At 56.9% G+C, this 56,454-nt stretch carries 57 protein-coding genes, 2 tRNA genes and 4 pseudogenes (1 of these 63 only partly in view); 43 read left to right on the plus strand and 20 right to left on the minus strand.

What is annotated here, in order from left to right:
- The 7 genes in view from G5S47_RS05270 to G5S47_RS05300 are tightly spaced (at most 14 nt apart) and all read right to left on the minus strand, a layout consistent with a single transcriptional unit that may run on beyond the window.
- A protein-coding gene (locus tag G5S47_RS05270) for a type I restriction endonuclease subunit R (RefSeq protein WP_219585241.1) crosses the window boundary here: on the minus strand, positions 1–2,817 show its 5' portion. The gene continues 351 nt to the left of window position 1, outside the view; 2,817 of the gene's 3,168 nt are visible here — the first part of the coding sequence; it begins with the start codon at positions 2,815–2,817; the stop codon falls past the left edge of the window.
- Positions 2,818–2,831: 14 nt separating this feature from the next.
- Positions 2,832–4,058 carry a restriction endonuclease subunit S gene (locus G5S47_RS05275; RefSeq protein ID WP_219585242.1) on the minus strand — a complete coding sequence of 409 codons (1,227 nt, stop codon included), beginning with the start codon at positions 4,056–4,058 and terminating at the stop codon, positions 2,832–2,834.
- Positions 4,055–5,812 (minus strand): type I restriction-modification system subunit M, encoded by a 1,758-nt coding sequence (locus G5S47_RS05280; protein ID WP_219585244.1) that lies wholly within the window; start codon positions 5,810–5,812, stop codon positions 4,055–4,057. Before G5S47_RS05280 ends, G5S47_RS05275 begins: the two co-directional genes overlap by 4 nt.
- Positions 5,809–6,021 (minus strand): helix-turn-helix domain-containing protein, encoded by a 213-nt coding sequence (locus G5S47_RS05285; RefSeq protein ID WP_219585246.1) that lies wholly within the window; start codon positions 6,019–6,021, stop codon positions 5,809–5,811. The genes G5S47_RS05280 and G5S47_RS05285 overlap by 4 nt, the downstream gene beginning before the upstream one ends.
- Positions 6,018–7,721, minus strand: coding sequence for a DUF2326 domain-containing protein (locus tag G5S47_RS05290; RefSeq protein WP_219585247.1), 1,704 nt, complete (start codon positions 7,719–7,721; stop codon positions 6,018–6,020). Before G5S47_RS05290 ends, G5S47_RS05285 begins: the two co-directional genes overlap by 4 nt.
- Complete coding sequence (locus G5S47_RS05295) at positions 7,711–7,932, minus strand: ABC-three component system middle component 7 (RefSeq protein ID WP_219585249.1); 222 nt, start codon at positions 7,930–7,932, stop codon at positions 7,711–7,713. Before G5S47_RS05295 ends, G5S47_RS05290 begins: the two co-directional genes overlap by 11 nt.
- Positions 7,919–9,100, minus strand: a complete 1,182-nt coding sequence (locus G5S47_RS05300) for an ABC-three component system protein (protein ID WP_219585251.1) — start codon at positions 9,098–9,100, stop codon at positions 7,919–7,921. Before G5S47_RS05300 ends, G5S47_RS05295 begins: the two co-directional genes overlap by 14 nt.
- A 181-nt stretch (positions 9,101–9,281) precedes the next feature.
- On the opposite strand from G5S47_RS05300, the gene G5S47_RS05305 reads away from it, so the two are divergent.
- The 7 genes from G5S47_RS05305 (at position 9,282) to G5S47_RS05335 (ending at position 14,866) form a co-directional block, all read left to right on the plus strand.
- Positions 9,282–9,425, plus strand: coding sequence for a hypothetical protein (locus G5S47_RS05305; RefSeq protein WP_167561060.1), 144 nt, complete (start codon positions 9,282–9,284; stop codon positions 9,423–9,425).
- A 355-nt stretch (positions 9,426–9,780) separates the two neighbouring features.
- On the plus strand, positions 9,781–10,470 hold the full coding sequence (locus tag G5S47_RS05310) for a sigma factor-like helix-turn-helix DNA-binding protein (RefSeq protein WP_219585253.1): 690 nt from the start codon (positions 9,781–9,783) through the stop codon (positions 10,468–10,470).
- A 5-nt stretch (positions 10,471–10,475) separates the two neighbouring features.
- Positions 10,476–10,712 (plus strand): hypothetical protein, encoded by a 237-nt coding sequence (locus G5S47_RS05315; protein ID WP_219585254.1) that lies wholly within the window; start codon positions 10,476–10,478, stop codon positions 10,710–10,712.
- Positions 10,709–11,122 (plus strand): hypothetical protein, encoded by a 414-nt coding sequence (locus tag G5S47_RS05320; protein ID WP_219585256.1) that lies wholly within the window; start codon positions 10,709–10,711, stop codon positions 11,120–11,122. Before G5S47_RS05315 ends, G5S47_RS05320 begins: the two co-directional genes overlap by 4 nt.
- Positions 11,109–12,245 carry a DUF2800 domain-containing protein gene (locus G5S47_RS05325; RefSeq protein ID WP_219585258.1) on the plus strand — a complete coding sequence of 379 codons (1,137 nt, stop codon included), beginning with the start codon at positions 11,109–11,111 and terminating at the stop codon, positions 12,243–12,245. Before G5S47_RS05320 ends, G5S47_RS05325 begins: the two co-directional genes overlap by 14 nt.
- A gap of 23 nt (positions 12,246–12,268) precedes the next feature.
- Positions 12,269–12,820 (plus strand): DUF2815 family protein, encoded by a 552-nt coding sequence (locus tag G5S47_RS05330; protein ID WP_219585259.1) that lies wholly within the window; start codon positions 12,269–12,271, stop codon positions 12,818–12,820.
- 78 nt (positions 12,821–12,898) lie between these two features.
- The gene (locus G5S47_RS05335) at positions 12,899–14,866 is read left to right on the plus strand and encodes a DNA polymerase (protein ID WP_219585260.1); all 1,968 of its coding nucleotides are present in this window, start codon (positions 12,899–12,901) and stop codon (positions 14,864–14,866) included.
- Between the two features lie 3 nt (positions 14,867–14,869).
- On the opposite strand, the gene G5S47_RS05340 is transcribed toward G5S47_RS05335, so the two are convergent.
- Entirely contained in the window at positions 14,870–15,052 is a 183-nt protein-coding gene (locus G5S47_RS05340; protein ID WP_048708039.1) for a hypothetical protein, read from the minus strand.
- Positions 15,053–15,208: 156 nt separating this feature from the next.
- Between G5S47_RS05340 and G5S47_RS05345 the strand changes: the two genes are divergently transcribed.
- The 7 genes and pseudogenes from G5S47_RS05345 (at position 15,209) to G5S47_RS05375 (ending at position 21,405) form a co-directional block, all read left to right on the plus strand.
- On the plus strand, positions 15,209–15,982 hold the full coding sequence (locus G5S47_RS05345; protein WP_219585261.1) for a phage antirepressor: 774 nt from the start codon (positions 15,209–15,211) through the stop codon (positions 15,980–15,982).
- Positions 15,979–16,416: a DUF7768 domain-containing protein gene (locus G5S47_RS05350; RefSeq protein WP_219585262.1), complete on the plus strand. Its 438-nt coding sequence runs from the start codon at positions 15,979–15,981 to the stop codon at positions 16,414–16,416. The genes G5S47_RS05345 and G5S47_RS05350 overlap by 4 nt, the downstream gene beginning before the upstream one ends.
- Positions 16,413–18,674 carry a phage/plasmid primase, P4 family gene (locus tag G5S47_RS05355; RefSeq protein ID WP_219585264.1) on the plus strand — a complete coding sequence of 754 codons (2,262 nt, stop codon included), beginning with the start codon at positions 16,413–16,415 and terminating at the stop codon, positions 18,672–18,674. The genes G5S47_RS05350 and G5S47_RS05355 overlap by 4 nt, the downstream gene beginning before the upstream one ends.
- A 108-nt stretch (positions 18,675–18,782) precedes the next feature.
- Positions 18,783–19,088, plus strand: a pseudogene (locus G5S47_RS05360) (VRR-NUC domain-containing protein); the annotation flags it as partial.
- A pseudogene (locus tag G5S47_RS05365) lies at positions 19,069–20,441 on the plus strand (SNF2-related protein). The pseudogenes G5S47_RS05360 and G5S47_RS05365, both read left to right, overlap by 20 nt.
- A complete protein-coding gene (locus tag G5S47_RS05370) occupies positions 20,432–20,890 on the plus strand; it encodes a hypothetical protein (RefSeq protein WP_004007626.1) in 459 nt (152 codons plus the stop codon). The pseudogene G5S47_RS05365 and the gene G5S47_RS05370 overlap by 10 nt, the downstream one beginning before the upstream one ends.
- Positions 20,891–21,027: 137 nt before the next feature.
- Positions 21,028–21,405, plus strand: coding sequence for an HNH endonuclease (locus G5S47_RS05375; protein WP_219585266.1), 378 nt, complete (start codon positions 21,028–21,030; stop codon positions 21,403–21,405).
- Here the strand turns inward: G5S47_RS05375 and G5S47_RS05380 are convergent.
- The 3 genes from G5S47_RS05380 to G5S47_RS05390 form a co-directional block, all read right to left on the minus strand.
- Positions 21,402–21,539, minus strand: a complete 138-nt coding sequence (locus G5S47_RS05380; protein ID WP_219585268.1) for a YtxH domain-containing protein — start codon at positions 21,537–21,539, stop codon at positions 21,402–21,404. The two genes, G5S47_RS05375 and G5S47_RS05380, sit on opposite strands and share 4 nt — an antisense overlap.
- A gap of 238 nt (positions 21,540–21,777) precedes the next feature.
- Positions 21,778–22,626 (minus strand): IS3 family transposase, encoded by an 849-nt coding sequence (locus G5S47_RS05385; protein WP_219585270.1) that lies wholly within the window; start codon positions 22,624–22,626, stop codon positions 21,778–21,780.
- An 8-nt stretch (positions 22,627–22,634) separates the two neighbouring features.
- A complete protein-coding gene (locus G5S47_RS05390) occupies positions 22,635–22,973 on the minus strand; it encodes a helix-turn-helix domain-containing protein (protein WP_219585272.1) in 339 nt (112 codons plus the stop codon).
- A 433-nt stretch (positions 22,974–23,406) separates the two neighbouring features.
- Between G5S47_RS05390 and G5S47_RS05395 the strand changes: the two genes are divergently transcribed.
- Positions 23,407–25,896 (plus strand): glycoside hydrolase domain-containing protein, encoded by a 2,490-nt coding sequence (locus G5S47_RS05395; protein WP_219585274.1) that lies wholly within the window; start codon positions 23,407–23,409, stop codon positions 25,894–25,896.
- Here G5S47_RS05395 and G5S47_RS05400 read toward each other — a convergent pair.
- On the minus strand, positions 25,876–26,328 hold the full coding sequence (locus G5S47_RS05400; protein WP_219585276.1) for a hypothetical protein: 453 nt from the start codon (positions 26,326–26,328) through the stop codon (positions 25,876–25,878). The genes G5S47_RS05395 and G5S47_RS05400 overlap by 21 nt on opposite strands.
- The gene (locus G5S47_RS05405) at positions 26,321–27,025 is read right to left on the minus strand and encodes a ClbS/DfsB family four-helix bundle protein (protein ID WP_257878409.1); all 705 of its coding nucleotides are present in this window, start codon (positions 27,023–27,025) and stop codon (positions 26,321–26,323) included. The genes G5S47_RS05400 and G5S47_RS05405 overlap by 8 nt, the downstream gene beginning before the upstream one ends.
- Here G5S47_RS05405 and G5S47_RS08520 point away from each other — a divergent pair.
- A pseudogene (locus tag G5S47_RS08520) lies at positions 26,941–27,249 on the plus strand (terminase); the annotation flags it as partial. The gene G5S47_RS05405 and the pseudogene G5S47_RS08520 overlap by 85 nt on opposite strands.
- A 48-nt stretch (positions 27,250–27,297) precedes the next feature.
- Here the strand turns inward: G5S47_RS08520 and G5S47_RS05415 are convergent.
- Positions 27,298–27,498 (minus strand): hypothetical protein, encoded by a 201-nt coding sequence (locus G5S47_RS05415; protein ID WP_257878410.1) that lies wholly within the window; start codon positions 27,496–27,498, stop codon positions 27,298–27,300.
- A gap of 115 nt (positions 27,499–27,613) precedes the next feature.
- Here G5S47_RS05415 and metK point away from each other — a divergent pair, with 115 nt between their 5' ends.
- The 7 genes and pseudogenes from metK (at position 27,614) to G5S47_RS08645 (ending at position 34,382) form a co-directional block, all read left to right on the plus strand.
- The gene (metK, locus tag G5S47_RS05420; protein ID WP_219585279.1) at positions 27,614–28,804 is read left to right on the plus strand and encodes a methionine adenosyltransferase; all 1,191 of its coding nucleotides are present in this window, start codon (positions 27,614–27,616) and stop codon (positions 28,802–28,804) included.
- Positions 28,776–30,026, plus strand: coding sequence for a site-specific DNA-methyltransferase (locus G5S47_RS05425; protein WP_006680352.1), 1,251 nt, complete (start codon positions 28,776–28,778; stop codon positions 30,024–30,026). Before metK ends, G5S47_RS05425 begins: the two co-directional genes overlap by 29 nt.
- Positions 30,023–31,429, plus strand: a complete 1,407-nt coding sequence (locus G5S47_RS05430) for a DNA cytosine methyltransferase (RefSeq protein WP_006680351.1) — start codon at positions 30,023–30,025, stop codon at positions 31,427–31,429. Before G5S47_RS05425 ends, G5S47_RS05430 begins: the two co-directional genes overlap by 4 nt.
- Positions 31,430–31,504: 75 nt before the next feature.
- A complete protein-coding gene (locus tag G5S47_RS05435) occupies positions 31,505–31,693 on the plus strand; it encodes a cell division protein (protein WP_070448258.1) in 189 nt (62 codons plus the stop codon).
- The gene (locus G5S47_RS05440; RefSeq protein ID WP_070448213.1) at positions 31,690–32,337 is read left to right on the plus strand and encodes a hypothetical protein; all 648 of its coding nucleotides are present in this window, start codon (positions 31,690–31,692) and stop codon (positions 32,335–32,337) included. Before G5S47_RS05435 ends, G5S47_RS05440 begins: the two co-directional genes overlap by 4 nt.
- 94 nt (positions 32,338–32,431) lie before the next feature.
- Positions 32,432–32,749 carry an Nmad4 family putative nucleotide modification protein gene (locus G5S47_RS05445; RefSeq protein ID WP_505566624.1) on the plus strand — a complete coding sequence of 106 codons (318 nt, stop codon included), beginning with the start codon at positions 32,432–32,434 and terminating at the stop codon, positions 32,747–32,749.
- A 29-nt stretch (positions 32,750–32,778) separates the two neighbouring features.
- Positions 32,779–34,382, plus strand: a pseudogene (locus tag G5S47_RS08645) (terminase large subunit).
- On the opposite strand, the gene G5S47_RS05455 reads toward G5S47_RS08645, so the two are convergent.
- Entirely contained in the window at positions 34,352–34,723 is a 372-nt protein-coding gene (locus tag G5S47_RS05455; protein ID WP_073717225.1) for a DUF2651 family protein, read from the minus strand. The pseudogene G5S47_RS08645 and the gene G5S47_RS05455 sit on opposite strands and share 31 nt — an antisense overlap.
- Before the next feature lie 30 nt (positions 34,724–34,753).
- Here G5S47_RS05455 and G5S47_RS05460 point away from each other — a divergent pair, with 30 nt between their 5' ends.
- Genes G5S47_RS05460 through G5S47_RS05490 form a run of 7 tightly spaced genes read left to right on the plus strand, consistent with a single transcriptional unit; the run spans position 34,754 to position 39,628 of the window.
- Positions 34,754–36,055, plus strand: a complete 1,302-nt coding sequence (locus G5S47_RS05460; RefSeq protein WP_124054624.1) for a phage portal protein — start codon at positions 34,754–34,756, stop codon at positions 36,053–36,055.
- A complete protein-coding gene (locus G5S47_RS05465; RefSeq protein ID WP_073717565.1) occupies positions 36,052–36,918 on the plus strand; it encodes a head maturation protease, ClpP-related in 867 nt (288 codons plus the stop codon). Before G5S47_RS05460 ends, G5S47_RS05465 begins: the two co-directional genes overlap by 4 nt.
- Before the next feature lie 14 nt (positions 36,919–36,932).
- A complete protein-coding gene (locus G5S47_RS05470) occupies positions 36,933–38,159 on the plus strand; it encodes a phage major capsid protein (protein ID WP_219585281.1) in 1,227 nt (408 codons plus the stop codon).
- Positions 38,160–38,195: 36 nt separating this feature from the next.
- Complete coding sequence (locus G5S47_RS05475) at positions 38,196–38,513, plus strand: head-tail connector protein (RefSeq protein WP_073717567.1); 318 nt, start codon at positions 38,196–38,198, stop codon at positions 38,511–38,513.
- A 4-nt stretch (positions 38,514–38,517) separates the two neighbouring features.
- Positions 38,518–38,850: a phage head completion protein gene (locus G5S47_RS05480; RefSeq protein WP_073717568.1), complete on the plus strand. Its 333-nt coding sequence runs from the start codon at positions 38,518–38,520 to the stop codon at positions 38,848–38,850.
- A complete protein-coding gene (locus G5S47_RS05485; RefSeq protein ID WP_073717569.1) occupies positions 38,850–39,287 on the plus strand; it encodes an HK97-gp10 family putative phage morphogenesis protein in 438 nt (145 codons plus the stop codon). The genes G5S47_RS05480 and G5S47_RS05485 overlap by 1 nt, the downstream gene beginning before the upstream one ends.
- The gene (locus tag G5S47_RS05490) at positions 39,284–39,628 is read left to right on the plus strand and encodes a hypothetical protein (RefSeq protein WP_073717570.1); all 345 of its coding nucleotides are present in this window, start codon (positions 39,284–39,286) and stop codon (positions 39,626–39,628) included. The genes G5S47_RS05485 and G5S47_RS05490 overlap by 4 nt, the downstream gene beginning before the upstream one ends.
- On the opposite strand, the gene G5S47_RS05495 is transcribed toward G5S47_RS05490, so the two are convergent.
- Positions 39,625–40,560: a restriction endonuclease gene (locus tag G5S47_RS05495; protein ID WP_124054623.1), complete on the minus strand. Its 936-nt coding sequence runs from the start codon at positions 40,558–40,560 to the stop codon at positions 39,625–39,627. The genes G5S47_RS05490 and G5S47_RS05495 overlap by 4 nt on opposite strands.
- A gap of 87 nt (positions 40,561–40,647) precedes the next feature.
- Between G5S47_RS05495 and G5S47_RS05500 the strand changes: the two genes are divergently transcribed.
- From G5S47_RS05500 to G5S47_RS05510, 3 genes are read left to right on the plus strand one after another with little or no spacing between them, the layout of a single operon-like run.
- Positions 40,648–41,232 carry a major tail protein gene (locus tag G5S47_RS05500; RefSeq protein WP_124054622.1) on the plus strand — a complete coding sequence of 195 codons (585 nt, stop codon included), beginning with the start codon at positions 40,648–40,650 and terminating at the stop codon, positions 41,230–41,232.
- Between the two features lie 20 nt (positions 41,233–41,252).
- Positions 41,253–41,669 carry a hypothetical protein gene (locus G5S47_RS05505; RefSeq protein ID WP_124054621.1) on the plus strand — a complete coding sequence of 139 codons (417 nt, stop codon included), beginning with the start codon at positions 41,253–41,255 and terminating at the stop codon, positions 41,667–41,669.
- Between the two features lie 17 nt (positions 41,670–41,686).
- Positions 41,687–41,863: a hypothetical protein gene (locus G5S47_RS05510; RefSeq protein ID WP_160149024.1), complete on the plus strand. Its 177-nt coding sequence runs from the start codon at positions 41,687–41,689 to the stop codon at positions 41,861–41,863.
- Positions 41,864–41,868: 5 nt separating this feature from the next.
- Here G5S47_RS05510 and G5S47_RS05515 read toward each other — a convergent pair whose 3' ends face one another.
- Positions 41,869–42,336 carry a hypothetical protein gene (locus G5S47_RS05515; RefSeq protein ID WP_219585284.1) on the minus strand — a complete coding sequence of 156 codons (468 nt, stop codon included), beginning with the start codon at positions 42,334–42,336 and terminating at the stop codon, positions 41,869–41,871.
- 59 nt (positions 42,337–42,395) lie between these two features.
- Here G5S47_RS05515 and G5S47_RS05520 point away from each other — a divergent pair, with 59 nt between their 5' ends.
- The 9 genes from G5S47_RS05520 (at position 42,396) to G5S47_RS05560 (ending at position 54,294) form a co-directional block, all read left to right on the plus strand.
- A complete protein-coding gene (locus G5S47_RS05520; protein WP_219585285.1) occupies positions 42,396–45,074 on the plus strand; it encodes a phage tail protein in 2,679 nt (892 codons plus the stop codon).
- Positions 45,074–45,766 carry a hypothetical protein gene (locus G5S47_RS05525; protein WP_219585286.1) on the plus strand — a complete coding sequence of 231 codons (693 nt, stop codon included), beginning with the start codon at positions 45,074–45,076 and terminating at the stop codon, positions 45,764–45,766. The genes G5S47_RS05520 and G5S47_RS05525 overlap by 1 nt, the downstream gene beginning before the upstream one ends.
- A gap of 76 nt (positions 45,767–45,842) precedes the next feature.
- Positions 45,843–48,674 (plus strand): phage tail spike protein, encoded by a 2,832-nt coding sequence (locus G5S47_RS05530; protein WP_219585288.1) that lies wholly within the window; start codon positions 45,843–45,845, stop codon positions 48,672–48,674.
- Between the two features lie 14 nt (positions 48,675–48,688).
- Entirely contained in the window at positions 48,689–49,111 is a 423-nt protein-coding gene (locus G5S47_RS05535) for a DUF1617 family protein (protein ID WP_219585290.1), read from the plus strand.
- Complete coding sequence (locus G5S47_RS05540; protein ID WP_219585292.1) at positions 49,108–49,329, plus strand: acetyl-CoA carboxylase; 222 nt, start codon at positions 49,108–49,110, stop codon at positions 49,327–49,329. Before G5S47_RS05535 ends, G5S47_RS05540 begins: the two co-directional genes overlap by 4 nt.
- A gap of 80 nt (positions 49,330–49,409) precedes the next feature.
- Positions 49,410–49,874 (plus strand): phage holin family protein, encoded by a 465-nt coding sequence (locus G5S47_RS05545; RefSeq protein ID WP_219585293.1) that lies wholly within the window; start codon positions 49,410–49,412, stop codon positions 49,872–49,874.
- Positions 49,874–50,692, plus strand: coding sequence for an N-acetylmuramoyl-L-alanine amidase (locus G5S47_RS05550; RefSeq protein WP_219585294.1), 819 nt, complete (start codon positions 49,874–49,876; stop codon positions 50,690–50,692). The genes G5S47_RS05545 and G5S47_RS05550 overlap by 1 nt, the downstream gene beginning before the upstream one ends.
- A gap of 783 nt (positions 50,693–51,475) precedes the next feature.
- The gene (locus G5S47_RS05555; RefSeq protein ID WP_219585296.1) at positions 51,476–52,726 is read left to right on the plus strand and encodes a recombinase family protein; all 1,251 of its coding nucleotides are present in this window, start codon (positions 51,476–51,478) and stop codon (positions 52,724–52,726) included.
- Positions 52,723–54,294: a recombinase family protein gene (locus tag G5S47_RS05560; RefSeq protein ID WP_219585297.1), complete on the plus strand. Its 1,572-nt coding sequence runs from the start codon at positions 52,723–52,725 to the stop codon at positions 54,292–54,294. The genes G5S47_RS05555 and G5S47_RS05560 overlap by 4 nt, the downstream gene beginning before the upstream one ends.
- Before the next feature lie 217 nt (positions 54,295–54,511).
- Here G5S47_RS05560 and G5S47_RS05565 read toward each other — a convergent pair.
- Positions 54,512–54,585, minus strand: a tRNA-Gly gene (locus G5S47_RS05565).
- A 130-nt stretch (positions 54,586–54,715) separates the two neighbouring features.
- Between G5S47_RS05565 and G5S47_RS05570 the strand changes: the two genes are divergently transcribed.
- Positions 54,716–54,789 (plus strand) — tRNA-Pro (locus G5S47_RS05570).
- Between the two features lie 73 nt (positions 54,790–54,862).
- On the opposite strand, the gene G5S47_RS05575 is transcribed toward G5S47_RS05570, so the two are convergent.
- A complete protein-coding gene (locus G5S47_RS05575; protein ID WP_103631968.1) occupies positions 54,863–55,921 on the minus strand; it encodes an NAD(P)-dependent alcohol dehydrogenase in 1,059 nt (352 codons plus the stop codon).
- Between the two features lie 264 nt (positions 55,922–56,185).
- Positions 56,186–56,395 carry a hypothetical protein gene (locus tag G5S47_RS05580; RefSeq protein WP_219585299.1) on the minus strand — a complete coding sequence of 70 codons (210 nt, stop codon included), beginning with the start codon at positions 56,393–56,395 and terminating at the stop codon, positions 56,186–56,188.
- Positions 56,396–56,454: the final 59 nt, after the last annotated feature.

Genomic DNA, 56,454 nt, shown 5'->3' on the forward strand with positions numbered 1-56,454 from the left:
GTCGATGACTTCTTGCATCTTGACCATGTTCGGGTCGTGCACCATGCCCGCACCAACGCCCATGGGTTTGAGTTTCTTCTCCTCGCCCAAGGCAATGGAGACGTCTCCAGATCGTGCGTTCTTGATGAGGGTCAGTTCCATCGTGGAGAAATCGAGTTCTTCAACGCTTTTCTTGCCCGTCAGGCGTGGAAGTAACAGGCGCAGGAAGAGTGCGAGTTTTTCCAAGATGGTGTCTTGGTAGTCAACGATCTGGGACAGGAAGTCATAGGTTCGCACGTAGGAAGCGACGTCCTTCTTAAACAGGTCTAGCTCGTCGACTTGGGTTTTGTCGTGGGCTTGGATGGCAAGACGGTAACGATCGTTGAACCGATCGGCTGCTGCCTTCAAAGGCCCAGTGTGCTTACCGTGGGTTGCTCCTTGAGTCAGGAACGCCTGCGCGAAGTCATCGACTTCTTCGGGAAGATAGATGCCCGCGTTGTCGAGCTTGTAGCGCAGGTCGTGGATGATGTCAGGGTCGGTGGGTTGGGTGATCTCGGCGGTGCGATAGTACGGCAGGAAGGATTGCCGGATCTCCTCGGGATCATTGACGAAGTCGAGTACGTAGGTGGCGACTTTTTCGATATCACCTGAGCGGAACATCCGATTCAACCGAGACAAGGTTTGCACAGCGGTGATGCCTGAAAGACGTTTATCCACATACATCGCTGACAGCAGTGGCTGGTCGAAACCAGTCTGATACTTGTTGGCCACGATCAACACATCGTACTCGTCGGTGGCAAACGCATTGGGTAGACTCCGCCCACGCAGCCCTTGGTTCAGAGAGATCTCCGTGTAGGGCGGTTCGGTGTGGGAGAAGGCCACGCCCGGCACTTGCGTTTCTCTGACCGAGCCTGAGAAAGCAACCAACGTCGCCATCGGATAATCACGTTTAGCAATGTAGGCGTCCATCGCCTCCTTGTACTTGATCGCCGCCGGGCGTGAGGAGGTAACCACCATCGCTTTGGCATGCCCATCAAGGAGATGGGCAGCGTTGGCACGGAAATGCTCGATGATGATCTGCACCTTCTGGGCAATATTCGTCGGATGTAACGACACCCACCGCATCAAGCCCTTCGTCGCCGTAGTCTCATCGACGAGCATGTCATCTTCGTTCGTGTCCCAATCCTTCTGAGCAACCTGGAAGGCGGTGTCATACGTGGTGTAGTTCCGCAAAACATCAAGAATGAAGCGTTCCTCGATGGCCTGCTGCATCGTATATACATGGAACGCCTGCGGGATTCCGTCAGCATCCTTACGGCCGAACAGCTCTAACGTTTTCGCCTTCGGTGTGGCAGTGAACGCAAAGAAGGACAAGTTCTCAGTGTGAGCCCGAGCAGTCATCTCCGCAGCCAACATATCCTCCGTGGACACCTCGGCGCCTTCTTCGACTTCGGCTGCTTCTGAAGCCGTGAGCACAGCCCGCAGCTTCTGCGACACCCTTCCCGTCTGTGAAGAATGCGCCTCATCGGCGATAATCGCAAAATTTCTGCCAGCTAATCCGGCCGTATCCGCGATCGCGGAAAGCACAAACGGGAACGTCTGCATCGTCACGATCACGATCTGTTTATTCGACAACAACGCATCCGCAAGCAGTGCAGACTTCGAGGACTCGCCAGCCTTACGCACCTCATCAACATTGATCGACGCAACTGTTCCGCGCGTGCCCTCAATCCCAGTGATCGCCTGCTGGAGCTGATCATCCAACACGGTACGATCCGTGACCACCACCACCGTATTGAACACCTTCTGGTTGTGATCATCGTGAAGTTTCGCCAACCCGTGAGTCAACCACGCGATCGAGTTCGTCTTACCCGAACCAGCAGAATGCTGAACCAAATAACGATGCCCAGGACCCTCCTCACGTGCAGCTGCCAGCAAGCTCGTGACCAACTCCCATTGATGGAAACGCGGGAACAACAGTTTCGTCGACGTATTCTTCTCCCCGGTGATCGGGTCGAAGGACGTCTCGACGCTCGAGTGCATGAAGCTGCCCAGGATCGCCAACCAGGCATCGCGCTGCAGCACTCGTTCCCACAAGTACGAAGTCGCCGCGCCGTTCGGGTTCACCGGGTTTCCGGCACCACCATCACGGCCAAGGTTGAATGGCAAGAAGCCCGTGGATGAGCCCGCGAGCTTGGTGGTCATCCGGACCTCGTCGGTGGAGACCGCAAAATGCACCAGGCACCGGTTGCCGAACCCCAGCAGCTTCTCGCCCTTGGGCTGGCGGTCCTGCTTGTACTGGCGCACCGCATCATCGACGCTCTGCTGATCGTCGGTCTTCAACTCTAGCGTCGCTACCGCCAGCCCATTGACGAACAACACCAAGTCGATCGAATCCTGTGGCTTCGTACGCGAATAGTGCACCTGACGCACTACCCGCAGACGGTTGGCACGGTAGGCCGCCCACGACTCCGGATTCAACGTGGTGGCCGGGCGGAACGCACACATCTCGAACTTCGCAGGAGTCTTCCTGAACCCGCGCCGCAGCACCGCCAACGTGCCGCCACCCACCTCCAGTGGGCGATCCAACTCGGCAGCCAGACGCTGCAATAATAAATTTCGCTGCTCCTGTTGCTTGGTCGCGCTGGCAGCCGGATCGACGACCTTTGCCAGCTCCTGCGGCTGGGTCTCTTCCAGCCAGGCCAGCACATCCGCCGGATACATGGCCAGATCCTTATCATAGCCGTGCGCGTCTCCAGTACCGTCGTACAGCCAGCCGTGGGAGCCGAGGTACGCACAGATCTCGTCCTCGAACGCCTTCTCGTGTTCAATACCCATGATCTTCTGCCTCCTTACACCTGGATCTGCCCAGTGACTGCCGCCGTTACCAACACAGACCGCCGCTCAAGTGCAAGATCGATTGCCCGCTGTGTTGTTATCACAAGTTTTTCCGCATCAGCGCGTGCTTCCTCATAGTGTGCGGCGATCCTTTTCTGCTCTAGGAGCGGAGGAACAACCATGGGAAGGGAGAGAAATACCTCTGGGTACAGCCGGAGTCGAGATGACCAGATGCCTCGGGAGTTTGCCCGCATAAGATCGACGTACGTCTGGGTTCGGTATGCCAAGTCGAAATATTTGCCCTCAACCTGGTCGTTGTCTCGGAACTGGTACACGTCGTACGAAGGGCTCACGATTCCGCTGTACTCAGAAACGCCCAGTGCTCCCATCCAGGCCCACATCGTGTTGATGGCAAGTTGGCCGGGTTCCACGAGCTTGTAGCCAACGTTCGATTCAGCCTCGAACATGTTGACGTTCTTCATTGTTCGAGGCGTCACACCAGTGATGTGACTCACGGAGAGAAGTTCCTCCTCGCCCGTTACGCTCCTAACATCAACGTGTTTCAGCAGAGCCTTGTTCTTTATCGATACCCAGCCTGAAGGCGGCTCAACGATAGGGCTCTTCGTTCCGCGATCCGACCGCCCCAGTCCCCAAGCCAGACGCTCCGCCTTAATCCTTAGCCGAGATTCCGCGAGCGCAATGAGCTGATGCTGCTTCTCAACAAGCTGATCGATCTTGGCTGTGTGCTCGTCCAAGTAGCGAACGATCCGATTCTGCTGATCTATGGGAGGGAATGAGATATGAAGGTTCGAGAGCTTCTCCGCAGTGAGATGAGCAAATGACACCGCATTGCATTCAGAAAGGAGATACCCCGAGTCCTTCAAACGAGACAAGTCGTAGTAGAGATACTTTGCAGAGATGATGTCAGGCATCACACGCACTCGATTTACAGAGTTCTGGAAACCCCAACCCTTGTAATCACGCGGGAGAATAATAGAGCGACCGACATCACCCCCCTCGACAACGAGGAGATCGTCCTTTTGCAGAGTGAGCGCATCGACTTCGTCAGGCGAGAACCACATCTCGCTGATGGAATCTTCCAGCAGAACGCCGCTTTGACCGATAGATGCGGCTCTAGCGTATGGAAGCAAGATGTCCGTAGGCTGCTTCTGCTGACTCTGAAGCATCTTTCCCAGAGTCACCGAAGCTACATTCTTCAATCTGGTTGAGACGACAGTCATTCTGTCACCTCGGTGAGGAGTGTGATGATGTCGCGGGAGACGGCTTGAAGTTCGGCGTCGATCTCGTCGAGGGGTCGTGGCGGGGTGTAGCGGTAGAAGTGGCGGGTGAAGGGAATTTCGTAGCCGATCTTGGTTTTCTTCGTGTCCACCCAAGCATCGGGAACGTATGGTTTGACTTCGGTGTCGAAGTACTTCTTGATGGTGGCGGCGCGGTTCTTGTCTCCTGCAGTGTTGCCGCCGTAGGTGAAGGGTACTCGTTCGGTGTCGCGCAGGGCGCTGTCTGGTTTCTGTTTGCCGCGCGCGTTGGTGATGATCTCGCCGTTGTCGTCGCGGGCGGGTCGTTCCACGGTGATCTGCCAGTAGGCAAACTCCTCGATAGGCAGGATCTTGGAATAAAGGGTGTCGACGTGGTCGGTGTAGAGGTTGAGCACGGTGTCTCGGTCGGTTTGGGAGAGTTCGCGTCCTTTATCGCCGAGCTTTTTGCGCATCTTCGTGTAGAAACTGGTGGCATCGATAAGCTGGACGGTGCCCTGGCGGTTTTCGGGCTTGTTGTTGTCGAGCACCCAGATGTAGGTGGCGATCCCGGTGTTGTAGAACATGTCGGTTGGCAACGCCACGATGGCATCGACGAGGTCTGACTCAAGCAGATATTTGCGGATGTTCGACGGCCCGGATCCTGCTCCAGCGTTGAACAAGGGTGACCCGTTGAGGACGATGCCCGCCCTACCGCCGCCTTGGGAGGCGGGTCGCATTTTCGCAGCGACGTGCTGCAAGAACAGCATCTGCCCGTCGGAGACCGCAGGAAGTCCAGCATGAAAACGCGATCTTTCGCCGAGCTGTTTCACTTCGGCTTTTACTGCTGCTTGGGATGCTTTCCAATCTGTTCCATACGGCGGATTCGACATGCAGTAGTCGAAGGTTTCTCCAGCGAACTTGTCGTCAGCCAGCGTGTCGCCCAGGCGAATGTTGGAGGCGTCTTGACCTTTCATCAGCATGTCTGACTTGCAGATGGCGTATGACTGGTCGTTCCACTCCTGCCCATACAGACGCAACTGAGCGTCCGGGTTCATGCCGGGGTGCCCGGGGGTACCGATCAGATGCTCTTCGGCGATCGACAACATGCCACCGGTGCCGACGGTCGGATCGTAGATCGACCGAATCGCTCCCGGCGTGGTCAGCGCTTCGTCATCCCCTGCGAAAACGAGATCGACCAGCAAGCGGATGGCGTCGCGAGGGGTGAAGTGCTCACCTGGGGACTCATTCGAGGTTTCGTTGAAGGTTCGGATCAGGTATTCATACATGTCACCCATCTCGGCGTTGGTGACGTGGTCGGGATGCAAGTCGACCTTGGTGAACTTCTCCACGACGATGTAGAGCAGGTTCTTCTCATCCATGGTGCGAATCTGGTCTTCAAATTTGAACCGTGCGAAAACGTCGATGTTCTTGGAGAAACCGGAGATGTACTGGATGAGGTTCTTCGCCAGACCGTCGGAGTCACCGAGCAAAGTGGGCAGCGTCCAGGCAGTCGTGTTGTAGAACTCCAGCTCGAGTTGGTTGCGCACCTTGACCGTCAACAGATCCGGGTTGGAAGTGGTGGATGCGAGCTTGAGAATCTCGTCATGGCAGTCTGCGAGCATGCAGTCCAAGCGTCGCAGGATCGTCATCGGCAAGATCACATCCCCGTACTGGTGTGGCTTGTATGGACCGCGCAGCACGTCTGCGATCGACCAGATAAACGCACCTAGATTGCTCACTTGTTTTCCTCCATGGTGGTTTCGAGAATGTCGAACAGATCGCAGTCGAGTGCGTTGCAGATCTTGATCAGGACATCGGTGGTGATGTTGGCGTCTTTGCCGAGTTTGGCGATGGAGCCGGCGCTGATTTTGGCGGCGGTTTGAAGGTCTTGCTTCCTCATACCTTTGTCGATGAGGAGCTTCCACAATGGCTTGTAGCTGATCTTCATCGTTCGCCTTCCTTCAATCCGTCGCTGTTGCTGGGCTTCTTGTTCCATGTCCATCCGTAGAGCGCTTCGTGTTCTTTGCCTAGTTCGATCACTGCTGTTTGAGTGACGATTGTGTTGACCTCAGGCGCTTCTGCATAGTGCTCGTCTTTGTCGAAGGCGATGAATATCTGCTTGTTGGTGAAGCGCTGGTAGAGCTTGAGGATTCTGCCGACGGTTGCGTCTTCGATGCTTTGGTGCAGCGGGTGATCGTGGATCACGTATGGGAGCGCGGTCAGCTCCAGCATGGCTAGGTCGAACAGGATCAGGTTCTTTCCGGTGGTGCCAGTTCCATCGTCAACTTCGGAGCCATAGGTGTAGCTCTTGCCGGTGTCGGAGAATGTGAACACTGGCGGGTACCAGTCGCCTGAGCCTTCATGAATGAAGCGGTCGAGGTGTGCGATCTCAGCGTTGAGTTTCGTTTCGATCTCACGGTCGTAGCTCTTACGGGTGTCATTCAGGCGGGCTTCAGCGTCTTTCTTTTCTGATTTGAGGTCTTGGGTTGCTTCCCAGGCTTCTACTTGTTCCTTGACCAGGGCAAGCTGCCCGCCGATTTCGGCGTTGCGGCGCAGTTCTTTCTCCGAGACGTGGATGGGCACATTCAGATCTCGGAGCTGTTGTTCAGCTTCCCCAATGAATGTGGTCAGCGAGCCCAGTTCTTGCTGGTAGGCGGTGATCTGGTCTTCTACTTCGTCGGAGACGATCTCGGTGATAGTTCGGTGGAAGCGCTGGACGTCTTCGATTCGTTCGAGGTCCGCGTCGGGGAAGAATACGTGTAGTTGTGCGAGGTCAGGATCAGTGATGGCGGGGAAATCTTCGTTTAGGGACTGCGTGAGGCGCTGAATTTTTGCTTTCAGTCTGCCGCGTGCAATTCGCAGCCCGTGCAGATGGCTCTTGATCGTTGCAGCCTGGTCGGAGTGCTCGACGTCGAGTTCAAGCATTGCTTGATCGGCGCCTTTGATGTGTGCGTCGAGTTCTGATTCGAGTTGGTGAACGTGCTTGACCGCCTGCGTGTAATCCCTCTTTAACCGCAGTTTTTGTGCTTGGAACACACCAATCTTTTGGGTTCGTTGCACGGCCTTGAGATTTTCCGTTGCCGTGGTGAGAGCTTGTTCGAGTTCTTTGAGGTAGTCATAGACACCGAAAAGCTGGCGCATCACAGCCAGCCCAGTGGCTACTGGTTCACGGCCGGGGCCTTGTAATGGGGTCTCAACGTTGCTCAGTGCTTTTTCCTGGATGCGGGCAAATCTTGTCACGATCTGCCGGAAGGAAGCATCCATGCCTGACAATCCGTATTGGCGTTTGAGCCAGCCTACGTACTCATCGAACTCCCACCGCTCAGCGGGGTTCTTGTATTCGGGATCCTCATAGGTTTGGACGAACCCTGGAACGTTAGTGGTGCGCGAGAAGTAATAGTCAACGTCGTTGAAGCAGAAGGTGAAGTAGATAGTGTGAGCACCTTCAGCTTTCGCGCTGACGGCTTTGGATGTTGCGAATGTTGAGCCGCCGAACGCGTAGTCCACGATGAACAGCAAGGTGGACTTACCGATCGAGTTTTGGGCGCTTTGCCCGCCACGCACCGTGTTCAATCCAGGATGGAACATGATCGGTGGACGAACCTGACCGTTATTGCGGAACTTGTCTGACCAGACGCTAACGAGCACGGACAATCACCCCTGTCGTGGAGTCGACGTTGATCTGTTTGAGAGCAAACAAGGCAGTGAGCGCATCAAGAAGGTCCTCGATCGCAGGATTATCGAGCCGCACGCGAAGCTCGCTGATGCTGACGGGTTCGGCTTCGAGGATGGTCAGAATTGGCGCGAACAGTGCGAGCGTGGATTCCGAAAACGGGTAGAGCTTGTTAGGAAAGCGCATACTGAGGCTCCTTCCCACTGGTGACAGGCGGATACGGTGCTTCGAACACGTCACATTTTTGGATGAAGTAGGACACCACTGCCTGACACGCGACGAGTTTGCCACCAGTGGTGGTGTGCAACCATTGCGAAAGCTGAGTGAAAACGTCGTCCTGGGGTATTCCAAGGCGTTTGAGTCTGCGGTATTGAGAGTTGATCGAGTGCCGGACTTCGTCGAAATCCCAGCCGTCGTTGTAGTCAAGCTGTTTCAACGTCGATTCGATGAAGACGTACCACGCAGCGACGTGCGCCAATACAGCCTGCTGCAATATGACATCATCTGGGATTTTTGTTTCGACCGCCAGTGGTTCTGTGATCGGTTGATGCAAATCGCCTTGTCCAGCGCCGCCCATCTTCTCCAACACTTGCCGTATCCACTGCTCCATGCCTTGTGGAGACATGGCCAGGCGAGATTTGAACTGCGAAACGAGTCGATCCTTTATTGCCTTGAGCTTTTGGACAGCTTGTGGATTAGCGCCCGTGTGCATCGCATGATGATGGGGACACAGCGCGATCAGATTCGCAGGATTTCGCGGATCGTTTGCGGGGTCGATGACGGTCACCTCAAAGCTCGGGACTGCCACGCCTTGATCATTGACCTGAAGAAGCTGATTCAAGCAGTTCAAGGCTGGGCAGGTCGACCCAGCTTCCATCTGCAAAGCAGGCCCCAAACGCTTGTGCGCTGCGACCGTTTGGATACGCCGAACTTTTTCTCGCGCATCCTCCACCAGTTGCTGGTTCGTTGTCGCCGCAGTTAAGACTCGCGTGAAGTAATCAGCACACCATTCAGGGACACGATCCCACGCGATTGACGGTTCAAAGGGGCGGATTGCTTCCGCCATGCGTTCCAGCTGGGGCTGGCTACGCTCCTGCAACGTCGCAACAAGTCCATAGGGCTCGAAATTGTGGCGCAAGATCGGCTCTGCAATATCTGAGTTGAAGGGCCTGTTGCCGGAGGCGATGTGGTTCAACGACGCAGCCGGAGGGGCCATCACCGGATCATCCTCAGTGCCTTCAAAACCTGGGTCTGCCTCACACACCAGAGACAACAGGTTACGCATCCGTTCTTCCCGGTTGGAGCCAAGGTCAAGGTTCGAGCTCAGCAGCTTAAAGAAGTCTTTGAACTCCACCAGTACCTCCTCGTCTTAGCCCTGTCTCAAATCGTGTCTCAGTTCGTCTCAAGTGGCTCCGTAACGTCATTGGCAGTGGCAGCGAGCTAACTGAGTAGAACAACAACTCTCACTAATTCTACCGAAATTATCTCGCGGTTGCGAAGAATTATTGGCCCGAATCTGTGAGGAGGTGAAGCACATGGGAAGGAACCGTAAGCAGACGTCGGCGAAGGTGGCGTCCAAGGCGTCGAAGATTCTGACCGATGGCCGTTATGGCAAGGACTCGAAGTCTGTTGCCGCGTCGGCGTTGGCGCAGGCCAAGCCGTCTAAGCGCGGCAAGTAGCCGCGCGTTACCCCGTCCGGTTTTGACGTCTGTCATGACCGTACGGGTGAGGGCGAGGTGCTTGCGGTGGCCAACGCGACTGTTCGTCCTTGAGTCCGGGCTTGGTGTCCGGGTGCCCATCTGGCGGGTGGGCGATCTCCACGGCGAGTGCTGGCTGTGGTTGTAGACAACTTTATTCACTAGTGAGACCTGCTCTGGGAGCGCTCGGCGGGTCACCTCACCCAACCCCTCTTTGCTGAGGGCTGGGTGGGGTGGCTCGCCTTTGTCGTCTTCCTAGCAGTTCTTACCAGTGATCTGAGCCAAACAGATCAGGTCTCCAAATCACCGGGATTCCCGGAGAAATGGAGATCCTTCGATGAAGGTCACCTTCAAGCACGAAGCAGACAACAACAAGAACGAGTCCATCACTGACACTTTCGACATTGACCCTGGCGAGTTCGCTCTCATGATCGCTACCGACCGGCAGCAACGCGCCGCAGCTACTGGTGTTCCGCTTGATCAGGTCAAGCCCCGCACACCGCAGAAGATTCTCGACGAGTTGTGGAACGCAGAAGAAGCGGCCACGCATCAGGCGGTTCGCGCCGATCGCGGCAAGGGTAAAAAGAAATGCACGTGCGGGGCTGGGTGCGCTCCTCGACGTGGATGCCGCGTCCCGAATAACAAGCCGTTTTCGTATGAGCAGATGCTCGACATCGATCTTGACCCTGCTTCACCGGGTATGAGCGCCGAGGATCAGGTTATCGAGCGTGAAGATAGTGCTCAGCGTGCCCGTGAGCTCAAGGTCATGCGCGGCGTCATCGCTGGTTTGGATCCTCAGCATCGTGAGGTGATGACGCGCCTTCTCGCAACCGACAAGCTCAAGCAGGCGCAGGTGGCGCGCGATATGGGGTTGACCCGTGCTCGGGTATCGCAGCTGGTGGCAGAGGTAAAACCACTGATTCGGCAGGCGGTTGAGGAGGCCCGATTTAACACTTCGAGCGGTGTCGGCAGTGGGGTGAAGGGAGAAGCCAACCGGGCTGCTCCCACCAATGAGGAAGAAAGGTAAGCCCGATGGCTCGACATAGTCTCAAGCTTCATATTGCCCGGCATATCCCTGACGACCCTGGAATCGTCGCCACCAAGAATGTGACGCTGCGTGAACGGCTCATGCGCCTACTGCTTGGTACCCCGCGCAAAGTCATGATTCTCGTTCCCGGTGACTCGGTAAAGCAGATCGACATCACCGAAAACACCGACGATAACCTAATGGCCCTGGCTGATGCTCTCAAGGCGGGTGAATCCAAATGATGACGCCGGAAATTAACGCCTTCATTCGTGATGGAAACCAGACGATGCGATCGCTCGCAGATTTGCTTGCGCGGGCTCAGCAGATCGTTGAGGAGAGCTTCGAAGACCACGCAGGAATGCCTGGTGAACGCCCGGAGCTTGCCCTGCAGATCAAGGAACCCTTCGAAACCATCCCAGCTGTGCACAGCCAGCCAGAACTACTCGCGGACGAGCCAGAGGTTGAACCTGAACCGATAGTGATGCTCGAAGAAGTACGTGCTTTTCTTTCCGAGCTCTCAGCGCAAGGCCACACCGCAAAGGTTCGTGAGCTGATCGTCGAAGCTGGTGCGGACAAGCTCTCAGCGGTGGATCCGTCGAAGTTCGGCTGGCTGCTCGAACGGGCGAAGGAGATTGCTAATGGCACCGTCTGACCACGCCCTCCTCTCGGCATCTGGGGCACACAGGTGGCTCAACTGCACCCCGTCGGCGCGTCTGGAGTCTGATGAGCCGGAGTCAACGTCTGCTGCTGCTGAGCAAGGAACCGCCGCTCATGCCTTGGCGGAGCACAAACTCCGCAGGGCTCTCAAGCAGCGCTCGAAGCGTCCGGTCTCGGCCTGGATTGATGACGAGATGGAAACCTTGACCGACGACTATGTGTCGTTTGTGCAAGAACACATTTCCATCGCCCAGGAGACCTGTGGTGATCCGCAGGTGCTGATCGAACAGCGCCTGGACTTCTCCCATGTGGTGCCGGGAGGTTTTGGCACCGGGGATTGTGTGATCATCGCTGAACCCACCTTGCAGATCATTGATCTCAAATACGGGCAAGGCGTGTTGGTTGAAGCCGCGAACAATCCGCAGTTGATGCTCTACGCGCTCGGTGCGCTCCACGCTTTCGGGAGCCTGTACGACATCGAGACGGTATCAGTGACGATCTATCAGCCGCGCCGGGCGAACGTCGACACCTGGGAAATCAGTGCCACAGAGCTCGAACACTGGGCTGAAACCGAGGTGAAACCGAAAGCTGAGCTGGCCTCGGCTGGTGAGGGTGAGTTTTGTCCGGGCTCGTGGTGTCAGTTCTGCAAGATCGCACCCACGTGCCGGGCACGAGCCGAAGCCAACCTTGCGCTGGCCAGATTGGAGTTCGCCCCACCAGCAGAACTGTCGGACGCAGAGATTGCCGACGTGCTCACGAGGATTCCGCAGCTCAAAACATGGGCATCCGACGTGGAAGCCTACGCGCTTTCCAAGGCCGTCAATCAAGGTGTCGTCTTTGAGGGGTTCAAGCTCGTCGCAGGCAGGTCGGTACGCAAATACACCTCCGAGAAAGACGTGGCGAAGGCTGCTGAGGCTGCTGGCTATAGGGACATCTGGGATCGCAAGCTCATCACCCTCACAGCCATGGAACACCTCATGGGTAAACCCGCCTTCAACGAGATCCTCGGCGATCTCGTAACCAAACCTGCAGGCAAACCCACATTGGCGCCTGCATCCGACAAGAGGCCAGCGCTCGACCTGGTGAGTGCGGCCACCGATTTTCAACCAAACAAATAACGAACAGAAAGAAGAACAAGATTATGACAACTCAGAATCCGACCCGTATCGTCACCGGCGAAGTTCGCCTGTCCTACGCACACGTCTGGGAGCCGAACTCCATTCAAGGCGGAAAACCCAAGTACTCCGTCTCCCTGATCATCCCCAAGTCCGACACCTCCACCATTGCCGCGATCGAGAAGGCCGTGAATGCCGCCATCGAGGCCGGGATCGGCAAGTTTGGTGGTAAGCGACCCAACAAGGCCGCCCTCAAGTTGCCGTTGCGTGATGGGGATATTGAGCGTGACGACGAAGCCTACAAGGGCGCCTACTTCCTCAACGCCAACTCGCTGACCGCTCCACAGATCGTCGATCAGAGCGTCGCCCCGATCCTGGACCGCGCCGAGGTCTACTCAGGCTGCTACGCCCGCGTTTCCTTGAGTTTCTATGCGTTTAACACGAATGGCAACCGAGGAATCGCCTGCGGGCTCGGGAACATTCAAAAGACCCGTGACGGCGAGAGCCTTGGCGGTGGGCGCGTGAGCGCTGAGACCGACTTCGGCACCTTCGCCACTGATGACGACTTCCTGAACTAACCAACTCCAATCGTGGAGGGAACCAGCGTTCATTGTTGGTTCCCTCCACATTTTCCTCTATGTGAAAGGAACCTCGTCATGCGAACACTCTTCTGCGATATTGAATCTTTCAGCCCCGTCCAACTCGCTAAGACGGGCGTTTACCCGTATTGCGAGCACCCAGACTTCGACCTGCTCTTGTTCGGTTATTCGATTGATGGCGGCCCGGTAGAGGTGGTGGATCTTGCCAGCGGCGAGACCCTGCCCGATGAGGTGCTATCAGCTCTGGTGGATCCGGGTGTGGTCAAGTGGGCGCATAACGCCGCCTTCGAACGAGTCTGCCTGTCCGCCTGGCTCCGTCTTTACCATCCCGAGCTTCTCGGTGATGGGTTTCTTGACCCAAGACAGTGGCGGTGCACCATGATCTGGTCGGCCTACCTCGGCCTGCCGATGAGCCTCGACGCAGTAGCCACAGTTTTGAAGCTTGACGTTCAAAAAGACACAGTAGGTAAGAAGCTGATCAAGCAGTTCTGCACACCCGCCACACCCTCAGTCTTGAATGGCGGCAACCGCAGGAATCCACCATCAGCTGACCCGACCGGGTGGGCAAGGTTTATCGACTACAACCGGCGCGACGTCGAAGTCGAACAAGCCATCCACGACAGACTGGCGTCTTTTCCGATGCCGGAGTCCGAATGGGACACCTACGCCCTCGACCAACGCATTAATGATGTCGGGATTCTTCTTGACCATACCCTTGTCGATAATGCCGTTGCCGTGGACGAGCGCCACCGCAACGCGTCGCTTGCGCGGGCGCAGAAACTCACGGGGTTGGAGAATCCAAATTCGCCGATCCAGCTCAAACAATGGCTCCACAACCACGGCTGCGAACTCGAATCACTAGCGAAAGCCGACGTCGACACTGCACTAAGTGCTGCTACTGGCGCGGTGAAAGAAGTCCTCGAACTGCGCGGCGATCTAGCGAAATCCAGCGTAAAGAAATACCAGGCCATGCAAAACGTTACAGGCAGCGACGGCTGTGCACGCGGTCTTATCCAGTTCTACGGAGCAGGACGTACCGGACGCTTCGCCGGACGCCTCGTCCAAGTCCAAAACCTCCCCAGGAACTATCTACCTGACCTCGACCAAGCACGAACACTCGTCAGAACAGGCAACCTCGACGCACTTGAGTTGCTCTACAACTCCGTGCCCGACACACTTTCACAGTTGATCCGCACCGCCTTCATCCCTAGTACCGGCAATCGGTTTATTGTCGCGGACTTTTCTGCAATCGAAGCGCGCGTCATCGCCTGGCTCGCAGGAGAAACAACCATCCTCCAGGCCTTCCGCGCGGGAAAAGACCTCTACTGCGAAACTGCGAGCCGCATGTTCGGCGTCCCAGTCGAAAAACACGGTATTAATGGCGAGCTTCGCCAAAAAGGGAAGATCGCGGTGCTCGCCTGTGGCTATGGCGGATCGGTCGGTGCGCTCAAAGCTATGGGAGCACTCACCATGGGACTCGCTGAGCACGAGCTCAAACCTATCGTCGACGCCTGGCGGCAAGCTAACCCACACATCGTTGGGCTCTGGGCAGACGTCGAAGAAGCCGCGATCGCTGCAATCACGTCGCGCCAGCCGATCCGGCTGCGGAACCTACGCTTTACCGTGGAGTCCGGGATTCTCTTCATCGAACTCCCCTCCGGAAGACGACTTGCGTATGTGCAGCCGCGTTTGGGTGAGAACCAGTGGGGTGGAACGTCTATCACCTACACCGGAACCACCACAGCGCGCCGCTGGGGACAGCTCGAAACCTACGGCGGCAAACTTGTCGAGAATATCGTGCAGGCGATCGCCCGTGATCTGCTCGTGGTTGGCATGCACGCAGTCGCCGAGGCAGGGCACCAGATTGTGATGCATGTTCACGACGAGATCGTTATCGACGAACCCACAGATTCGGGCTTCACCGTTGCTGACGCGTGCGAGCTCATGACGACACCGCCCGACTGGGCAGCAGGGCTCCCACTCGACGCCGACGGCTACGAATGCGATTACTACCGCAAGGACTAACTCCTACTCGTCGCCGAGCAGCAGCTTCGGGTCGGTTTCCATGAACTCTCGAAGATACGCGGCGATCTGCTGATTCGCAGCAGAGGGCGCTGGATCGTTGTCAAGATCATGTAAGTATTCCAAGAACGCAAAGAGACGCATGCGCATTGCCATCGCCCACACCGTGGCTTTATCAATCTCACCCATATCTCCATGATCGCTCGCGCAGCACTGTTTGTCTGCGGGGTATACCCTGCATGGATTTAACACTTTTAGGTTCGTCGGCAGTGGGGTGAGGCCCTTAACTCCTTGTGCCGCCCGGCACGAGTTTTTCTCGACGGGGTCTCGGGAAGGAACCCCGCCATGGGAAACCAGATTCAAACATTCACCAACGACGTGTTCGGCACCATCCGCACCATCACCAATGATGGCCAGACGCTGTTTTGTGGGAAGGACGTCGCCACTGCGCTCGGCTACGTTAACGCCAGCAAGGCAGTACGCGATCATGCTCGCGCCGATGGGGGTCTAAAACGTTACCCCATCGTCGATGCCATGGGACGCGAACAAGAAGCCACCTTCATTACCGAAGGTGACCTCTACCGCCTCATCATCTCTTCAAAGCTCCCGGCAGCACAGAAGTTCGAAGCCTGGGTGTTCGATGAAGTGCTACCGACGATTCGCCGCCACGGCATGTACGCCTACGACGAACTACTCGCTGACGATGAATTCCTGGAGCATGCCATCGCCACTCTGCGGGCCGAACGGGCCAAGCGCCTGGCTGCAGAGCAAGCCCTGCTCGAAGCGGAACCGAAAGTCTCGTACTACGACGTTGTGTTGCAGTCCGATTCGCTGTTGACGACGACCGCGATTGCGAAGGACTACGGACTCTCCGCGAAGAAGCTCAACCGGATCCTGCGAGATGCTCACGTGCAGTTCCATCAGTCGGGCCGGTGGTTCCTGTACGCGAAGTACGCCGAGCAGGGATACACCCAGTCCAAGACCCACGAATACGGCGAAGGCCAGACCCGCACCCACATGTACTGGACCCAGAAGGGACGTCTGTTCATCTACGACCTGCTCAAGAACCAGCTCGGCATCCTCCCGGTGATTGAGCGTGAAAGTCAGGTGCAAGCATGACCGTCGCGACTCTTGATATTGGTTTTTCGAAGAAGAACACCGAAGGCTATCTGGACCTGACGAGCTACCACGCTTTGAAGAAGCTCCAGCGTGAACAGTTCGGCTACCGACCCTTGGTTTATATCTGCTCGCCCTACTCAGGTGACACCGAGGCGAACGTTGAGCTCGCCCGTCAATTCTGTGGGTTTGCAGTAAGCGCGGGCAAGATCCCGTTCGCTCCGCATCTGCACTATCCCCAGTTCATGGATGATGCAGACCCTGATCAGCGTGAGTTGGCGATGTTTTTCAACAGGGTGTTGCTCGCCAAGTGCGAAGCGCTGTGGGCATATGTCGGACGCGTGAGCCCTGGTATGCGCTTAGAGATCGGGTGGGCGCGCGACCTCGAGTTGCCGATTAAGTATTTCGATTCTGATTTCAAGGAGGTCACGCCATGACCACGTCCTTCACTCTGTTTGCTGCCACGGTTACCGGCGTGCAGAACAATAACCACTACCCGCATCGACACGAGGTCACTGATGCGGCTTCGCTGACAGCGGTTGCTGGCTTTGATCACGTGGCAGCCACCTACATGAATGACCGCCGCTCAACTGCAGCGTTCATGTCTTCGGATTGCGTGGTGATGGATATCGATAACGACCACACCGAAACCCACACCGAGTGGATCACGCCTGAGAAGCTCGGCGAGTTGATGTCTGGTGTGGAGTTCATGACCGCCACCTCCCGCAACCACATGAAGCCGAAGGGTGTGCTCTCCGCCCGGCCACGTTTCCACGTCTACTTCCCAATCCACACGATCACGAACGCGGACGAATATGCGGGATTGAAGCATCGCCTGGCATCACGGTTTGGTTTCTTCGACCGCAACGCTCTGGACGCAGGCAGGTTCATCTACGGCACCACCAACCCACAGATCACTGTGCATGAGGGCGACCAGTTGCTCGATGCGTGGCTCGATAACGCTGATGAGCAGGACGTGTTCGCCGCCTTCGATCAAAGCACTCTCGTGATTGGTGAAGGCTCGCGCAACGCTACGTTGTCGCGCTTCGCTGGCAGGGTCCTCATCCGCTACGGCGATACCGACCAAGCACGAGACCTCTTCGACCGCAAAGCCAATCTCTGCGAACCACCACTCAGCGAGGGCGAACTGCAGACGATCTGGAACTCGGCATGCAGGTTCGCTTCGAAGGTCGCCTCCGACCCGAGCTATCTGCCGCCAGAGGCTTATGAGGCGTTGGCGGGTTTGCGTCCGGATGATTTTTCCGATGTCGGTCAGGCAGACACATTGGCTGGCGAGTATGCGAACAAGATCCGCTACTCACTGGCTACCAAGTGGCTTGTCTACGACCACGGCGTGTGGGACGAGAACGACCTGTCCGCACAAGGCGTCGTTCAAGAGCTAACTTCCCGCCAGCTCGAGGAAGCAGACCGTCTGATCGCGTCCACGTGGGAGACCATGACGGCAACCGGCGCAGATCTCGTGATGGCCTCCGCATCGTCGAAAGCACGCGGCATCGCCAAGCTCACGCCTGTGCAGGCGTCCGCGTTCCGGGCGTGGGATGAGGCAAAGAACTACCACAAGTTTGTTCTCTCCAGGCGTTTATCACGCAACATCACGGCCACGTTGAAAGAAGCCGGGCCAATCTTGCAGGTACGTATCCGCGACCTCGACGTCGACCCCTACCAGCTCAACACCCCGGCAGGTACCTGGGATCTGCGCGACGGCACAAGCCACGGGCACAATCCAGCCGATCTGCTGACCAAGCAGACCGCTGTCGGCCCCAGCGATGAGGGCGCACAGATCTGGGCCGACGCCCTGGACGTGTTCTTCCAAGCAGATGCCGAGTTGATTGGTTACGTGCAGCGCATTGTCGGCCTGGCAGCTATCGGGCAAGTCTTCGTCGAAGCCCTCGTCATCGCCTACGGGGACGGCCGCAACGGCAAATCCACCTTCTGGAACACCATCGCCCGAGTGTTGGGGACGTATTCGGGCACGATCTCAGCCGACGCGCTCACTGTCGGGGTGCGCCGCAACGTCAAACCCGAACTTGCCGAAGCTAGAGGTAAACGGCTCTTGATCGCGGCTGAAACCGAGGAAGGCATGCGCCTATCAACCTCGAACGTCAAACAGCTGGCCTCGACCGATCAGATCTCGGCAGAGAAAAAGTTCAAGGACCCCTTCGCCTTCACACCCTCCCACACGCTCGTGCTCTACACGAACCATTTACCGCGTGTGGGAGCCATGGACGCAGGCATCTGGCGCAGGCTCATCGTCATCCCGTTCAACGCCACCATCGAAGGCGATACGGACGTGAAGAACTACGCCGACCACCTCTACGAAAACGCTGGCGGAGCAATCCTTTCCTGGATCATGGAGGGAGCGCGCCTCATTCACACCGAGGGATACAAGCTCACTCCGCCGTCTCAGGTCGTTCAAGCCTCACAGGCCTATAAGGAAGACAACGACTGGTTCTCCCAGTTCCTTGAAGACTCATGCGACGTCGAGAACGGCTTATCAGAGCGTGCCGGTGACCTCTACCAGACGTATCGAGCGTGGGCGCAAAACACCTCAGGATGGGCGCGCCCGATGGTCGACTTCAACGCTGCGGTCGAACAAGCCGGATTCGTGCGGAAAAAGACCAAGCACGGCATGTACGTCTACGGGCTCGCGATCGCATCCGAGTTCGGCAACTAACCCCATGGTGACGAGCTGTGACGAGCCATTCCCTACCTTACGCATGTGAAATTACATGGTGTTTTTCTCTATATAAAAGGTTAGGAACGACTCGTCACATGCCGTCACCCCTACAAGCGAACTCAAGGAGTGACCATGAACGAGAAAACAATCGAAGCTCAGCTTAAGAAAGCCGTCGAAGCCTCTGGCGGCTTGTGCTGGAAGCTCGTCTGCCCTGGAACCAGCGGCGTACCTGACCGGATATGCCTGATGAGAAACCGGGCTGTTTTCGTTGAACTCAAAGCACCAGGCAAACAGCCACGCCCAATCCAAGTACGTCGACTGAACCAACTGCGCGACCAGGGATTCCAGACCTTCGTCATCGATTCGGTGGACGGCATCAAGGAGGTGCTTGATGCACTATCAGCCGCATAACTACCAAACACAAGCAACCCAATACATCATCGACCACGACGAGGCAGCAATCCTCCTCGGGATGGGACTCGGCAAGAGTGTCATCACCCTGACGGCGATCTGGCAGCTCATGCTCGACTACTTCACCATCCACCGCGTCCTCGTCATCGCACCACTGCGAGTGGCACGCGATACGTGGCCAGCCGAAATAGCGAAGTGGGATCACCTTGATGGGCTCACCATCGCGGTCGCTGTTGGAAACAAGCAAGACCGGCTGAACGCTCTCGCGGCGTCTGCGATGGTGACCATCATCAACCGTGAAAACATTCCATGGTTGGTGAACCAACTCGGGGGTAGCTGGCCGTTCGACATGGTCGTCATCGACGAACTCTCCAGCTTCAAAAACCACCGGGCAAAGCGGTTCACGGCATTGGTGAAAATGCGGCCGCACGTTAAGCGCTGGGTTGGCCTGACCGGAACGCCAGCGTCGAACGGGCTGATGGATGTGTGGGCGCAATTCCGTCTTCTCGACGGCGGCGAGCGTTTGGGCAGGTTTATCACTCGTTATCGCGATCGTTGGTTCGTTCCGGATAAGCGCAACGGGATGCAGGTGTTCACCTATAAGCCCCGCGCGGGTGCTGAGGATGAGATCTATGGGGCGATTGGTGACATGACGTTGTCGATGAGAACCACCGACCACCTGCAATTACCGGAATTGACGGTGACAACCACGCTCGTCACGTTGGAGCCGAAAGAGCGCAAGGTCTACGAGCAGCTCAAAGCTGACCTCGTCCTCGACCTTGATGGGGCGACGATTGATGCTGCGAATGCTGCTGCGTTGTCGGGCAAGTTGCTGCAGTTGGCATCGGGTGCGATCTACACCGGCGACGGTCAGTGGGCTCCCGTGCATGATCGGAAACTTGACGCTCTAGAAGACCTGTATGAGGCAGCCAACGGCAGCCCGTTATTGGTGGCGTATTGGTTCACTCACGACCGCAAGCGCATCACCGCTCGTTTCCCACAGGCTCGCGAATGAAAACCTCGGCCGATATCGAGGCGTGGAACAGGGGCGAGATTGCGCTTGGGCTGACTCACCCCGCATCTGCGGGTCACGGTCTGAACCTGCAGGCAGGTGGGCATCTGTTGGTGTGGTTCTCGCTGACGTGGAGCCTGGAGCTTTACCAGCAGACGAATGCGCGCCTGTATCGGCAAGGGCAATCCGAACCTGTGACGATCACGAATCTTGTTGCTGAAGGGACGCTCGATGAAGCCGTCCTTAAAGCCCTAGATGCGAAAGACGCTACGCAGGCTGCGTTGATTGACGCGGTCGCAGCAGAAATCACAACCACTAGGAAGGAACTCTCATGCATGTGATGACGAAATACCTCGACACAAGGAAAGCCGCGATCGCCGCTCTGCAGGATTATGCGGTGATGGAACAGATCATCGAGAGTACCGACGAGCAGATCAAGGCGGCTTATGCTGACGCGGCAAGCCCAGCATCCCCACGCATGGACGGCACACCACCATCAGGCGACCTCCACGCTTCGGAGAACAGGATCGTCGCGAGCATTGAGCGAATCGATGCGTACAAGGCTCGCTACCTGCAGGCTCGCCAGTACATGGACTGGTTCTTGCCTGCGTGGGAAGTCATCGCTGAAGACGACCGCTTCATCCTCGAAGGCTTCTTCCTCAGCGAGGGGACGCAAGATGAGAAGGTGTCGATGATCGCCGATCATTTCTACGTCGAGCGTGACACGGTCTATCGGCGCAAAAACCGGGCCCTCGACAGGTTCGCCACCGCCTTATATGGACAGCTCTAGCGTTAGCGGGTATCCGAAACATGCGATAGAAAACCGCATATCAGTGTGAGAACATATAAGTGGTTGAAAACTAGGAGAAGCCCCAAGAACCCACACGGGAACTTGGGGCTTCACCATGTTCGGGGAAGGAGCCAGCGATGCCAGTCAAACCCGCCTCCCCGTGCTCCCACCCCGGCTGCCCCGAACTCACCCACGAACGTTTCTGCGAGCAGCACGCGAAGGCAGAAGACGCGCGGTATCAGAAGTATCAACGCGATCCGAAGATCAACAAGCGTTACGGTGCTCGCTGGCGACGCATCCGCGCCGCCTACATCGCCCAGCACCCTTTGTGTGAAGACTGCCTAGCGCAAGGCAAGACGACACCGGTGCAGGAAGTTCACCACATCCTGCCACTCGAACACGGCGGCAGCCACGATTTCAACAACTTGCGCTCGCTGTGTAAGCCGTGCCACTCGCGCCAGAGCGCGTTGGATGGTGACCGGTGGCGGCAAGGCCCGCGTGTGTATTCGTATTAGCCCAGCCAGTCTTGGGTGTAGGCCAGCAAGCCAAGAACGGCTCCAAGAACGGCTCCGATACCAACACCAATAAACACCCAAAGATTGCTGGACGCCCAAGAGCGGGGCTTGTCGAGGTCTTGATTGTCTTCCATGACGTAATTATTGCAGAAAACCCCGCTCCTGCGCCATAGCTTACGTCGACCTCAAAGATGCTGGGCTGGCTCTTGTTCGTTGCTTACGGTGCGACGTCGCGTGTCTGGTTTGGGGTTGGGGCCTTCGAATCTCTCATGCCTTGTCAGAGGTCAGCGGGCGGGGCCAACCGCGCGCAAAGTTCCTGAATCAAACAGGGTATTAACATGTACTGAACCCCAATTCTTGGACAGTGTGATTCTATCCGATGGTGGTTAGTGCGTGTTGCCGGTATTCGTTTGGGGTCATCCCTCCGAGCCGTTCTTGCATACGCTCAGTGTTGTACCACTGTATGTACTCGTCAATCGCTGCGCGTAGCTCGCTGATGGAAACGAATGAGTCATTGTTGAACATTTCTTCTTTCAAGTGAGAAAAGAAGTTCTCCATCACGGAGTTATCGTAACAATTGCCCTTACGGCTCATGGATTGAACGCACTGATGCTCAACTAGCTGACTGATCCATGACTGGTGCTGATAGTGATAACCCTGATCAGTATGAACAAGAACACCTTCAGGATCACCCGCTACACGAAAAGCCTTTTTCAGGCTCAACGCGGACACTTTCGTTGTAGGAGACACCGAAAGAGTGTGAGCAAGAATCGAATGATCACACAAATCCATCACCGGAGACAAATACAGCTTCTGCCCCGAGATCTGGAACTGGGTAATATCGGAGACCCACTGCTGGTTTGGTTTTTCCGTGGCAAACCGCCGATCTAAATGATTATCAGCCCGACGTGGCGTTGTAGCGCGGTAAGAGTTGTAACACTTACGCTTCCTCGTTTTAGAGCGTAAACCGAGCTGCCTCATCAACTTAGCAACAAGCTTGCGCGACACACACCACCCATCACGCAGCAGCTGAAGCCGAACACGGCGATAACCATAACGCTGATGGCTTTTATCGAAAATCTTCTGAATCGCCTGTTTCAACTTCACATGCCGGTCCTGAGCCCGCATCTGCCCCAGCTGATAATAGAACGTCGATCGCGCCAGATTGGCTACCTGTAACAGTACCGGCAACGGGTATTCAGATCTGAGAGTGGCAACCACACGAGTTTTCAGCCTTGCCCCTGCTCCCTCAGATCTCGTAATTTTTTCAAATACGCTACCTCTGCTTTTAACCTCGTATTCTCCTCAATCAACGCAGCATCCGCAACCGTCGCGCTCCTCTCGGGATCAGGGCTAGCGATCAACGTTTTCGGCTTCCTGCCACGCCTTTTCGGGCGTAAGCCCTCATCGCCAGCTAAACGCCACACCCGCACCCAGGAATACACGATATCAACCGAAGAAAAATTGAACTCTGCCGCCAGCTGCGTCGCGGTCTCGCCAGCAAGAAAGCGAGCAACAATCGAGCGCTTGAACTCCCACGAGTAAACAGCTTTCCTATCACGTGCCACAAGCGCCATTCTCCCATGGAGAACCCACCTGTCATAAAGAAGATTCACCGGCCGAAACGACAACCCAAGTTTTCTCGCTGTGGCTCGAGAGCCATACCCCGCCTCAAACGAATCAACAGCCGCCGCTCGCTGCTCCACCGACAACGAACTATCAGGACGCATAACACCCCTAACCCTAAAACTGAACAAATAACCGTCCAACTTTCAGGGTTCAGTACAACACTTCGTTATTTGTCGGCAGTGCCAGTGAGGGGTGAAATCCCGCTGAGTGTTGCTCGGTTTTCTTGCGCTTTGTCCGTCCGGATTTGGGTTTGCCAGGGACGTACAGGTGAGGGCAATAAACTCGGAGCTTCTCATCCGGTGTTCTGGATCCCTCCCTGGCAGGTGTTCGCCTGTCTTGAATTAACAAACTGGTTTCCAAAAAGGAGGAATCATGACAGATCAAATGGTGCTAAAAACACAGCAATGGCTTAATCGCACCTATAGGAGCAAGGCTGGTTTCGGTTCAGTCATAGAGGACGGATATACCGGCTGGGGCACGGTCAACGCTTTGATTCGGGCCCTGCAAATCGAGCTGGGTATTACGACAACGGCGAACAATTTCGGACCGGGAACTATCAGTCGCTTCCAGTCGCGGTGGCCTAACGGCATCCGCCAACAGGATGACGGTGCACAGGAGACTTCTAATGTGTACGGCATTATCCAAGGCGCCTTGTGGTGCAAGGGATATTCTGCCGGTGCCAGCGATATCACGACTCACTTCTATAGCGGAACTGGAAAGGCCATCAAACAGCTTAAGAGCGACATGGGCATTGGTGGAGATTCCACTGTGACGCTCGACGTCATGAAAGCGCTGTTGTCAATGCAGCAATTCGTCCTGCTTCGCTCTTATGGGGGCATTTCAGCGATTCGGCAAGCACAGCAACAAATCAACCAACAGTATCGCGCTTATACCGGAATCATCCCAACCGATGGACTCTACGGTCGGGAAATGAACACTGCTCTGATTCAGGTCTTGCAAGCCATTGAAGGATTTAGCCCTGCGGAAGCCACAGGTAATTTCGGCAATGGCACCAAAGCGCGTCTAACAATAGTTACACCCAGCAATGCGGCAAGTTTACCGAAGTGGGCTTGGCTAGCTCAGGTTGCTCTAGTGTGTAACCGGATTTCTCCCGATATCTATCCTTCTGCACAAACCGCACTGTCAACGTTCGTTCCGCAATTCCAAGCAAAGTATCAGCTCCCACGAAGCGGGGTGGTCGACTCGACTACATGGATGAGCCTGTTGACCTCGAAAGGTGATCCGAATCGCGCCTGCAAAGCATGCGATACACGCTTCGAGATTACGGCTGAGCGACTTAACCTACTTAAGGCGAACGGCTATGAGATCGTAGGACGTTACCTGACTGAGCCGAATCAGGATTCAAAAGATCCGTCTGACTATTTCAAAGCAATTCGCCCCGGAGAACTTGAACGCATCACCAACGGAGGGATGAAGTTCTTCCCGATATTCCAAGAGTATTCCACCGAATTGCGCCACTTCACTCGAGAAAACGGAACTCGCCATGCCACGCTCGCAAGGCAAGCAGCCCAAAGACTTGGCATTCCGGGAACGTATATCTATTTCGCAGTTGATTTCGACGCGACCGACCCTCAGGTCACAAGTCATATTCTTCCGTATTTTCAGGGTGTGCGTGGAAGCCTGGGAGGCGGATACAAAGTGGGTATTTACGCATCACGCAATATTTGTAGCCGCATCATTAAAGCCGGCTACGCTGGAAGCGCGTTCGTCTCGGACATGTCTACAGGATTTTCTGGCAACCTCGGCTTCCCTATTCCTGATAGTTGGAACTATGACCAGTTCACTGAAATCAGTGACTACAAGGGTGCTGGTTTTGACCTAGACAGGGTCGCCTATTCAGGACAAGCAGCGGCAGTTGATCATGTTGCTCCTTCGAGTGCCGGTGGCGCTGGGCCCGACACCAGCATTGACTACAACAAGTTGGCTCCGATTGATCTGATCTGGCATTTAGAGAAACGCTTCGAAGAACTTCGTGCCAGTGGCAAGGTTGGAAAAGACTACGTTGCGGGTTCTCATGGTGCGGGAACGTGGATTGCTGTTCCGACTTGGCGTTGCATACTCAACTATTTAGCAAAAGCCTATCTGCGTGACGGTGGTAGTGGATCTGCGGTGAACTGGTCCGTGTCTGCAGAAAGTTTCAGGAGTGCTGACGCGAGCGTACTTGAGAAGGACGCTGTAGGCAAGAAGATCATCGCAGCATTGAATCGCTATATTGATAACACTTGGCGGCAATCCATGACCGACAAGACCGGAGAATCAGTTGATCTGGCGCATCTGGCGGCAACAACACTTGGATACACCAACTGGAATGTTATCCCTGATGCGTGGACTGGCTGGGCTGGAGACCTAGCTACTGCCATGGAAAACATTCAGAAAACGCTTGAGTGGAATCCCAGTGCGAACCTGGATCAGGTGGCCACAGCCCTAGTCGGTCAAGGTAACGATTACCGTCAGCATCCTGGCTTGAAGGGGCTAGTACTTGACAAGAAAAACGACAAGGGAGAATGGGAATCGGTAGGAAACAACTGTAACCGTGACGACCTCTGCTGTGACGGAGACGCCATCGTCATCGCTAACACGCTAGAAAACGGCAACGACTCCAACGCTCATCTTCTGTCAGCAACACTGCGAGAGTACTACAACAACTCCAGCAAACTAGCCAACAGATTCAAGCAGATTGCCACCAGCGTTAATGCCTCAAATACATCAGGAGCGTTGGCAGCATTCACTTCAGTCATGTCAGGAGTCCCAGGTAGGGTTCTAAGGCGAAAGCTAGGTGGTTCAATTTCCTCAGAGGTAAATAATAAAGCCTGCGAGAAACTAGCGAACTTCATTTTCTGACGGATTATTAGGTTCAGAAACATGGCAGGCTACCCGTTTTCGTATCACTAAACGAATCAGGTAGCCTGCCATGAAAATGACAGCTGGGATTCCGTAAAGTCCGCACCATTTAACATCCGAAGGAGAATCTGGAGCTACTTGATACCAAATGTGATTTCCGGTTGCAAACACGCTTCCTCCAGTTGAAATCCAAAATGCCATACTGTCAGCAACCAAGCCAAAGCAGTAAAGCAAGAGTGGCAAAACAAAAAAGTTTAGCTGCCAGTCTGCTACCTGGATTTTCCGGGTGATTAATAATGCGACTACAGGTATGAGAATCGGTTCAATGACTGCCGCAGGGTACAGCACCCACACCAGGTCGCTGAGAAAAACAGTCTGGAATACCAGAACACATACGGCATAGACCAGAGCGATTTTGACGATATCACGCATCAGTGCCCTTTCCCTCACCATACCTAGTCAGAGATAAGCCAACTTCACTATTGACTGAAAGCTCATCGATGTTGGAACTGTCTCCATGCCTGTCTAAACTGCCACGTAATAGGAAACCGCTGGGCGCTATCCTGAGGCAGGAATTTGTTTTGTTGGCTTTATTGTGGACGCGGAGCTTCTTAATCGCCCAGTCGTAGTGGCTAGGCGCCGCCGACACAAAATAGGAGCCCAGCGATGTGCCGCCTGTCCAGGGGAAATACTTCTTGGTGAATAGCTCCTCGTTGGTGAACTTGCCGATGAGCTCGATGATCTGCGAATGGCTCGAGGCCAGAATCTCCTGTATGTCGCCCAGTGGCGTGTCTTGGTATTGCTCCCAGATTTCCGTATTCAGTGCTGGCGTGGTTCGCCACGTGTGAGGTGCGGGCAGGAATGACTGGGCGGTCCCGTTTTGATTAGCGTCAACAAAGTCGAACAGCATCTTTTGCCACGCGTATAGGTGGGCAAGGACATCGCGTAGGTTCTTGTCTCTGCCCCAGTGGGGTTCAGGACGGTCGAAGTCAGCACCGAAAAACAGGCTGACCTTTTCTATCTCTGGTCGCATGGAGTCAATCAATGCTTGCAGCACATCCCATTGGGAAGTGGTTGCTTCTAACAGTTCCGTTTTCGTTTTCGCTCGACCCATACCTAATTGCAACACAAGACGGCACGAAATTAGTAGAGGAGGCTTACGCCGTGGCGAAAGACGGAACGAACCGTGGTGGCCGCCGCGTCCGTGCGGGAGCGAAGCCTGATCCGCTGAATGAGAAGCTCGCAGCTGGCCGCCCAGCCACTCGGCTTGAGGATCCGCTGGGTGAGCCGTTCGACTTTGAAGGCTCTGATATTGGTGATGGTGCGGTGCTTGCTGGTGATGACGTGATGGAGCAACTGCTCAAAGCACGCTCGTAGATGCGTCCTAGTTGCTTGCCGGGGTTATTTTGAGCGTTTTGTTGCGCTGAAAGCTGCCCCTAGCGCGATTCCAACTCCTGTGCCGATAGCTAACGCTGAGGCGTTATCGTCCATAATGAACCGAAAGATAATGCTGGTCATTATCCCGGCAATCAGTCCATAGGCCACGGCTTTACCATCGCCGGAAGATTCTGGCTGATTAGGTTTACTCGTTTCGTCTTTCACGTATTCCAGTATCACACACGATTCGGGTTCGCCTGTCTATCTTCGCTCCCCACTCTTGGCTGACAAGGCGGGGAGTTTTTGTTTCTTTTGATTTTTCTACTGAAAGGGCATTCCTATGACTATGGTTTGCAGCGCTGAGGCCGTGTGTATCGGCCATCCCGATAAACTGTGCGACCTGATCGCCGACACCATTCTCGACGATATCCTCTACGAGGATCCAGCCGCACGCGTTGCAGTAGAAGTGATGGCATCTGGGCATCGGATTATCGTCACCGGTGAGATTACGACAACCAAGCGTCCGCGTATTCGTGAATCGGTGCGTTACGCGCTGGTAAAGGCGGGTTATGTGCCGTGGAAGTTCCTCGTCTTCGTCTGGACACACCGCCAATCCCCAGACATCAACGCAGGAGTCACCCGATCGCTCGAAGCACGGTTCGGTGACGACACCGAATTCGCCCTCCAAGGAGCAGGTGACCAAGGCACCGTCTTCGGTTACGCCACGGTCGAGACCCCGGAGCGTTTGCCATTGCCGCTTGTGCTCTCACACGAGATTTGCGCCCGCCTCGATAAGGCGCGCAAGGACGGCACGATCACCGGGATCAAGTCCGATGGTAAGGCGCAGGTGACAGTTCGTTACGACGATGTTGGTAGGCCCGTGGCGGTTGAGACGGTGGTGGTGTCGATCCAACACGAGAAGATCAAGGATCTGGATGAGCTTGCAGCTGAGGTCAAAACACTGATCGTCGCACCCGCGTGCAAACCGTACCTGTCGATCAGCGCCGACACCGAGATTCTCGTCAACCCCTCCGGATCTTTTACGGTTGGTGGGCCGAAAGCAGACACGGGTCTGACGGGCCGCAAGCTGATGGTCGACACCTACGGCGGACTCGCGCTCCATGGTGGTGGCGCGTTCTCGGGCAAGGACGCCTCGAAGGTTGACCGTTCGGGTGCCTATATGACGCGCCTGATCGCCCGCACGATCGTCGACGCTCGTCTGGCTCATGAGTGTCAGGTGGCGATCAGTTATGCGATTGGGAAAGCTGATCCGGTCGCCTTCACCATCGACACCCTCGGCACCGGCGAATACTCTGACGAGATCCTCACTGCTGCTGCACGGGAAGTGTTTCCGCTGCGCCCCGGAGCAATCATCGACGCCTTGAACCTTCGCAAGCCTGGCTTTACACAGTATTCAACCTACGGTCACTTCGGCCATGCCGGTCTGCGCTGGGAGAGCTCGTTCGCTCACGTTAATGCTTTAGGGAAGGCGGTGAAGAAGCATGCTCATGAAAACAATGCCAATAGCTGAGCTGAAGCCCGCTGACTACAACCCTCGTAAAGACCTCCAGCCCGGCGATCCCGAATACGAGAAGCTCAAGCGATCCCTGACCGAGTTTGGCTACGTCGAGCCCGTTATCTGGAACTCCACCACCGGGCATGTCATTGGTGGTCATCAGCGCTTGAAAGTGCTCGAAGACCTCGGCCACACGGACGTGGACGTGATCGTCGTGGAGCTGGATGAGACGCGCGAGAAAGCACTCAACATCGCGCTCAACAAGATCAGCGGCGAATGGGACCAGGACAAACTCTCACTCTTGATTGCCGACCTCGATGCTTCGGATTTCGACGCTGAACTCACCGGTTTCGATGACGCTGAGATCGCGCAGCTTATCGGCTCATTGGATGAGGGTGAGGTGGAGGATGACGAGTTTGACCTCACCGCCGCGTTAGAAGCTGCTACTTTCGTGGAGCGTGGGGATATCTGGACGCTTGGCCGCCACCGACTCGTGTGCGGCGACGCCACCAGCGCCGAGGACGTCGAGTTGTTGATGGATGGTAAGCGTGCGAATCTTGTGTTGACCGATCCGCCATATAACGTCGCCTTCGAATCAGGATCCGGATTGTCCATCAAGAACGACAAGATGGATGGCGATAAGTTCTACGATTTCCTGCTATCAGCGTTTTCGAACATGGTGGGCGTGTGTGAGAAGGGCGCATCCGCGTATGTGTTCCACGCTGACACTGAAGGATTGAACTTCCGTCGCGCTTTTCAAGATGCTGGTTTCTACCTGTCGGGCTGTTGTATTTGGGTTAAAGATTCCCTCGTATTGGGACGTTCCCCGTATCAGTGGCAGCACGAGCCGGTGCTATTCGGGTGGGTGAAGACGGGTAAGCACAAGTGGTACGCCGACCGGAAACAAACCACGATCTGGAACTTCGCCAAGCCCCGCCGCAACGCTAACCACCCCACCTCCAAACCGCTGGATTTGTTGGCGTATCCGATCGGGAACTCCACCCAGGCGAACACGATCGTGCTCGACACCTTCGCAGGCTCAGGCTCCACACTCATGGCAGCTGAGGCAACCGACCGCATCGCCTACTGCATGGAACTCGACGAAAAATACGCCTCCGTGATCCTGCGCCGCTACGCCGACGCCACCGGAGACGCCGCAGGAATCACGTGTCTCCGCGACAGCCAGCAGCTCGCCTACCTGGATGTCGTGAAGGCAGTGGATCGAGGCACCACATGACCGCGTTGACGCTTGGCTCTCTGTTTGACGGGTCGGGCGGCTTCCCACTCGCCGCCCTCAACGTCGGTATCCGCCCCGTCTGGGCGTCCGAGGTGGAGCCGTTTCCGATCCTCGTCACCACCACCCGTCTGCCCGCGGTCACCCACCTCGGCGACGTCAACACTATCGACGGCACCGTGATCGAGCCGGTGGACATCATCTCGTTCGGGTCGCCGTGCCAAGACCTGTCGGTCGCAGGACGGCAGACCGGGCTGGCAGGTTCACGTTCCGGCCTGTTCTTTCAGGCTGTTCGCATCATCAAGGAAATGAGGGAGGCGACTAATGACCAATATCCCCGATTTGCTGTCTGGGAGAACGTGCCGGGAGCCTTCTCCTCCAACCAAGGGGCGGATTTCGCCGCCGTCCTCACGAGCCTCATCCAGGTCGTCGCGCCGTCCGTCCCTGACGTGCCTGTTCCTGACACGCGGTGGGCCGACGCTGGGACCGTCGTGGCAGGCGGATGCTCGGTTGCGTGGCGTGTACTCGATGCGCAACATTTCGGCCTCGCCCAACGACGCCGCCGCATCTACCTTGTCGCAGATTTTGCAGGCCGATCCGCACCCGAGATTCTTTTTGAGCCCGCGAGCCTGCCAAGGAATCCTGAATCGGGCGGCACGCAAGAACAAGACCATGCCCACACCCCTGAAGCAAGCCTTGGAGGCCGTAGCAGCTCGGTGATATTGATGGATCATCATCCGCAGGACTCGAGGTTGACCGTCAACTCCTTGGGGGTGGTGCAGACGCTGACTGCCCGGATGGGCAACTCACCCACCAACGTCCCCATCCTCCTCGACGCCCCAGAGGAACGCAGGGTGTTTGGCCTGAATTCGATCCACCAGTCCCGCAGCGGTGGCGGCCACTACGGCTACGAAGCAGAAGTGTCGAAAACCCTCGACCTGAAAGGCGGAGAGCCGACCTGCAACCAAGGCGGCATGGTCATCTTGGAACCCGTCTATGCCGCATCCAAGGCCGACTATTTCACCCGCACCACCAAGGATCAGGCAGGTGCGCTGCTGGCCACGGATTACACCGACCCGCCCATGGTCGCCAGCTCGTCGCTGCGCCCCAGACGGTTGACGCCGGTCGAGTGCACCCGGTTGCAGGGCTTCCCCGACGACTGGTGCGACCAGCTCGCCATCACCGACCCCACCGATGCCCAGCTCGACTACTGGGTGGACGTGTGGGCCGAATGGAACCGCCTCCGAGGCGTTAGGCCGCGCTCCCGCAAGCAGGTCGCCAGCTGGCTCGCAGACCCGACGTCGGATTCGGCGCAATACAAGTTGTGGGGCAACGGGATCGCTTTGCCCGTGGCTCGCCACGTCCTTGAAAGACTGAAGAATTTTGCTCGCGCAAGGACTGGATAAGCGCTCGCACCTATGGCTGTATGTACATGACCAAACGACCCCCTAACTAGAGGAAAGAGGAGATGGAGGATGGTCATGAGTGATTTACATATTGAGATCAGCGAGATGCTCGAAGCGGGCATCAATATCTGGGACGTCGAGGAAGCCCTCGACATTGCACGAAAGTGGAACTTCCCGCTGGTTGCCGGGGCAATCGAACACGACGCAACCGGCTACCTGCAACTGGTCGAGTCTTGGTTTGACGGTGAGGGTGTGGCGGCATGAACCAAATTTCGTTCGTCCCGAACAAGAGCGGGCGTAAGAAACTCGCCAACACCATCGCCGCTCACCTTGGTCTCACGGCAGTTTATGCGGGAGCACCCACGTTCGACTACCAGATCGGAGATGCACGGTTGGACCGGGACTGGACCCTTCACCTCCCAGAGGACATCGACGCCGAAGCGCTCATTGAAGCCACACAGAAGGCCGGGTTCGCGCCCACGAGCGAGGAGTACGGGCTGACGCTTGCTTTCCCCACGACAGGTTGGGACGAAGCCACAGCCGCGAAGCTCGAAGCCCTGCTCGCCGCCAAGGGAGAACTCATCGCTAAGGCGCTGGGCATTCCGGCCACTCCGATGAATTTGAATGCGGTGGAGGGAACGGTTGAGTTTGCCTGGTTCGAACAACTTCCTGACGCGGAGGTGATCGAGGCGGCCAGTGTGCTCCTTCAGCTCATGATCGAGCAAGCCAAGACCTCCACCCGCATCTCACCGAAACCACCTGAACCAGGGAATGATAAGTATGCGATGCGCTGCTGGCTCCTACGCCTGGGCATGATCGGCGACAGCTACAAGCACGTGCGCCGAGTCCTGCTGACCAACTTGGAAGGGAATGCGGCGTGGAAAACCACGCCCACACAGGCCGAATAAACGGGAAATATGCAAGAGATCAGAATCTCTATTCTTCCTGTGTAAATACGCCGAAAACGGCTGGATAACCGCGCACACCTATGGCTGTATGTACATGACCGAACAAGAGGACAAGGAGAAAGTCATGAACAACGGCAAGACCACGATGGAGCAGCTGCAGATGGCGACCGACAGCTACGGCACGGTGATCACCTACGGAGACTTCGTCCTCGCCTCGGCATACCGGCACCTGGGCAAAGGCCGGATCGGAAACGACGCCCGCGTCTACAAGCTCGCCGAGCAGCCCATCGGCGGCTGGGGACCGGACGTTCGCAGTTTCATTGAATGCGAACTTACCCTGGTCGCCGAGGCTGACGAACTGTTCGAAGACGCCGGCCACGCCATCGCCTGGGCGCTTGCCCACACCAACTAACCAGCACAGGAAGGAGCCTGAAGGGTGTGATGCGCACTCTCGACACCTACACGCCGACCCGATTCATGGCCACAGGCTCACGCTACGACAAGCGCAAAGCAGACTTCGCGGTCGCGTTCATCCAAGCCCTGAAACACACCAAAGGCCGCTGGTCAGGACAGCCCTTCCAGCTCATCGACTGGCAAGAGCAAATCATCCGCGACCTGTTCGGCACCGTCAAAGAAGACGGCTACCGCCAATTCACCACCGCCTACGTCGAGATACCCAAAAAGATGGGCAAAAGTGAGCTCGCCGCCGCAGTCGCGCTCCTGCTCACCTGCGGGGATGGTGAAGAACGCGCCGAAGTCTATGGGTGCGCGGCAGACCGCCAGCAAGCCTCGATCGTGTTTGAGGTCGCAGCGGACATGATCCGCATGAGCCCCGTCTTGTCCAAGCGTGTCAAGATTCTTGCCTCGCAGAAGCGGATCATCTACAAACCCACCAACTCCTTCTACCAAGTCCTGAGTGCAGAGGCGTATTCGAAGCACGGGTTCAACATTTCTGGTGTCGTCTTCGACGAACTGCACACCCAACCGGGCCGTGCCTTGTTCGACGTGATGACCAAGGGTTCGGGTGACGCGCGCACCCAGCCGCTATATTTTCTGATCACGACGGCTGGTACCGATACGCATTCGATTTGTTATGAGCAGCATGAGAAAGCTGAAGACATCCTCGCAGGCAAGAAACATGACCCGACGTTCTACCCGGTGATTTACGGGGCTGACCGCGAAGATGACTGGACCGACGAAGCAGTGTGGCATAAGGCTAATCCGAGCTTGGGGATCACGGTTCCGATCGAGAAGGTTCGCCAAGCCTGCACGAGCGCGAAACAAAACCCAGCCGAAGAAAACACCTTCCGACAACTTCGCCTCAACCAATGGTCAAACAAAGTGTGCGGTGGATGCCCATGCACGTCTGGAACGCTAACAACGCACCTGTTGACCTTTCCGACCTTGAGGGCCGCGTGTGTTACGGCGGGCTGGATCTTGCGTCGACGACGGATATCACGGCGTTCGTGCTCGTCTTCCCACCCGAAACCGGTGACGAGCGGTATGTGATTGCGCCATGGTTCTGGATACCCGAAGAAAACCTCACACTCCGCGTTAACCGTGACCACGTGCCCTACGACCTGCGGCAACAACAAGGCTTTCTACAGACCACGGAAGGCAACGTCGTCCACTACGGCGCAATCGAAACCTTCATCGAAACCCTTGGTGAGCGGTTTGATATTCGTGAGATTGCGTTCGACAGGTGGGGTGCTGTGCAAATGAGTCAAAACCTCGAAGGTCTCGGTTTCACCGTGGTCCCCTTCGGGCAGGGCTTTAAGGATATGAGCCCACCGTCGAAGGAGCTGATGAAGCTCGCACTCGAAGGTCGCCTGGCTCATGGTGGGCACCCAGTCCTGTCGTGGATGGTCGACAACATTCACATTCGCACCGACCCAGCGGGCAACATCAAGCCGGATAAGCAGAAGTCCACGGAGAAGATCGACGGCGTCGTCGCCACGATCATGGCCCTCGACCGAGCTATCCGAAACGGCAGCGGGCACGTCAGCGGCAGTGTTTATGACGAACGCGGCCTACTCGTACTGTGAGCACGCGCATGGATGAACGCGCCGATGCCTGTGCCGATCAGTCCCAAGATCGAGTAGGCGACGCCGTAGATGAGGGCTGAATCGTTGTAGTACACGAACAGTGTGGTCAAGAACCCTGCGAACGGAGCCAGTAGCCACCACCAGCCGAACCCGTGGCGTGCCCCATCGATAACGCTCAAAACGATGGTGAGTAGTGGAAACGCGAGGAAGAGCAACGCGATGAACCACTTGGCGTTGGGATCGCCCAGCCTGCTAATCCACATGGAAATGAGCGGCAACAACCAAAATGCCACTAGCAGAACACTCATCAGTGCCCACGACTGTTTTGAGGGCGCTTTCATATTCCAATTCTACATGTGAAAGGACACCGCATGGGTTTCCTGAATTGGCTGCGTGGCGACACCACCCGCCCCGCCGACGATCACGCGATTAGCTCGGGCTATAGCTTCTTCTTCGGCGGCACCACCTCGGGCCGTCCGGTGACAGAACGCTCGGCGATGCAAATGACTGCCGTCTATAGTTGCGTGCGCATCCTCGCTGAAGCTATCGCGGGGTTGCCGTTGCATGTTTACCGGCAGAGCAGTGATGGCGCGAAGGTGAAGGCGCTCGACCATCCGCTCTACAGGTTGTTGCATGATGAGCCGAATCCAGAGATGACGAGCTTCGTGTTCCGAGAAACGTTGATGACTCACTTGCTGTTGTGGGGTAATGCGTTTGCGCAAGTGATCCGCAACGGCCGTGATGAGGTTATTGGCTTGTATCCGCTTATGCCCAACCGGATGACCGTAGGTAGAGATGAGGCTGGGCGGCTGTATTACGAGTATCAGCGCATGTGGAACGAACCAACAGGAAGGTTCGAAACCGTCACCCTGGCTGCGCGCGATGTGCTCCATATTCCAGGGCTGGGCTTTGATGGGCTGGTTGGTTATAGCCCGATTGCTATGGCGAAGAACGCCATCGGCTTGGCGCAGGCTACCGAAGACTACGGCGCATCGTTTTTTGCTAATGGTGCGGCTCCGGGTGGCGTGTTGGAGCATCCGGGCACGATCAAGGATCCAGCTCGGGTTCGGGAGTCGTGGCAGGCGACGTTCGGTGGCGCGAGGAACGGGAACAAGATCGCCGTCCTTGAGGAGGGCATGAAGTACACGCCGATCTCAGTGTCTCCTGAACAGGCGCAGTTCTTGGAGACCCGTAAGTTTCAGATCAATGAGATCGCCCGCATTTTCCGTATCCCGCCGCACATGATCGGTGACCTCGAAAAGAGCTCATTTTCGAACATTGAGCAGCAGAGTCTCGAGTTTGTGAAGTACACGCTTGATCCGTGGGTGATCCGCTGGGAACAAGCCATCACCAAAACACTCCTCAGTCCGTGTGAAAAACCTGGCGTGTATGTGAAGTTCAACGTTGAAGGTCTGCTGCGCGGGGACTACCAGTCACGCATGGAGGGATACGCGGTGGCTCGGCAGAACGGGTGGATGAGCGCTAACGATATACGCGAGCTAGAAAACCTCGACAAGATTCCTGCTGAGGCTGGCGGGGATCTCTACCTGGTAAACGGCAACATGCTCCCACTCAGTCTTGCAGGGGCATACGCGCAGACAACCGAGTCTGAACCGAAGCCTGAACCGGCTGAGGAACCTACGAGTGAATCTTCTGTAAGGAGGAGGATATGAGACGTTTTTGGAACTGGCTCACACCCGAGCCACGCAACACTGACCCGGACGCAGGTAGTGTCCGGGTTTTACGCATTAGCGGCACAATCGCTGAAGAATCCTGGTTCGATGACGACATCACACCCGCCATCTTCGCCAATGAACTCAACGCGGGTAGCGGGCCGGTGACGATCTGGCTCAACAGCCCCGGAGGGGACGTGGTTGCTGCCGCACAGATCTACAACATGCTCATCGACTACCCAGGCACAGTCACCGTCAACATCGACGGGATCGCCGCATCCGCCGCGTCCGTGATCGCCATGGCAGCCACGAAGGTCGCCATGAGCCCGGTGTCGATGTTGATGATTCACAACCCTGCCACGATGGCGGTCGGGGATAAGGACGAACTCGCACGTGCAATGAACATGCTTGATTCGGTTAAAGAATCGATCCTGAATGCATATCAGGAGAAGACGAACTTGAGCAGGGCGAAGCTGTCCAAGCTCATGGACGCCGAAACGTGGATGGATGCGCGGGCCGCGATCGACATGGGATTTGCCGACGAACTCCTGACAGGTGAACGCAACCCAATGTTTGCGGTCTCGCCTGAGAAGCCCAACGATGACCTGGATGACGATGAGGACAAGGTCGACTCCCCAGACGAACCCGACGACGATGAGAAGCGCCTGCCGTTCCCACCCAAGAACGCAGGACTTGGCACGGTGTTTTCACGCCGAGCAGCCGAGCAAAAACTCGTCGCACATCTGACCGCCACATCACCTCCGAAGCCGATGCGACCACCACACCTCACCACTACACCCGCTGCACCTCTTGGTCGGCGGGTTTGTGATTTGTACGCCGAACTAGCGAACCAACCCCACTGAAAGGACAACTAACCATGACGACCCCTATGACTGTTTCTGATCTTCGTACCAAGCGCGCAGATGTTTGGGAGAAGGCGAAGGCTTTCCTAGATGAGCGCCGCGACACCACAACTGGCTGTCTGTCTGCTGAAGATGATCAGGCTTATGCGAAGATGGAAGCCGAGATCGATCGTCTCACCAATGAGATCGCCCGCTCTGAGCGCGCCCTGCGCCGCGACGCCGACCTCGCACGAGCAACGAACATGCCGCTCACGTCCATGCCGGGTATGAATCCTGATGATGAAGCCAAGCCGACTGCACCGCGCGCGACCGCCTCGTATAAGCGGGCGTTTTGGGACGCGATGCGGCTCAACGTTTCTCCGATGGAAGTCCGCAACTCACTGTCTGAAGGCGTCGATACTGAGGGCGGCTATCTGGTGCCTGATGAGTTCGAACGTACCCTGATCTCCTCACTGGAGGATCAGAACATCATGCGAGGCTTAGCCAAGGTCATTCAAACCACCAGCGGGGATCGGAAAATCCCGGTCGTCTCTACGCATGGCACTGCCGGGTGGCTCGATGAGGGCAAGCCGTATACGGAATCTGATGAAGCTTTCACGCAGGTCAATTTGAGTGCGTTTAAGCTCGGCACCTTCCTCAAAATTTCAGAGGAACTCTTGAACGATGCGGCGTTTAATGTCGAGCAGTATTTGGCGGCGGAGTTTGCTCGTCGTATTGGCGCTGCCGAGGAAGAAGCCTTCCTCACCGGGGACGGTAAGGGTAAGCCCACCGGTATTTTCGCAACTTCTGGTGGTGGTGAGAAGGCAGTGACTACGGGCAAGGCGACGGATATTACGGCTGATGAACTCATCGATCTGCACTACGGTTTGCGTGCTCCGTATCGGAAGAACGCGGTGTGGCTGATGAACGACTCGACCGTGAAAACCATCCGCAAGCTCAAGGATGGTAACGGCCAGTATCTGTGGCAGCCAGCCCTGACCGCAGGAACCCCAGACCTTGTCCTTGGCCACCCCGTCCACACGTCCACGTTTGTGCCTGAAATCAAGGCTGGTGCGTCGACGGTTGCTTTCGGTGACTTGTCGTACTACTGGATCGCCGACCGACAAGGCCGCTCGTTCAAGCGGCTCAACGAACTGTTCGCAACCACCGGACAGGTCGGATTCCTCGCATCTCAGCGACTGGACGGCAAGCTCGTACTACCCGAAGCAGTCAAACTGCTCACCCAAAAGGCAGGAGCATAACCAGCGGTTCTACACACGGATAGGGGGTGGCCGCACATGGGCACGAACGAACTCATCGATCAAGTGAAGGCGAATCTACTCATCACCTTCGATGACGACGACAGACTGATTGCTGCGCTGATCAATGCGGCCATCTCCTACGCCTGCGCTTTCCAGCACCTGCCCGAAAACCACTACGAGACACGCGACATGTCTGGGGCAACCAGGCAAGGCATTGTCATGCTCGCTTCTCATTTCTATGAGTCGCGTGATGGTTCGACGGCAGGATTCTGGGCCGATAAACCCGATGCGGCGCGGGCGGTATGGAACGCGGTCAACAACCTGCTGCGCCTAGATAGAGATTGGAAGGTGTAGACCAATGGCTTCTCTTGGATCCATGCGCACCACCATCGACCTCATCCAGCCAATGGTTGTGCGTGATAAGGCGGGGTTCACTACCACACGCGATGAAGTGCGAGCAACGGTGCGGGCGCAGATCGAGGTTCGGCATGCATCGGCTGCGTGGGTGAATCGAGCCGCATATACGAAAGCTGACGTCCTCTTCCGCATCCGCACCGTCCCCGGACTATCCGTAACTACGGATATGCAGATCAGCGGACCGGATGGCAGGTATGTGATCGACGCAGTCGAAGTGATCGGCCGTTACGTGGAGATTCTCGCCCACCAGACCACGCCCGAAGGGAGCAACTGATGGCTAGAGTGCAGATTCGCCTGCCGAACGCGTTCATTGATTCCCTCGACGCTGCCAGCCGTGTGCTCGAAACATCTGCTGATGAGGTTCTGCAAGCTGGGGCTGCGGTGGTTGAACCGCGTATGCGAGCCAACCTCACCGGTGCGATCGGACGGGCCACCAAGCAGCCCTCGCGTTCAACCGGGCAACTACTCGCAGCGCTTGGTACAAGCTCGGTGAAAGTAAACAGCCGAGGCGATCACAACATTAAAGTCGGCTTCGCTGAAAATCGCCGTGACGGCAGAGCGAATGCGTTGATCGCCAGCGTCCTCGAACACGGCCGATCCAACCAGTCCGCACGTCCGTTCCTGGCGCCTACACGTTCGCAAACACGGCGTGGTGCGATCGACGCCATGAAAACGGCGCTGATCGCGCGGATTGAGCAGGTGGGGCCATGACCGCATTATTGGAACAACTAACGAACATCGCTGACAAGCTCGGGCTGCCGTTCGAAGTCGGCCTGTATACGGCCACGCCAGCGCCGCAGACGTATCTCGTGGCAACCCCGCTGACAGACATGTTCGACGTGTTCGCAGACAATCAACCCAGTATCGAGGTTGAGGAAGTCCGCCTCGCACTCTTCACCAAAGGAAACTATCTCGACCTGCGTAACCGCATTACTCGCGCACTGCTCGACGCCGGATTAACGATTACTGGTCGTACCTATGTCGGCTTTGAAGCTGATACCGGATTTCACCATTACGCGCTCGATGTGGCGGCAGCGAACTCGTGGGGTTAGGCGGTTTCGTCGTCGAAGAAGTCGTCGTCGATCTCGTAGAGGGTGAACTCGCGGGCCTTATGGACGGCAACCCCGTAAGCGAGCATCAGGCTGGTGAGTTTGATGCCGTCGATGAGGATGATCCTGCCGTGGCGATATCCAGCTGCGGTGCGCTCGGCAGCGGGCTGGAAGCTGGATGTCGTGATGAACACGCCCAGGTTCGCACCGCGTGAATCCAGGGATCCGATGAAGTTGCGAATCTCTGGATCACCGACTTTGTTCGTGTCGGCGTAACGCTTGGCCTGAATGTAGATGTTCGTCAGCCCGAGAGCGTCCTGGCGGATCACACCGTCGATACCTCCGTCACCGGAGCGCCCGACATGCTGTTTCTCACCGTGGGTGCCGCCGTAGCCCATCGCCCACAACACGTCGATCACGGCCTTCTCAAAGAACTCGGGCGAGGCTTCCTGCAGGCGTTTGCGCAGCGCGGTCTCGGTCTGCGCGTTGAAGGTTCGCTCGGCAGCAGCCATCACCTCGACCGGGTTCGCCTCCTCCTTGGCAGTTGACTCCAAGGTATCCGGAACCTCGCGCTTGCGGGCGGCGATTTCTTCCTGGTAGGCCTGCCACACAGGCCACTCGAGCATGTCCTTCTCGGAATACTCCGCCAAAGACCGAGCATCGACGGTGCGCCCGTTGTCTGTAATGCGGTAGTGGCCGCGCTTCGGACGCTCCAACAGACCAGCTTGGGTAAGTCCAGAACACGCCCAGTTGATTCGGTTGACGTACCGGTGCTGACCGGAAGCGATCCTCTCCGCGCGTACATCTGCTGGCAGCTCCATGCGGGCGGCCACCAGTTCGCACACATCGCGCACTGCCCGTTCCTGGCCGTCAGCGAGAACCCGTAACACAACCGGCCGGAACTGATCGATCGTCGGCGTGTTATCGCTAGCCATGGACATCCTCGTCATTCGTATCTACACAAAACCACTTGCTCCTGATCCTACCGGTCAGGGTTTCACCCATAAGAAAGGAACACACTCATGGCCACGATTGGTTTGGACAAGCTCTACTACGCCACCATCACCGAAAACCCCGATACGGGTGAGGAGACCTACGCCAAACCCAAACCCCTCGCGAAAGCGATCTCCGCAGAACTGAGTGTTGAGGTTGCTGAAGCGATCCTGTATGCCGATGACGGGCCGAGTGAGATCGTCAAGGAATTCAAATCCGGAACCCTCACCCTCGGCATCGATGATCTGGGTGGTGAAGCAGCCGCAGCCCTCACTGGGGCGACCGTGGACGCGAACGGCGTCCTCATCTCCGCCTCAGAAGACGGCGGCAGCCCGGTGGCGATTGGTTTCCGCGCAGCACGCTCCACGGGGAAGTATCAGTATTTTTGGCTCTACCGGGTCAAGTTTGCCCTCCCAACAGAAACGCTGGCCACCAAAGCCGACTCGATCACGTTCTCCACCCCGAGCATTGAGGGCACGATTTTGCGCCGTAACAAACCCGATAGTAAGGGGCGTCATCCGTGGAAGGCCGAAGTGCTAGAGGGCGGCACCGGGGTCAAGCCTGAGACGATCACGAACTGGTATGCGCAAGTCTACGAACCCGCCACCAGCTAACGAGCAAGGAGTACCAAGCGATGACCAGCAAGAAGAAAACTGAATCTGTTGTGGAACCAGGACGCTCCGCCACTGTCACCATTGGCGGGGAGGACTACGAGCTCGTGCTCACCACGAAAGCCACCCGCCTGATCGCCGAGCGCTATGGCGGACTCGAACACCTGGGCAACGCCCTCGAAACGTCTGATGATTTGGGCAAGACACTCGGTGAGGTGATTTGGCTGATCACGCTGCTGGCCAACCAATCAGTCCAAATCCACAACCACCGCCACCCAGACGACAAGCGCCCAGAACTGAGCGAGGACGAGGTCGAACTCCTTACCGTGCCTGCTGATCTGGCGGACTATCGTGGCGCGATCGCCGAAGCTCTCCAGCGCGGCACACGCCGAGACATCCTTACCGAGCCAGCCCCAAAAGCATCAGCGGCGGACGGATAGTCGACAACGATCAGGCTGTGTTCACGCGGCTGACGTATATCGGAATGGCCCACCTTCACCTATCACGCGTGGAGGTGGGTCTGACCGTCTTCGGAGAACTCCTCGACCTCGTGGACTGCTGGCGACTCGAAACCGGGCGCGCCGAGCCGTTGCGTCAATGGTTCATCGACGACGTCATCCCGCCAGGGATTTAGGAAAGCTAATCTCGACAAATCCCAGGATGAATGTCGATCTTATGCAGGTGGATAAGCTCCCGAGCCCGCCCGTCGATTGTTTCCCATGGAATGATCTTTCGAATAATGCGGCATCTTGTGCGCGGGCTTTCCCCGCGATTCTTAGATGACAGACTCTCGCTCATTGCTCGACGAATGATCTGGGAGTCAATTTCGAGAGCAGCAGCAAGCCAAATAAGAGCTGCCGGGTTGCCGAGTTTATTGTAGGTCGTCTTTGCATCGAGCCAGGGTGTCTTGACTTCGTAGCCAGGAATTCCACCACGGCACGTCCGAGAGAAGAACCACGAAATCATGTGTTCTCGCTGGGATTTCCACCACCGGTCTTCTTGCCCGTCCTCTGACTCATACTCCACAGCTAGATCAGGATGCGCAGGAAGGAACACGAACAAAGTCGCCAATTCGAGATTTGTAGTTACTGAATTTTTATTTTCCATATCTCATTTTACCAACCTCGACCGCCCGTGAAACTAGCAGTTATTAGGAGAGAAAGCAGATGGCTGACTCCAGTTTTGGTTTGAAGATTGGGCTTGAGGGTGAGCGTGAGTTTAAGCGTGCGATTACGGATATTAACCGTGAGATGCGTGTGCTCGGCAGTGAGATGAAGCTTGTGGCGTCCTCGTTCGATAAGAACGACAAGTCCGCCGAAGCACTCACCGCCCGTAACCAAGTGCTGGGCAAAGAAATCGAGGCCCAGAAAGCCAAGATTGAGACCCTGCGCGCCGCACTCGAAAACTCCGCCACGAGCTTTGGTGAGAACGATTCGCGGACGAAGAATTGGCAGATCCAGCTCAACAACGCAGGCGCTGAGCTCAACCGTCTCGAGAGCGAACTCAAATCGAATAACGACGCCCTGTCCGATTTCGGGGACGAGGCAGACGGTGCGGGCGACGATGCCAAGGGCGCGGCGAAGGACGCAGGACGTCTTGAGGACGCGGTGGATGATCTCGGTGACGAGATGGACACCACTAGCTCCAAGACCCGCATTTTCGGCGACGTGTTGAAAGCCAATCTTGCCTCCGAAGCCATCATCGCCGGGGTCAAGGGTATCGGGCATGCGATCGCCTCGATTGGTCGCGGCATGGCCGGAGCCCTCAAAGAAGGCGTGGAATACAACGCGCGTATGGAGCAATACTCCACGTCGTTTACGACGATGCTTGGCGATCAAGCCAAAGCTCAGAAGCTTGTGAATGATTTGAAGGCCCAGGCGGCGAAGACTCCGTTTGGTATGGAGGACCTCGCGGGCAACATGCAAACCCTCCTGAGCTTCGGAATGAGCCTTGAGGATGCGAAAAAGCACCTGAACGAAATCGGCGACATCTCCCAAGGTGATGCGGTGAAGATGGAGTCGCTAACGCTCGCCTTCGCCCAGATGTCTTCGACTGGCAAGTTGACTGGTCAGGACTTGCTGCAGATGATCAACGCCGGCTTCAACCCGCTCGAAGAGATCTCCCGCAAGAGCGGCAAAAGCATTGGTGAGCTCAAGGAGGATATGGCCAAGGGCGCGATCTCGGCTGACATGGTCGCTGACGCATTCGCCAGTGCTACTGCTGAGGGCGGGCGTTTCTACGGGGCTATGGACGCCCAATCCAAGACCTTTAGCGGCCAGTTGGCGACGATGCAGGACGGGGTCGCTAACCTCAAAGGCCTGCTGGCAGGCGGACTTAGTGAGGCGTTGGCGGGTTCGGTGTTGCCGATGGTCAACGGGTGGATCGACGAACTGACCGCAGCGTTTGAAGAAGGTGGCACACCAGCGCTTATCGACACCCTCGGCAGCGTACTTCAGGAGGCTCTGGGGTTTATTGCTGAGCAGTTGCCGATGGTGGTTGAGACTGGCATGTCCATTCTCACCGCACTGCTAGAAGGTGTTATCAAGGTGTTGCCACAAGTAGCTGAGACTGCGGTGACGCTGATTATCGCGCTGGTCGAGGCGATCATCGAAGCGTTGCCGTCTTTGTTGGAGGCGGCGATTCAGATCATCGCCACCCTCGTCTCTGGCATCAGCGAAGCGCTACCGGAACTGGTTCCGGCTGCGGTGGAGATGCTCATGGCTTTGGTGCAGGGTCTGGTCGATAACCTCCCGTTACTTCTTGATGCGGCGTTGCAGCTCATCACCGGACTTACCGAAGGCTTGATCGCAGCCATCCCCGTGATCATCGAAGCCCTGCCACAAATCATCACCGGCATCGTGACGTTTCTTGTGGGGGCGATTCCGCAAATCATTCAAGCAGGCATCCAGCTGCTGATGGCGTTGATTGGTGCGTTGCCGCAGATCATCACGGCGATTGTGGCGGCTTTGCCGCAGATTATTACCGCGATCGTGGGCGGTGTGGTCGGTGCGATCCCGCAGCTCATCGAAGCAGGTATCCAGCTACTGACGGCGTTGATTGGTGCCTTGCCGCAGATCATTACGACGATCGTGGCCGCGTTGCCGCAGATTATTGCCAGTATTGTGTCGGTGATTGGTGGGGCGATACCGCAACTTGTCCAAGCAGGCATCCAACTCCTCACCGCGTTGGTGCGGGCGTTGCCCCAGATTATTTCCACGATCGTGGCAGCAATCCCATCGATTATTTCTGGGATTGTGTCTGCTGTTGGTCAGGGTGTGTGGCAGATGGTGGAGGCGGGTAAGAACCTCGTCTACGGCCTGTGGAATGGCATCCAAGGCTTGGCGGGCTGGTTGTGGAATCGGGTCTCGAATTGGGCGAGCGGGATTTGGGATTCGATCACTGGCTTCTTTGGCATCCACTCACCGTCTCGCAAGATGGCGTGGGCAGGACGGATGCTTGTCGAAGGCCTCGCAGGCTCGATCAAAACTGATGGCAACAAGGCCGTCACCGCCGCTACTGGTTTGGCTAGGGACACGATGGACGCCTTCGCCGAGCTTGAAGACGGGCTTCATGTGCCGATCGAGACGGTGGCGGATCTGCAGGTACCGGCCGTTGATCTCACCCCACAACCCATAGCTATCAATCGCGATACGAGTGGCGGTGCTGATAGTGAGCGTGTGGATGTCGCGAGCATCGTCGATGCCACAGCAAAGCACATCCTGTCCTCGCTGGACATTAGCGTGACGTTGTCGGATGGGACGCTGGTGGGCAAACTCGCACCCGCCCTCGATAAACAACTCGCACGAATCGACCGTAGGCAGTCGGTGATGGCAGGAGGCTACTAATGTTTGGTTTCACCCTGAACAGCGCGGTGACCTCTACGTCGCTTGGTCTGCGCTTGACCGCCCCGGTTGCGATTCCTGCATCGGTGCGTGCGGTGGATGATATTGAGGTCGAGGGCAGAGCAGGCACCCTGACCAGGTTCACGGGCTGGGAGGATACCGAGATCGAGCTTGAGCTCGCCGTTCCTATCCGTGGCGGTCTCGACCAGTACCGGCGAGCCACTCACGAGCTCACCAATGCCCAGACCATTGCACTCACGGTCGAGCCTGGTATTTACCGCAAGGTCAAACACTGCGAAGTGAGCGAACTACGGCGTGAGTTGTCGGGGTGGGGGCTGTTCACCGCACGGCTCACCTGCCAGCCCTTCACCTACCTGACCAAGGGCTTGAAGCCCGTAACGATGTCGGAGTCGGGGACGATCACTAACCCCGGCCTACTCGATGCCGATCCGATCATCACTGTTACAGGCACGGGCATGCTCTCGCTGACGATCAATGCGCGTGTCTATCACGTGAACTCACCAGCAGGCTCCGTCACGCTCGACAGCGCGCGTCTCGTCGCACACGTATCTGGTCGTGTGCAGACGGATGCGCTCAGTGAAGCATTCCCAACCTTCAAACCTGGGGTCAATCGGATCACGCTCGGTGCGGGTATCTCACAAGTGGCCATAGTGCCGAATTGGCGCAACCCCTAAACCGCTCTCACTCATCTCACTTTGATGGCTGCCCCTTTGTATGGGGTGGTCATTGTCTTGTCTGGAAGGCACCCTCATGATTACGGTTCACGACCGCACCGCCACCACATTCACCGCCACCGGGCTAGGAGTCTTGGATCGGGAGATCATCAACCCGATCGTGGTCGAAGAACTAGGTGGCGAATTCTCCCTGACCTTCACCTACCCAGCAGATGACCCTTCAGCCACGCACCTCGTAGTGGAAAACATTGTGGCAGCGCCCGTGCCAGGACTGGAGCAACGTCAGGGGTTCCGTATTAGCGAGGTTGTCACCACCCTTGACGGCTTTCTCGAAGTGAGCGCGTTTCATGTCTTCTATGATCTGGCTGCGAACCTCATCGCCGACACCTACGTGGTCAACAAAACCGCCAAGGCTGCACTCGACCAGCTGCTGGGTGCTGCGAACACGCCCCACAGGTTCACCGCCACCAGCTCCGACACCACGACTCGGGCGAGCACTCGGGTGGTGCGCATGCCCATCGCTGCCGCCATCATGGATGAGGCGCAAGACAACACGTTCGCTTCGCGTTGGGGCGGCGAACTGGCCCGCGATAACTGGCACATCCATCACGCGCCCATGCGCGGAACCAACCACGGTGTGGTCATCCGTGACCGCAAGAACCTCACCGGCTTCGAATCATCCATTGATTTTTCGACGGTGGTGACGCGGATTTTACCGGTCGGCTACGACGGCCTACTCTTGCCTGAGCTCTATGTGGATTCGCCGAAATTCAGCTCTTATGTGGTGCCGCGTATCCGCGTCATCCGCTACGGACAAGTCAAAGCCATCACGGATAAGGACAATCCGCGTGAGGGGGAACTTCCGCTCGATCAAGCCCACGCGCAGTTGCGCCGTCTAGCGGCGGCAGAATTCAGCGCAAGACATGTCGATGAGCCGTCTGCTTCGTACAAGATCCGCTTCACTGACCTTTCACAAACCCGTGAATACGCTGATCTTGCACGGCTAGAGACCGTGGAGATTGGCGATACCGTGACCGTCCGCCACGCTGATCTTGGTGTCGCGCTTACGGCACGGGTAGTGGCATACGAATACAACCCGCTCACAGGCCAGTACATCTCGGTCGAACTGGGTTCTACTGCTCGGAAGTTCACGACCGTCACCCGCCAAGTCAAAACCGCCATCAACACGGCCATGTCGGCCTCAGATGCGGCAGGATTCGCACTCGCTTCAGCTGATGGGAAGAACACCAACCACTACGACACCATCCAGCCTGAGAAGGCACAGCTGGGTGACACCTGGTTTCGCGCGAACGGCGAAACCACCGAAATCTGGATCTACCAGCTCACCGACACCGGGCAGCCCGGCTGGATAGCACTCGCCACTGATCTGAACCATGTCCAGATCAGCGCGGAACTCGACGCCGCCCGCGCAGAGGTCGACCACGCCCTCGCCGCTGCCCAGGATGCACAAAACGCCGCCGACCAGGTGCATGAACGCCTCGCCACCGCGCAGGTCGAGATTGACCAGGCCAAGACCACAGCCGCTGGTGCTACCCAGTTGGCGCAGGATGCCCACGACGTTGCGGTGACCTCGGATGGGCAGCTCACGATTGCCGTTGTTGACCCGAGCGTAGCGGACGCTGCTGGCAGGCCAGAGGGCGCGCTGTGGCAAGTGCGCGTAGACGGCGTGATCGCCCGCCAATACATCCTCACCAACAACCAATGGAAACAGACACCGGTGGGTGGCGCGATGATCGGGGCGAAAGCGATCAGCCAAGCACACATCGCAGACGCCGCCATCGGCACCGCACACATCGCAGATGCCGCGATCACCGACGCGAAAATCGCCAACCTGTCAGCGAGCAAGATCACCTCGGGCTATCTAGCAGCGGCACGCATTCAGGCTGGATCCATCACCTCGGACAAGCTGACGATCGCCAACGGGTTTATTGCCAATGCGATGATCTCGAATGCGGCGATCACGGACGCAAAAATCGGGAATCTATCGGCCTCGAAGATCACGACCGGGACGCTTTCGGCTGCACGCATCGCAGCAGGGTCCATTACCTCGGATAAGCTCACGATCGCCAACGGATACATCACCACTGCGATGATCAAAGACGCTGCGGTCACCAGCGCGAAGATCGCTTCGCTGGATGCTGGCAAGATCACCACCGGCTACCTCAGCGCAGGCAGGATCGCCGCGCGGTCGATTACGGCCGACAAGCTCGCCACCAACGCCATCCAAGTAGGCTTAGCTGGCTGGACGCAATCTATCCGAATCACGCCCACGCAGATCGCCTGGTATGACGCCTCCACGTTGGAGGGAAAGATTACGAGCGCTGGGATGCAGTTCTGGTACGGGACCCGCTATATCGGTGAGTTTGCTCGGCGGGCTCACAAGGACAAGCCGAATGTGCAAGGCATCGTCAACCAGCTCGCCTACAAAGGCGACTACGTCGCCTGGACCTACCAGAAAACCTCCGGCGGAGACTACTACACCTGCCTGACGTTGGATCCGAAAGGCTTGTTCTACGGCAAAGCAGGTATCCACCTCGGCTCCGATCTGCGAACCGGCGGTTACAAGTTCTACACGACGGGCTCACGATATGTGACCTTGCAGGACTGCACGCTGACGGGCAAGGGAACCTATTCGGGCTGGGTGGGACAAAGCGGGCTGTCCAAGATCGTCTTCCACACCTATGACCTGATGGTCGTCACCAACGGGTCGTATTACAATATGACCCGTCTATTCGACCGCACCAAAGATTTAATGTCGCGAATGAACGCAATCCTCAGCCTGCTCAATCAAGGCTGGATCACATCCATCTCCGGAACCGGCTCGAATATAACCTGGCGGTACTTCTCCAACACAGGCCTGTCGGCCATGTCCACCAACCTCGCATAGAAAAGGAAACACTGATGAAGATCATGCTCGCCAACCAGTATTTGCAACCCATCGCAGACCTACTCACCAATATGCCGCTCAAGGCCGCTCAGTCCCGTGCCCGCTCCAAACTCCTGGCGCTAGTGAAGGAAGCGATCGCGCGATTCGGGGAAGACGAATACGACCTCGTCACCCAATTCGCAACACTCGACGAGAACGGCCGCCCGATATTCGCCGACGATGGCACGTTCGTCCTCGCCAACCCCGACAAAGCCAGTGAATTCCTCGACGCACGCCAAGCACTACTGGCATCTGTTGCGGAAGTCTCCGGTCCCACCTACGACGGACACGAAGCAGACATCCGCCAGCTTCTTGACGGCTATGAGGGCGAACTGTCTGGCGTGGCGGCGGAAGCCTACGACGTTCTCTACGACGCCATCACCAAGGACAACCAATGAAGGCCAAGGAAGAAAAGGACACAGAACTGACCGACGTTTCAGATGATGAGTCAACGTCTAGCGAAGAAGTACAGCTACCGATCGTCCCAGTTGAGTCCGATGCCACGCCCTCACCACCAGCAGAGGCCATCGAAGCCCAAGAACTCCTAGCGCCCAAGGCGGCCTCGTTCGACTTGAGCCTGCCAATTCTTGAGGTCTTGACTGACCCAACCATGTAGCCCAGTGCTACACCGATTTTTTTGATGCCTTCACCCCAGATGGGTGTGGGCAATTTTTTATGCCCACGAAAGGAATACCCATGTCTATACACGCCATCTGGCACGCCATCCAAACCGGAATCGCCAGCCTCGGTGCGTGGCTCGCCGCCTACCTCGGCGGCTTAGACGGTTTGGTTTACGCGTTGATCGTCTTCGCTATCGCCGACTACATCACCGGCGTGCTCGCCGCCATCAACGAACGCCGCCTCAGCTCCTCGGTTGGTTTCCGAGGAATCAGCCGCAAAATTTTGATCTTCACCCTCGTCGGCCTGGCCCATTTGATCGACGTCCACATCCTCGGAGCACCCGGAGTCCTACGCGCGGCGGTCATCTTCTTCTACCTATCCAACGAAGGCATCTCGCTGGTGGAGAACGCCACCCGCCTCGGCCTGCCCGTCCCATCCCAAATGCGTGGGGCGCTTGATGCGATCGCTAACCGCGCCGACAAACGACCACCCCTGACCGAAACGACAATTGAAAACACAACAGATAAGGAGATTCACTGATGAAGAATTGGCTCGCGCTTGAGGCCGATATCGACCTCATCATGAACAAGCACTACACGCCCGGCAGGAACGGTAGGCGGATCGATAAGGTCATCATCCACCACAACGCAGGCAACCTCACCATCAGGGGCTGCTACGACGTGTGGCAAACCCGTCCTGCTTCCGCCCACTACCAAGTCCAAACCGACGGACGCATAGGCCAGCTCGTATGGGACCGGGATACCGCCTGGCATGCAGGAAACTTTGCCGCCAACACCACCAGTATTGGCATCGAACACGCCGACATGACCAGTGATCCATGGACTGTATCCGAGGCGTGCCTTGATAACGGTGCACACCTCGTCGCGGCCGTTTGCAAGTTCTACGGTCTCGGCCGACCCCAGTGGGGGAAGAACGTGTTCGGGCACAAGGACTTCTCTGCTACGGCCTGTCCGGCATCTCTTGCTGGCTCCCAGCACGCCGCATACATGGCTCGCGCCCAGTCTTGGTATGACCAGATGATCGGCACAGCCCCGGCACCAGCTCCTGTTCCTGCAGCACCGAACATCGACGCATTGGCTGACGCTGTCATTCGTGGCGAGTACGGGAACGGTGATGAGCGTAAGCGTTGCCTCGGAGCCAACTACGCGGCTGTCCAACAGCGAGTCAATGAGAAGCTTTCTGGCAACGCGCCAGCGAAGCCTGCTGGGCCCAACATTGATGCCCTCGCTGACGCCGTGATCCGTGGCGAGTACGGCAATGGTGAGGAACGTAAGCGCCGCTTGGGCAACCTCTACAACGCGGTCCAAGCGCGAGTGAATGCCAAGCTCGGCTACTAACAGCTAGAGGTCAACGAACTTAGCCCCGTCAGCACTGTGACTTCCCAATCCTCGGGGAGCCGGTGGTGGCGGGGCTTTTCGTCGTTTCATGGACGGATTTAACAATCGGGGGTTTGTCGGCAGTGGGGTGAAGGGAGTGACCCCACTGTGAATGATCTTGATGAACAACGTATCCGTAACCTGCGCACGGCGGGCTGGGGGTATAAAGCGATTGCCGAGTTTTGCTCCCTGACTCGTGACCAGGTCCGCTCGTACTGCACAACCCGAAACCTTGACGCCGCTCCGGTGATGGTCGAGCGCGTGTGCCAGTGGTGTGCCAACCCTATACAGGGAGCAGCTCGGGCTAGGTTTTGCTCGCCCGCCTGCAGGCATAAAGCGTGGCGGCATCGACAGAAAACCGAGCCTGTGCGCGAGCAGACCTGTACGCACTGCGGACGCCGCTTCGCGATCGTGGACAAGCCAGGTCAAAAGTTTTGCTGTCACGCCTGCTATGTACGTGCCCGATTCGGCACGCGCGGCGGACGACCATGAACACGCTCGTCACTCCTGTTGATCAACTGGCCCAACCTGACGTGTTCGCCCGAGAACTCGCCTTCATTACGGACGCTCACACGTTGAGCGTGCTGGCGGGGCAGGGTGTGCTCACGCCCGCAGAGTATCAGCGTGCTCACCGGTTGTTATGGGAGGCGTGGACGCCGATCTCTCAACCATCAATAGTGGGCGAAACGACTGGATAAACACCTGGTTTAGAGCGTGTATAGACCTAACGCGAAAGGAGAAAACGTGGCACAAGTTAGTGTGGTGACACCAGTTCGGCCGCCTGCCCCGAAACTGGTCAACGTAGCAGCATACGCGCGGGTCTCAACCAACGGCACAGAGCAGTTAGCATCCCTATCGGCGCAGGTTTCGTATTATTCGCGCCTGATCCAATCCACACCCGGATGGGCCTATGTAGGGGTGTTTACCGATGAGGGTATTACGGGTAGGTCAACAAAATCCCGGCAAGGCCTGGCCGACCTGATGGATGCAGCCAGGGGCGGGGGTGTCGATATTGTGTTGTGTAAATCAATCTCACGCCTAGCCCGCAACACTGTCGACCTGCTCGCTACGGTCCGTGAGCTCAAAGACCTTGGCGTGGCCGTACGGTTCGAACGCGAACGCATCGACACCCTTAGCGCTGACGGGGAACTGCTGTTAACCTTGCTGGCCTCGTTCGCCCAAGAAGAATCACGCTCACTATCCCACAACGTCAAATGGGCAATCCGCAACCGGTACAAGAACGGGGGCACGAACTCCTTCGTTGTCTATGGCTACCACTGGGCAGACGGCCAGTTCACCATCATCGAAGAAGAAGCCAAGATCGTGCGCTTACTGTTTGCCAATTATCTCGATGGGATCAGCCCGGAGAAAACCGCGACGATGCTCAATGCTGAAGGTAAACGCTCTCGGGGAGGGGGACGGTTCTACGGGTCTGTGTTTCGTCGCATGCTTGAAAATGAGCGCTACAAGGGCTGCCAAATGCTACAGAAAATGTACCGCCCCACAATCCAAGCACCCACATGTGCGCTCAATGACGGGGAGCTGCCGCGATATTGGGTTGAGCAAGCCCTCCCAGCGATCATTGATGAGGTGATGTTTGACGCGGTGCAGGCAGAAATCGCGCACAGGCGTGAGGTGGGTCCGGCGGCGACCCCGTCAAAGAACACGGGCGTATTCACCGGACGGATCTGCTGCGGCGCGTGCGGGAAGAACTATCAACGCAAAACCCGCACCTACAAGTCTGGAACCTCGTATAAGTTTTGGCGCTGTTGGAGTGCCTGCACCGGGAACGGCAACCCCTGTAGGGGGCACAACCTGCGCGAAACACTCCTCGAACACGCCTGCGCAGACATGCTCGGCACCCAGGGTTTCGATCCTGTCCATGTTGCTGAGCAGGTCGTGATGATCGAGGCCTTCGAGCATCAGCTCACATTCCACCTCGCGGATGGAACCATGACGCCGGTGGGGTTAACCAGTGAGGGGAGGTTGGCATGAGTCGCACCGTCACAGCGATACCCGCAACAAAGAAGCTTCGATCTGCCGCAGCCTCATCTGGTGTACCAGCACACAGGCGGGTGGCCGCGTATGCGCGAGTTTCCACCGAGATGGAAGAGCAAACCTCCTCCTACGAGGCTCAAATCGACTACTACACCACCTACATTCATTCCCGTAATGATTGGCAGTTCGCGGGCATGTACTGCGATGAGGGCATCTCTGGCACCTCCATGAAACGTCGCGAAGGTTTCCAAACCATGATCGATGACGCCCTGGCAGGCAAAATCGACCTGATCCTCACCAAGAGTGTGTCCCGGTTCGCACGCAACACCGTCGACTCGCTCACTACCGTGCGCAAGCTCAAAGACGCAGGCGTCGAGGTTTATTTTCAGAAAGAAAATATTTACACCTTTGACGCCAAAGGCGAGCTATTGATCACGATCATGAGCTCACTGGCGCAAGAAGAATCCCGCTCGATCTCCGAGAACGTCACCTGGGGGCACAGGAAGCGTTTTCAAGATGGGAAAGTCATGGTGCCCTACAAATCCCTACTCGGATACAAGAAAGGAGCAGACGGCAGCCTCGTCATCGACGAAACCCAAGCTCCGACCGTCAGGCTGATCTACCAGCTGTTCCTTGACGGGATGGCCATCAGCGAAATCAAAACCGAACTCGCTGCCCGCAAGATCCTCACCCCACGCGGGAAAGAAGTGTGGTCGACATCGACAGTGCGCTCCATCCTGTCGAACGAGAAATACAAAGGCGACGCCCTGCTGCAAAAGACGTTCACCACCGATTTCCTTACTAAAAAGATGAAGGTCAACGAAGGCGAAGTACCCCAATACTACGTAACAGGCAACCACGAGCCGATTATTGCTCCACGCATCTGGGATCAAGTGCAATACGAGCTCGCCACCAGGCATGGCAACATATCGTCAGCGAAAGTCGGCTTGTTCTCCACCCGGCTCAAATGTGCTCGGTGTGGGGTGTGGTATGGGCGTAAGACGTGGGCGTCGAACACGAAATACAAGTACACAGTCTGGCAATGCAACCACAAATACACAGACGAACATCCCTGCAGCAGCGCGACGGTGAAAGACGAGCAGATCAAGGATTCTTTCGTGCAAGCGCTCAATCAACTGATCGCCCGCCGTCCGCAGCAAAGCCAGCTACCGCAGGTGCTTGGCGACATGTTCGGTACGAGCCGTTTGGAAGAACAGGCCGCTGCCTGCCAAACAAAAATCGTGGAGCTGACCGAGCAGATCGAGGCGCTGATTGCGGAAAACCAGCGGTGTGCGCTCAACCAGGACGCCTACCAAGCCCGCTACACCGAACTCGATACTATCTACCGTAAGACGCTCGCACGTAAAACAAGCCTGGAAGCAGATATCGCAGCGAACACCGCCAAGCACGCCGCCATCACCACAGCCCTAGGCGATTTGACGGGCGAACCTGTGAGCGAGTTTCACCCCGCACAATGGAGCGCTCTCATCGATCACGCCATCGTAGACGAGGATACGATCCGGTTCGTGTTCCGGGTTGGCGAGGAAGTGAGTGTCCAGCTTTAAGTCCGAGATGAAGATTCTGGCCCGTTCGTGCATGAGCGCGCGGACGGGCTTTTCTCATGCCCAGAAATCGTGGCAACAGCGAAGTGATAGTGCTCGGGAAACATTTCCGCAGGTCAGGGCAAACGCGCTATACACTCGCTAACGCAAGCGATTTTCTTGACCCCCTTGGGGCGTACGCGCTAACGCAAAAGGGTACTTATCATTTTCGACGTCTAAGTGGAGCGGATGACGGGAATCGAACCCGCGTGATCTGCTTGGAAGGCAGAGGCTCTACCATTGAGCTACATCCGCAGACGCATCAAAGCGCGCATGGTCGATAGTAGCGGGTTTTCACTTCGATTGCGAAATTTAACCCTCTAGGCCTTATGATCTTCCATGTAGCATTTCGCTTCGGCGCCCTCAAACGCCGTTGCGTGTGTTTCGGGGTGTGGCGCAGCTTGGTAGCGCGCCTGCTTTGGGAGCAGGATGTCGCAGGTTCAAATCCTGTCACCCCGACAGTCAAAAAGAGGCCGTGACCCGCATAAAGGTCACGGCCTCTTTCACTTCAATGCTCATGAAGCAACGTATTTCAGAACGTTGCCGTATCGATCACGTAGCGGTAGCGCACCTTAGAGTCGACAACGTTGTTGTAGGCTTCGGTGATGTCTTCGCCACTGATGATCTGAACCTGCGGGGCGATTCCATGCTCGCCACAGAAGTCCAACATTTCCTGCGTTTCGGGGATGCCACCAATGTTGGAACCAGCAACGATTCGGTTACCGCCAATGACCGAACGCCACGGCAGGGTCAGCGGTGTCTCGGGCAGGCCGACGTTCACGAAGGAACCGAGCGGACGCAGTGTTGCAATCAGCCCCGCGTAATCAAGGTTCGCGGCGCTGACGGTGCAGATAATCAGGTCAAAGCTGGAAGCAAGCGACTCGACTGTCCCCTCTTCACTGGTGGCGTAGAAGTGCGTTGCGCCGAACCGACGCGCATCTTCTTCCTTCGAACGACCGTGCGAGATCACGGAGACCTCGGCACCCATGGCCGCCGCAATCTGGACCGCCATGTGCCCCAGTCCGCCCATGCCCACAATTGCGACCTTCTTGCCGGGGCCAGCTCCGAAGCGCTTCAGTGGCGAATACGTCGTAATACCCGCGCACAGCAACGGAGCCGCTGCCTCAAACGGGATTTCATCCGGGATGCGGCACGCAAAGTTTTCCGACACCGTGAAGCCCTGGGCGTAACCTCCGGCAGTCGGATTTCCATCGGCATCCAAACCATAGGTCCAGAGCGCTCCGGGAAGGCCGTCCTCGTCCCCCGTACAGAACTGTTCGTAGCCCGAGGTGCACATTTCACACGTGCCACACGAGTTGGTCAGGCAACCGACGCCGACCTTGTCGCCCACCTTGTACTTCGTGACGCCTTCGCCGACTTTGGCGACGATGCCGGCGATCTCGTGGCCGGGGACCAGAGGGTACTTCTTCGGGCCCCACTCGCCCCTGGCGCTGTGAATGTCGGAGTGGCAGACGCCGGCGTACTTGACCTCGAAGTAGATTTCGCCGGGGCCGGGTTCGCGCAGGTGAATGGTGGTTTTGTGGAAAATGCTGGCGGTGTCGTCGCACGCGTAGGCGAGAACGTCGGGCATGATGCCTCCAAAGATTGTGGGGTGGGTTCGCCGATTATCGGCCTCGTTTCATTATCCGCGTTGGGTGCAATTCGCGCACACCGACGACGGTGATGAAGTTGCTGGCGGCGTGAGCACGGTGGACGTGGGTGGATTCAGTTGCCACAAGTGGATCATTCCACGATGCACGAGGTCGCTCCCCTGATGAGGGCTCAACGCCTATTTGGCGCGAATATCACGAAGCATTTCCGCCGAGCGCCCTGGGGAGCCTCGTAGCTCGTCGCCTTACCAGCGACGAATCGGCACCAACCGTAATCTGAAGGTCGCGGGGGCTGAAACAGGTTTGCCTTCGTCTTCACACACAAACGAGAAAAGATCATCAATCATTTCTCGCAATTCGCGGAGCGTGTGGCCCTGCGTGTGGTAGGTCTGCCCAGCGTACGTTAAATGAGCGATCCACCAGCCACGATCACGAGCGACCTCAACGGTCATCATTTCCCCTCCAGTTCCTCGTAAGAAAAATTGCCACTGTAGTCCTCAGACATTCGCGGAGC

Origin of the sequence: Schaalia turicensis (assembly GCF_019380255.1) — a bacterium.
Lineage (GTDB): Bacteria > Actinomycetota > Actinomycetes > Actinomycetales > Actinomycetaceae > Pauljensenia > Pauljensenia turicensis_A.

Coding starts and splice junctions, on each gene's coding strand:
- G5S47_RS05495 (WP_124054623.1), bottom strand. CDS start 40,560: ATGGCTAGCGATAACACGCCGACGATCGATCAGTTCCGGCCGGTTGTG.
- metK (WP_219585279.1), top strand. CDS start 27,614: ATGACTATGGTTTGCAGCGCTGAGGCCGTGTGTATCGGCCATCCCGAT.
- G5S47_RS05325 (WP_219585258.1), top strand. CDS start 11,109: ATGGCACCGTCTGACCACGCCCTCCTCTCGGCATCTGGGGCACACAGG.
- G5S47_RS05465 (WP_073717565.1), top strand. CDS start 36,052: ATGAGACGTTTTTGGAACTGGCTCACACCCGAGCCACGCAACACTGAC.
- G5S47_RS05530 (WP_219585288.1), top strand. CDS start 45,843: ATGATTACGGTTCACGACCGCACCGCCACCACATTCACCGCCACCGGG.
- G5S47_RS05425 (WP_006680352.1), top strand. CDS start 28,776: ATGCTCATGAAAACAATGCCAATAGCTGAGCTGAAGCCCGCTGACTAC.
- G5S47_RS05540 (WP_219585292.1), top strand. CDS start 49,108: ATGAAGGCCAAGGAAGAAAAGGACACAGAACTGACCGACGTTTCAGAT.
- G5S47_RS05395 (WP_219585274.1), top strand. CDS start 23,407: ATGACAGATCAAATGGTGCTAAAAACACAGCAATGGCTTAATCGCACC.
- G5S47_RS05525 (WP_219585286.1), top strand. CDS start 45,074: ATGTTTGGTTTCACCCTGAACAGCGCGGTGACCTCTACGTCGCTTGGT.
- G5S47_RS05500 (WP_124054622.1), top strand. CDS start 40,648: ATGGCCACGATTGGTTTGGACAAGCTCTACTACGCCACCATCACCGAA.
- G5S47_RS05505 (WP_124054621.1), top strand. CDS start 41,253: ATGACCAGCAAGAAGAAAACTGAATCTGTTGTGGAACCAGGACGCTCC.
- G5S47_RS05550 (WP_219585294.1), top strand. CDS start 49,874: ATGAAGAATTGGCTCGCGCTTGAGGCCGATATCGACCTCATCATGAAC.
- G5S47_RS05475 (WP_073717567.1), top strand. CDS start 38,196: ATGGGCACGAACGAACTCATCGATCAAGTGAAGGCGAATCTACTCATC.
- G5S47_RS05375 (WP_219585266.1), top strand. CDS start 21,028: ATGCCAGTCAAACCCGCCTCCCCGTGCTCCCACCCCGGCTGCCCCGAA.
- G5S47_RS05320 (WP_219585256.1), top strand. CDS start 10,709: ATGATGACGCCGGAAATTAACGCCTTCATTCGTGATGGAAACCAGACG.
- G5S47_RS05275 (WP_219585242.1), bottom strand. CDS start 4,058: ATGACTGTCGTCTCAACCAGATTGAAGAATGTAGCTTCGGTGACTCTG.
- G5S47_RS05490 (WP_073717570.1), top strand. CDS start 39,284: ATGACCGCATTATTGGAACAACTAACGAACATCGCTGACAAGCTCGGG.
- G5S47_RS05315 (WP_219585254.1), top strand. CDS start 10,476: ATGGCTCGACATAGTCTCAAGCTTCATATTGCCCGGCATATCCCTGAC.
- G5S47_RS05580 (WP_219585299.1), bottom strand. CDS start 56,395: ATGATGACCGTTGAGGTCGCTCGTGATCGTGGCTGGTGGATCGCTCAT.
- G5S47_RS05305 (WP_167561060.1), top strand. CDS start 9,282: ATGGGAAGGAACCGTAAGCAGACGTCGGCGAAGGTGGCGTCCAAGGCG.
- G5S47_RS05460 (WP_124054624.1), top strand. CDS start 34,754: ATGGGTTTCCTGAATTGGCTGCGTGGCGACACCACCCGCCCCGCCGAC.
- G5S47_RS05455 (WP_073717225.1), bottom strand. CDS start 34,723: ATGAAAGCGCCCTCAAAACAGTCGTGGGCACTGATGAGTGTTCTGCTA.
- G5S47_RS05380 (WP_219585268.1), bottom strand. CDS start 21,539: ATGGAAGACAATCAAGACCTCGACAAGCCCCGCTCTTGGGCGTCCAGC.
- G5S47_RS05310 (WP_219585253.1), top strand. CDS start 9,781: ATGAAGGTCACCTTCAAGCACGAAGCAGACAACAACAAGAACGAGTCC.
- G5S47_RS05430 (WP_006680351.1), top strand. CDS start 30,023: ATGACCGCGTTGACGCTTGGCTCTCTGTTTGACGGGTCGGGCGGCTTC.
- G5S47_RS05295 (WP_219585249.1), bottom strand. CDS start 7,932: ATGCGCTTTCCTAACAAGCTCTACCCGTTTTCGGAATCCACGCTCGCA.
- G5S47_RS05515 (WP_219585284.1), bottom strand. CDS start 42,336: ATGGAAAATAAAAATTCAGTAACTACAAATCTCGAATTGGCGACTTTG.
- G5S47_RS05575 (WP_103631968.1), bottom strand. CDS start 55,921: ATGCCCGACGTTCTCGCCTACGCGTGCGACGACACCGCCAGCATTTTC.
- G5S47_RS05400 (WP_219585276.1), bottom strand. CDS start 26,328: ATGCGTGATATCGTCAAAATCGCTCTGGTCTATGCCGTATGTGTTCTG.
- G5S47_RS05370 (WP_004007626.1), top strand. CDS start 20,432: ATGCATGTGATGACGAAATACCTCGACACAAGGAAAGCCGCGATCGCC.
- G5S47_RS05535 (WP_219585290.1), top strand. CDS start 48,689: ATGAAGATCATGCTCGCCAACCAGTATTTGCAACCCATCGCAGACCTA.
- G5S47_RS05485 (WP_073717569.1), top strand. CDS start 38,850: ATGGCTAGAGTGCAGATTCGCCTGCCGAACGCGTTCATTGATTCCCTC.
- G5S47_RS05285 (WP_219585246.1), bottom strand. CDS start 6,021: ATGAAGATCAGCTACAAGCCATTGTGGAAGCTCCTCATCGACAAAGGT.
- G5S47_RS05440 (WP_070448213.1), top strand. CDS start 31,690: ATGAACCAAATTTCGTTCGTCCCGAACAAGAGCGGGCGTAAGAAACTC.
- G5S47_RS05435 (WP_070448258.1), top strand. CDS start 31,505: ATGAGTGATTTACATATTGAGATCAGCGAGATGCTCGAAGCGGGCATC.
- G5S47_RS05350 (WP_219585262.1), top strand. CDS start 15,979: ATGACCGTCGCGACTCTTGATATTGGTTTTTCGAAGAAGAACACCGAA.
- G5S47_RS05355 (WP_219585264.1), top strand. CDS start 16,413: ATGACCACGTCCTTCACTCTGTTTGCTGCCACGGTTACCGGCGTGCAG.
- G5S47_RS05335 (WP_219585260.1), top strand. CDS start 12,899: ATGCGAACACTCTTCTGCGATATTGAATCTTTCAGCCCCGTCCAACTC.
- G5S47_RS05445 (WP_505566624.1), top strand. CDS start 32,432: ATGACCGAACAAGAGGACAAGGAGAAAGTCATGAACAACGGCAAGACC.
- G5S47_RS05480 (WP_073717568.1), top strand. CDS start 38,518: ATGGCTTCTCTTGGATCCATGCGCACCACCATCGACCTCATCCAGCCA.
- G5S47_RS05470 (WP_219585281.1), top strand. CDS start 36,933: ATGACGACCCCTATGACTGTTTCTGATCTTCGTACCAAGCGCGCAGAT.
- G5S47_RS05340 (WP_048708039.1), bottom strand. CDS start 15,052: ATGGGTGAGATTGATAAAGCCACGGTGTGGGCGATGGCAATGCGCATG.
- G5S47_RS05520 (WP_219585285.1), top strand. CDS start 42,396: ATGGCTGACTCCAGTTTTGGTTTGAAGATTGGGCTTGAGGGTGAGCGT.
- G5S47_RS05560 (WP_219585297.1), top strand. CDS start 52,723: ATGAGTCGCACCGTCACAGCGATACCCGCAACAAAGAAGCTTCGATCT.
- G5S47_RS05545 (WP_219585293.1), top strand. CDS start 49,410: ATGTCTATACACGCCATCTGGCACGCCATCCAAACCGGAATCGCCAGC.
- G5S47_RS05330 (WP_219585259.1), top strand. CDS start 12,269: ATGACAACTCAGAATCCGACCCGTATCGTCACCGGCGAAGTTCGCCTG.
- G5S47_RS05345 (WP_219585261.1), top strand. CDS start 15,209: ATGGGAAACCAGATTCAAACATTCACCAACGACGTGTTCGGCACCATC.